We start from the raw sequence: 57671 nt of genomic DNA on the forward strand, positions 1-57671 counted from the left end.
AGAAGGTAATCAGCACGGCAAACGGCAGCGCCAGCGTGGTGTGGACCAGCGCCAGCCCGATCGCGGTATCGTCGAGGCCGGTGCGGATGAACATCACCGCCAGCGGTAGCGCCAGCAGCGGCAGCGGGAAGGCGCGGGTCATCAGCACGAGGAAACGGAACGTTTCCTTGCCCCGAAATTCGAAGCGCGACAGCGCGTAGCCCGCGGGTGCGCCGAAGCCGATCGAGAGGAGCATCGTCAGCGTGGCGACGAGAACGGAGTTCCACAGCGCCTTGGCGACGCCGGCGAAATTGATGAAGAAAGAAAGGCTGCCGAAATCGAATGACGGGAAGAAGCGCTTGGGAAAGGCGGTCACCTCTTCCGGCGACGACAGCGCGTTGACGATCAACAGATAGATCGGCAGCAGCACCCAGACGCAAAGCAGGATGACGGTGGCGACCAGCAACCAGTTACCGGCTTTGCGGGCCTCAGGCGCGGCGATCGAGAGTTCCGCGACCGTGCTCATATCCGCGCCTCCTTCGGCACACGCAGCACCCGCAGGAAGAACAGCGTGAAACCGATCGAGATGGCGAGGATGAACAGCGCCATGGCGGCGGCGACATTGCGGTCCTGCAGCGTGAACTGCCAATTGTAGGTCTCGCCCATCAGCACCGGCAGATTGGTGCCGCCGAGTGCTGCAACCACGGCAAAGACTTCAAAGGCAAGGATGACGCGCAGGATGATCGCCGTCTGCAGGCTTGGGCGCAGCAGAGGCAGCGTGATCTTGATGAAGCGCTTCCACGGGCTAGCGCCAAAAACCTCCGCCGCCTCGTAGTATTCCCGGGGGATCAGCCCCATGCCGGCGACCAGAATGACCATCATGATGGCGGTCGCGCGCCAGATCTCGGCCAGCGCCACGGCGATGAAGATCGTCAGCTTGCTCTGATAGCCGAGGAACATAACCGGCCTGTGGATGACGCCGAGATTGGAGAGCAAGGTGTTCAGGAAGCCGGACTGGTCGAAGATGGCGAGCCAGATCAGCCCGGCGGCGAGATCGGAGATGCCGAGCGGAATAGCGAAGATGTAAAGCGCAGCGCTGCGCCCGGTTTCAAGCCGCGACACCACCGTTGCCATCAGCAGCGCCATCACCAGTTGGATCGGCACGACGATGGCGCTCAGCAGCAGCGTATTGCGGACAGTGACCGGAAACTTCCAGCTGCCCGCCATGGTGCGGAAATTGTCGAGCGTAAAACCGCCGTCGCGGGTGAACGCCTCGAAGGCGACCAGCGCGAACGGGTAGAGGAAGAAGACGCAGAGGAACAGCGTCGCCGGCATCAGCAGGAGATAGGGAAGGGCCTTGCCGTGCATGGAGCGCTCTCTATTCGACGCTTGTAAACGGGTGGGCGCCCGGCGCGCTGGAAATCCGGACGCCCAGGGAGGATTCCTAATCGACCGGGCAGGCGCCTTGCGATGGTTTGTCGGGCGCCCAGCACGGCGCCTTCGCCTGTTCGATGATCGCTTTCAGCGCCGTCGCCTGTTCGTCGAGCACGCCGTGCACATCCTCGCCGCCGAGCACGATGCGCTCGAAGCTGTCGGTGTAGATCTGATTGAACTTGCCGCTGAGGCCGCCAAGTCCCATCGGCAGCAGCGCCGGCAACGCATCGGGAGCTGCTGTCATGGTGGCGATCACTGGGCTGAAAGCCTTCACCGAGGCCGGCATGTCGTCGGGCAGCTTGACGTTGACGATGGGGAAGAAGTTTGTCGCCTTCAGCGTCGCGATCTGGGTTTCCGGTTTCAGCATATAGGCGACCAGCGCCTTGGCCTTGTCCATGTCAGGCGAGGTCTTCGGGATAGCGACACCGGCCACCACCGGCATGTAGCCGCGGCCTGCCGGGCCAGCCGGCGCCGGAAAGGCGACGAAGTCATTGGGTTTCTGGTTAAAGGCGTCGGCAAGCCGCGCCACGTGGTCGAATGCCACCCAGACTTCGCCGGTCAGCAGCGGCTCCTGCATGAAGGCATAGTTGGTCGAATTCGGGTTGGTGTACTGCCACAACTCCTTGAATTTGTTCCACGCCGTCTCGGCCTCCGCCGAGCGGAACTTGGTCACCATCGAACCGGTATAAGACGGAAGGAGAAAACCCTCGAAGAAACGATGCTTCAGCCCTTTCGGGCCGGCCGGAAAACCGAACTTGGGTGAACCAGTCTTTTCCGCGATGTTTTTCGCCCACTCGATCAGTTGGTCATAAGTGATGGTGTTGAGATCGGTGCCGGCCGGCAGATATTGCAGCGCCTGTTTGTTGGCCGCCATCAGAAAGGTGGCCTGCATCCATGGCAGGTACTTCTGCTCGCCGGTGCCGAGCATGCCGAGCTTCTTGTAGGTCTCGTTGACCTTGACGCCACCGAGATCGACGCCGGACAGATCGACAAGGTTCGCGCCGACGGTGGAGAAGTCTCCGTGCAGGCCGCCGAGCACGCCTATGGTGCCGGAGCCGGCCTGCAGTTCGGCCTGAAGGCGGGTGAGCCAGGGCCCGTCCTCGGCGACCTGATAGTCGACCTGGCCGTCAAACCCCTTCAGCACTTCGCTGCGCATCTTCTGTGTCTCTTCCACTGGTCGCGCCTGTGTCGACCAGAACAACACTTGCTGGGCTTGTGCTGCGCCAGCAGCAAGCGACAACGCCAGCACCGCACCTGCCAATGTCCTCAACGCATTCATCGTCATCTTCCTCCCTGGTTGTGCGCCGCTAAGGCGTCAGTTCCGTCCTGTAGGTGTCGGGCCATGGCTTGCCCGCGAGACAAGTATCGGCCGCACCAGCCGCGTCAGCGGCTTGGTCGGCCTGTCGCCGATGACGGTCAGCAGCATCTCGCCGATCTCGCGCGCGCACTGGCGGATCGAGGCGTCGAAAGTGGTCAGCCCCGGCGGCGCATAGGCGGAGGCGGCTATGTTGTCGAAGCCGATCACCGACAGGTCGTGAGGAATGGCAAGTCCGGCGCGCCCTGCCTCTTCCATGACCGTCAGCGCCAGCTCGTCGAACAGCGCGACAATGGCCGTCGGCCGCTCGGCAGCGTGCAGCAGCCGGTTGATCGCCTGGATGCGGGCACCGCGATCGAAACGCGGCGCCGTCGCCACATCGAGCCTGACCGACGGATCGCCCCGGCGGGCGATCGCGGCGGCGAGCCCATCCTGCCTAAGATGGCGAAACGTCATCGGCTCGGAAATCGTCACCAGGCCGAAATGCCGGTGTCCGAGGTTGTAGAGCATGTCGAAGGCTTCGCCGAAAGCATGCGCGCCATCGGTATCGAGCCAATGGTAGGCAAAGTCGCCGTCGAGCAGCCTGCCATGCGCGACGAACGGGAAATTGCGTTGGCGCAAATAGGCAAGCCGCTCGTCGACCTCGGCGATACGGGTGACGATGACCCCGTCGGCGCGGCCCGATTCGACGACATGGCGAAGCACGGAAAGTTCCGACTGGCCCTGCGCCGCTGCGGCCAGGATCAGGTCGGAGCCGTGCGAAACCAGCCCTTCGCCGAGCCCTGTGACGAATTCGCCGAGGAAGGAATCGACCAGATTGGGGCCGCGGATCGGCAGCACCATGCCGACAAAGCCGCTGCGGCCGGAGACCAGCGTGCGGGCTGCGGTATTCGGCACATAGCCGGCCAGGCGCGCGGCCTCGGTGACACGTTGGCGCGTTTTCAAGGCGATCTGCTCGTGGCCGGCAAGGGCCCGCGAAACGGTGGTGATTGACAGGCCGAGCTGCGCAGCAAGTTCCTTGAGGGTCGTAACGCGGGCCGGCATCGTTCCTCCCGAACGAAGTTTGAAACGTTTGTAATCACTTCAAGCGAAATTGCAAACGTTTTAAATGGTGCGCGGTCGATGTGATTTCTTGCCCGTTGGGTAGCGCGGCCCTATCGACCCCGGCCCGCAAGCTCCTAGTCGGCGATTTAAACGCAGCGGTTGCTTGACTCGGGCGACGCCTTGTGAAAAATTTTGCAGCAACTGATAAAAATATCAAAGGGCGGAAATGGTTGGTTTTGGCAACGGCCTGCTGCGCGACGATGAGACAGGTATGGCAGCCCGTGCCGCCTGGCTTCACTATGCCGGCGGCCTGACCCAGTCGGAGGTCGCCAAGCGGCTCGGCCTGACCAGCCTCAAGGCGCATCGCCTGATCACCAAGGCCAATCAGGAAGGCCTGGTCAAAGTCTATATCGACGGCGAAGTCTCCGAATGCGTGGAGCTTGAGGACGAGTTGTCCGGCTGCTACGGCCTCGACTATTGCGAGGTAGTTCCGGACTTCGATGCCGAAGACCTGCCGCTCAAGGCGCTCGGCATCGCAGGCGCGCAGTTTCTCAAGCGCGAGATCGAACGCGGCGAAGAGGCGCTGATCGGCGTCGGCCACGGCCGCACGCTTGCCGCCTGCGTGGAGTATCTGCCGCGCATATCGGCCGGCCGGATCCGTTTCGTCTCGCTGCTTGGCGGCCTGACGCGCAAGTTCTCGGCCAATCCGCATGACGTCATCCACCGCGTCGCGGAACGGACCGGTGCGGAGGCCTATGTGATGCCCGTACCGATGTTCGCCAACACGGTCGAGGATCGAACCGTGTTGCTCGGGCAGAAGGGCGTCAGCGATGTCTTCGACCTCGCCAAGTCCGCCGACTTGCTTATCGCCGGCATCGGCACCGCCGAACGTGAGGCCTCGCTTGTCGCCACCGGTATGATCGAGAAGGGCGAGATGGAGGAGATCCGCCGCAATGGCGGCGTCGGCGAACTGCTCGGGCATTTCTTCGACAACGCCGGAAAGGCCGTTGCGACGACGCTTTCCGACCGGGCGCTGGCGCTGGCGCGCGAAGACATCAGCAACCGCAGGATTGTCGCCGTTGCCGGCGGCAAGGTGAAGGTTCGCGCCATCAAGTCAGTGCTGGAGGGCCGCTATCTCAAAGGCTTGATAACCGACGAGCGGACGGCGCGATCGCTCGTGGAACAGACGCCGGTCGGGTAGCCGGCAACCATTTCGTTGAAACTACCCTGTGGAGGAGAAGAGAAATGCGTGAGAAAGAGAAAGACCTCATCGACGCGTTCCTGCGTGGACAAGTCGACCGCCGTGGGCTGATCAAGGGCCTCGGTACAATGGGCCTTGCCGCCAGCACCGCCGGCACACTGCTCAATTTCGGGCAGACCCGCGCCCTGGCGGCTGATTTCGACTGGCAGGCGCATAAGGGCAAGACCATCAAGCTGTTGCTCAACAAGCATCCTTACGCCGATGCGATGATCGCCAACCTCGACAATTTCAAGCAGTTGACCGGCATGAATGTCGTCTATGACGTGTTCCCCGAAGACGTCTATTTCGACAAGGTTACCGCCGCGCTGTCGGCCAGCTCGCCCGAATACGATGCTTTCATGACGGGCGCCTACATGACCTGGACCTACGGCCCGGCCGGCTGGATCACCGACCTCAACGAATGGATCAAGGATCCGGCCAAGACCAACCCGAAATATGCCTGGGACGACTTCCTGCCCGGCGTCAGGAAGTCCTGCGCCTGGAACGGCCAGCCTGGCGGAGTGCTCGGTTCCGACGACGCCAAGCAGTGGTGCATTCCGTGGGGTTTCGAACAGAACAACATCACCTACAACAAGGGCATGTTCGACAAGGTCGGCGTCAGCGTTCCCGGCAATATGGATGAGATGGTCGCTACGGCGGCGAAGCTCACCAAGGACGTCGGCGGTGGCGTCTACGGCATCGGCGTGCGCGGCTCGCGCTCCTGGGCGACGATCCACCCGGGCTTCCTGTCGGCCTACGCCAATTTCGACCAGAAGGACCTGAACGTCTCGGCTGACGGCAAGCTGTCGGCCGCGATGAGCACCGCCGAATCCAAGGCTTTCCACAAACAGTGGGTCCAGATGATTCAGGAGAGCGGCCCGAAGGACTGGTCGACCTACACCTGGTACCAGGTCGGCACCGATCTCGGTGCAGGCGCCTCGGCGATGATCTACGATGCCGACATTCTCGGCTACTTCATGAATGGCGGCGATAACAAGATGGCCGGCAAGCTCGCCTTCGCGGCGTTCAAGGCCAATCCCGCCGCCAAGGCACCGACGCCCAATATCTGGATCTGGTCGCTGTCGATGTCCAACTTCTCCAAAGACAAGGACGCCACCTGGTACTTCATGCAATGGGCATCCGGACCCGAGCATGCACTGTTCGGTGCGACCAAGATGGACTTCGTCAATCCGGTCCGCCAGTCGGTCTGGAACGACCAGATGTTCCGGGACAAGTTGAACAAGAGCTATCCCGGTTATGTCGAGATGTTCGACGTCTCGGCGCCGGGCGCCAGCATCAAGTTCACTCCGCAGCCGCTGTTCTTCGATCTCACCACCGAATGGGCGGCGACGCTGCAGAAGATGGTGGCCAAGGAAGTGCCGGTCGACGAGGGCCTCGACAAGCTGGCCGAGAGCATCAACGGCCAGCTCAAGGAAGCCGGGCTCGGCTAAGGGGCGGCAAAGGCTGGCCCGTCGCGGGCCAGCCTTTGAGATGTGATACGTTTGCGACGCGGTCCCGAAAGGTGCCGCCTGCTCGCCCGCCCGGCCGCCTTGCTCCCTTGGGCGGCCGGGACGGCGAAGCAACAGGATGACGGAGCAGCAGATGACTGCGGCGACAATACAAAGAAACACGCCGTCGGGCTTCAGGATCAGCAAGCGTGTGCTGCCTTACCTCCTCAGCCTGCCGGCCCTGCTGGTCTGCATCGGAATCCTGATCCCGTTCCTGACCTCGGTGGTCTATTCGTTCCAGCGCTACCGGTTGAGCCAACCCTGGGCGCGGCAGTTCAACTGGGGCGACAACTATATCTCCTTCTTCACCGACCCGAAGTTCTGGAACACGCTGGAGATTTCGCTGCTCTACGCCGGCATCACCGTCGTGCTCGAGCTGCTTCTCGGTCTCGGCATCGCCATGCTGCTGCAGAAGCGCTCGACGCTAAACAACTTCATCTCGATAATGCTGTTGATGCCGCTGATGACGGCGCCGGCGCTCGCCGCGCTGATGTGGAAGCTGATGACCAATCCCGGCTTCGGTGTGCTCAGCTATCTCGCTAGCCTGATCGGGCTGCAGGATTTCCGCTGGGCCTCGTCTCCGTCGACGGCATTGCTCACCGTCGTCCTTGTCGACATCTGGGTCTACACGCCTTTCATCATGATCCTGCTGCTTGCCGGACTGCGCAGCCTGCCGACGCAGCCCTTCGAGGCGGCAGCACTCGACGGCGTGCCGCGCAGCTTCGTCTTCTTCCGCATCACCCTGCCGATGCTGACCCCCTACATCCTGACAGCGACGCTGTTCCGCCTGCTCGATTCAATCCAGCAGTTCGACATCATCTACGCCATGACCCAAGGCGGGCCGGGCGATACGCTGACCGTCTTCCAGGTGGAGGCCTATCTCAACTTCTTCCAGTCGACCAATGTCGGCCGCTCGGCAGCACTGATGATCATCCTGTGGGCGATTACCTATTTCCTCTCGAACATTTTCATCAAGAACTGGCTGCGGCTGCGCGAACGCGCCCGCGGCCATGCATAGGAGGCTGGCATGGAACACACCTCCCTTCTCGAACGCATCCTGCGTGGCATAGCCCTGGCACTGGTCGTGATCTTCTTCATGTTCCCGATCGTCTGGATCCTGATGATGTCGTTCCAGACCAACGAGACAATCCTGCGGATCCCGCCGCAGCTTGTCTTCGAGCCGACGCTCGCCAACTACACCGCCTTGATCACAGGCAAGCTGATGACGGCAGCCGGCACGCTCGACATCGCCTTCATGCGCAATCTCTGGAATTCCGTCTTCCTGTCGGTCACCTCGGTTGCCGTCGCGCTGCTGCTCGGCGTTCCCGCAGCCTATGCCTTTGCCCGGCACAAATTCCGCGGCTCGGAGGACATCGCCTTCACGCTGCTGTCGTTCCGGTTCGCGCCGGCGCTGCTGGTGCTTTTGCCGCTCACCCTTTATTTCCAGAAGCTCGGGCTGGCCAACACCTATATCGGGCTGATCTGGGTCTACCAGCTGATCTGCCTGCCGCTGATCCTGTGGATCGTGCGCGGCTATTTCGAGGATATTCCGGCCGACATCGAATACGCCTACCGCATCGCCGGCCATTCCTGGTTTGCCACCTTCCGCAAGATCGCGCTGCCGCTCGCCGGGCCGGGCATTGCCGCTGCCGGCCTGCTCGCCTTCATCTTCGCCTGGAACAATTTCGTCTTTGCGCTGGTGCTCGCTTCGGCCGACAAGCAGCCGGTGACGGTCGGCGCGCTGGCGTTCATCACCTCCTCCGGCATCCAGTACGGCCAGATCTCAGCCGCGATCGTGCTGTCGATCACGCCGACGCTGGCGCTCGCGCTTTATGCGCAGCGCTATCTCGTCGAAGGCCTGTCGCTTGGCGCGGTGAAAGGATAGTCCGATGGCAAGCCTCGAACTGCGAAACATCGTCAAGCGCTACAAAAGCCAGACCGTTCTCGACAATCTGTCGCTGACCGTCGCCGACGGCGAAACGCTGGTCCTGTTCGGGCCGTCCGGCGCCGGCAAGACGGTGCTATTGCGGCTGGTCGCCGGCGTCATCGACCCCGACGAGGGAAAGATCCTCATCGGCGGCGAGGACATGACCGACGTCGACGCCGAGTTCCGCGGCGTCGGCATGGCGTTCCAGAACTTCGCGCTGTTCCCGCATATGACGGCGTTCGACAACATCGCCACGCCGCTGCAGGCGAAGCATTCGTCGCAGGGCGCGATCAAGGCCGGCGTCGAGAGCGTCGGCAAGCTGTTGAAGATCGGCCATGTGCTCAGCCACAAGCCGCGGGCGCTGTCCAACGGCCAGAAGCAGCGCACCGCGCTTGCCCGCGCCCTGGTCGGCTCGCCGCCGCTTCTGCTGCTCGACGATCCCTTGCGCAACGTCGATGCCAAATTGCGCTTCGAAATGCGGCTCGAACTGCCAAGGCTGCTCGCCGATCGTGGCGCAACCGTTGTCTACGTCACCCAGGACTACAAGGAAGCGATGGCGCTTGGCGATCGCATCGCAGTGATGTCGCAAGGCGTCGTGAAACAGCTCGGCACGCCCGAACAGATCTATCGCGAGCCGGCCAACGTCGAGATCGCCCGACTGTTCGGCGACCCGACCATCAACCTGCTCGACGTCAAGCCGTCCCGGGATGCCAAGGGCGTCTATGTCGGCCTGTCCAATGTCCAGGTCCATCTGGCCGGCGCGCATGAGGCGGCGGTCGGCCGTGACTGCGTGATAGGCTTGCGGCCGGAGGCGCTGGCCTTTGTTGACGAAGGCACGTCCGGCGCCATCCCGGTGACGGTCGAGGCCGAGACGCCGCTCAACGAGAAGATCGTCACCCTGGTGCGCACCGTGCGCGGCCGTGAAATCCTGGTTTCGCGTCCGTCCGGGATACCGGGTCAATCCGAGGGTAGGGCGCATATCGCTGTCGACAGCAAAAGCGCCCTGCTGTTCGATCGTGCAAGCGGCGAGCGCATCGGCTCGAAAAATGTCGTCAATTTGCGCAGTGGAGAAGCGGCATGAGCCCGAGCGCAATCACCATTTCGGGCGTCGACAAGTTCTACGGTCCGATCGACCGCGGCGTGCACGCCGTCAAGAACCTGACGATGGAAATCGCCAAGGGCGAGATCGTGGCACTGCTCGGCTCATCCGGCTGCGGCAAGACCTCGACATTGCGCATGATCGCAGGCTTCGAAGAGGTCTCGCGCGGCACAATCTCGGTTGCCGGCCGCAAGGTGCACACGTTGCCGCCGGTCAGGCGCAACGTCGCAATGGCCTTCGAGGGCTATTCGCTCTACCCGCCGCTGACCGTGCGCGAGAACATGGCCTTCGCCCTCAAGGCCGCCAGGCTGGCGAAGAGTGCGGTCGATGCAAAGGTTGCCAACATCGCCAAGCTGCTCGAGATCGAGGACATTCTCGAGCGCTATCCGAGCTCGATCTCCGGCGGCCAGCAGCAGCGCGCCAGCCTCGGCCGGGCGCTGATCCGCGAGGCCGACCTGCATCTGCTGGACGAGCCGATGGGCCAGCTCGAGCCGCAGCTTCGCGCCGTGCTGCGCGGCCGCATCAAGCATTTCATCAAGGAGCGTGGCCTGACCGCGATTCTGGTCACCCACGACCAGACCGAGGCCAATGCGCTGGCCGATCGCATCGCTGTCATGGAGGGCGGCGTGCTGCAGCAGTTCGATACGCCTGACAGGCTCAAGGAGCGGCCGGCAAACCTGTTCACCGGCACCTTCGTTGGCGAGCCGCCGATGAATGTCTTCGAGGCCTATGTCGGCACGGCTGCCGGCAAGATCAGTCTCAAGCTGCCCGACGGGCTTTCGCTCGACTACGACAAGGATGCGTTCAGCGGCCCGGTTCGCGACGAATTGCTCAACCGGCAGCGCGTCGTCATCGGCGTCAGGCCCTATGCGGTCCGCCGCTCGAAGGATGGTGTGCCGGCGACGGTTTCGGCCAATCAATGGCTCGGCGACCAGACCCATATCGCCGCCGATTTCGCCGGCGGTTCGCTGGTCCTGGTCGAACATGACCGAACGCGCTTGGAGCTTGGCGCGCCGATCAAGATCAGCATCGATCCGAAAAACCTTCACGTCTTCGATCAGGCGAGCGGCAATGCCATTTCGCACGGCACGGAGCTTGCTTGATGCAGGATGTGCTGATCGGCATCGACGCCGGCACGTCTGTCATAAAATCCGTCGCCTTTGACACGGCGGGCAGGCAGATCGCGTCCGCCGCGCTGCCCAATAAATACGAGACACTGCCGGGCGGCGGCGCCGAGCAGGACCTGACACGCACCTGGGCCGATACCGCGACGACCTTGCGCGAGCTTGCCGACAAGGTGCCGGATCTCGCCAGCCGGACCATTGCCATCGCCGTGACCGGGCAGGGCGACGGTACCTGGCTGATCGACAAGGATGGCGAGCCGGTTGCCAAGGGCTGGCTGTGGCTCGACGCGCGCGCTGCCGCGGTCGTCGAGGAGATCCGCGCGCGGCCGGAGGACCGGCTGCGCTTCGAAAAGACCGGCAGCGGACTCGCTGCCTGCCAGCAGGGATCGCAGTTCGTGTTCATGAAGCGCCACATGCCCGCGATGCTTGCCAATGCAGCGACGGCGTTCCACTGCAAGGACTGGCTCTATTTCAAGTTGACCGGCCATCGCGCCACCGACCCGTCCGAGGGCACCTTCACCTTCGGCGACTTCCGCACGCGCGGCTATTGCGATGATGTGCTCGAGGTACTCGGCGTCACCGATCTCCGGCATCTGTTGCCGCCCATCGTCGATGGCACCAGGCAAAGCACCTCGCTGTCGGTGGCAGCAGCCGATGCGACTGGCCTGCTCGCCGGCACACCGGTCGTTCTGGCCTATGTCGATGTCGCCTGCACGGCGCTCGGCGCCGGCCTGTTCGATCGCGAACGCAAGCCGGGATGCTCGATCATCGGCTCCACCGGAATGCATATGCGGCTTGCCGAAACGCCGGACGAGGTTCTGCTCAACGAGGCTGCAACCGGCTACACGATGACGATGCCGGCACCCGGCGTCTTTGCGCAGATGCAGTCGAACATGGCGGCAACGCTCAATATCGACTGGGTCCTTGGCCTCGCCTCCGGCATTCTCGCCTCGCAAGGTATTACGCGGACCAATGGCGAGATGATCGCGCTGGTCGACCAGTGGATATCGTCGTCCGAGCCAGGCTCGCTGCTCTACCAGCCCTATGTCTCGGAGGCCGGCGAGCGCGGCCCGTTCGTCGATGCCAATGCCAGGGCCGGCTTCATCGGCATTTCGTCCAGGCACGGCTATGCCGACATGGTCCGCGCGGTGTTCGAGGGGCTGGCTTTCGCGGCACGCGATTGCTACGCCGCCATGGGGCCACTGCCCAAGGAAATCCGCCTGACCGGCGGAGCGGCCAGGAGCCCGGCTCTGCGCAAGATCCTGGGTGCTGCGGTCGGCGCCGACATTCGCACCAGCGAGCGCGAGGAGGCCGGTGCTGCGGGCGCCGCAATGATTGCTGCGGTCTGCGTCGGCCAGTACGCATCGATGGACGATTGCGTCAGTGAATGGGTCACTCCTTTGCTCCGTGCGGCCGAGCCCAGCGACCGGAAACTTGCCGGTGCCTATGAGGCGATGGCTCCGTCCTACACATTGGCGCATGAGGCGCTGCGGCCGGTCTGGCGTTCGATGGCCGCGTCCAGGCAAACCGACTTGAATTGAGAAGAGCATGCCCAAGAAAATTGCGATCATCGGCGACCGCTTCATGCTTCCGGAAGTGTTTCGCGAGAAAATCGAGGCGGCCTGCGGCGACAACCTCGACATCCGCAGCATTGAGACCGCTTGGCCCGACGAGCCGATGCAATTCGGCAATGCCGCGCTTGGTCTGGGCAAGGTCAAGGAGTATTTCGGCGATCCCGACGAGGTGGTGGACTTCATCGGCGACGCCGAAATCTTCGTCACCCAGCTTGCGCCGCTCTCTGAAAGCATGATGCAGCGCCTGCCCACGCTCGAGCTGGTTGCGGTATCGCGCGGCGGGCCGATCAACATCGACATGGCGGCCGCCAAGGCCCATGGCATTACCGTTGTCAATGTGCCCGGCCGCAACGCCAGCGCCGTGGCCGAGTTCACCATCGGCGCCATTCTCGCTGAAACGCGGCTGATCCGCGTCGGCCACGAAGCCTTGCGCAAGGCCGAGTGGCGCGGCGATCTCTACCGCGCCGACCGCACCGGCCGCGAGCTCAACGAAATGACCGTGGGCGTCATCGGCTATGGCAATATCGGCACCAGGCTGGTTCGGCTGCTGCGTGCTTTCGGCTGTCGCATCCTGGTCTGCGATCCCTATGTGCAGTTGAGCGTCGAGGACCGCAATGCCGGCGTCGAGCTGGTAGCGCTGGACGATCTGCTGTCGCGCTCCGATGTGGTCACGCTGCATTCCCGGGTCACCGAAGAGACGCGCGGTCTCATCGGCAAGGACGCCATTGCCCGGATGAAGCCAGGCGTAATCTTCGTCAATACAGCGCGGGGACCGCTGGTCGACTACGATGCACTCTACGAGGCGCTCGTCTCGGGACAGATCGGCAGTGCCATGTTGGAGACGTTCGCCGTCGAGCCGGTGCCTGCCGACTGGCCCTTGCTGCAGCTGCCGAACGTGACACTGACGCCGCATATCGCCGGCGCGTCGGTGCGCACGGTGACTTATGCGGCCGAGCAGGCGGCCGAGGAAGTGCGCCGCTTCATCGCCGGTCTGCCTCCGGTCAATCCATGCTGACGACAGGGCATAGAGCGAGATGAACGGTGAAACCGAAATCGTCGACCTCTTCGTCATCGGCGGTGGCGTCAATGGCGCCGGAATCGCGCGCGATGCGGCGGGCCGGGGCCTGTCGGTCATTCTTTGCGAAAAAGACGATCTCGCCGAGGGCACCAGTTCGCGATCGGGAAAGCTCGTTCATGGCGGTTTGCGCTATCTCGAATATTACGAGTTCCGCCTGGTGCGGGAGGCGCTGATCGAGCGCGAGGTGCTGCTCGAATCCGCGCCGCACATCATCTGGCCTATGCGCTTCGTGCTGCCGCACAGCCCCGATGACAGGCCGGCTTGGCTGGTCCGGCTCGGCCTGTTCCTCTACGATCATCTTGGCGGCCGCAAGCGGCTGCCGGCCACCCGCACGCTCGACCTGCGCACCGCACCCGAAGGCGCGCCGATCAAGGACGCCTTCAAGCGCGGCTTCGAATATTCCGACTGCTGGGTCGACGACGCCCGCCTGGTCGTCATCAACGCGCTCGACGCCGCGGAGCGTGGGGCCAGGATATTCACCCGAACCGCCTGCATTGCCGCCCGTCGCGAAAGCGGCCTGTGGTCGGTGGAGATGCGCGACGGTCGAACCGGCGTCAGGACCACAGTCCGGGCACGGGCGCTGATCAACGCCGGCGGTCCCTGGGTCAACGACATCGTCAACCGCGTGGCCGGCCAGAACTCCAAGCGGAACGTGCGCCTGGTCAAGGGCAGCCACATTGTCGTGCCAAAATTCTGGGAAGGGCGACAGGCCTATCTCGTCCAAAACAGCGACAAGCGCGTGATCTTCATCAATCCCTACCAGAACGATCTGGCGCTGATCGGCACCACCGACATCCCCTATGACGGGCGGCCGGAAGACGTGACCGCGGATGCCGGCGAGATCGATTATCTGATCAAGGTGGTCAACCGCTACTTCAAGCGCCAGCTTGCGCGCGGCGACGTCGTTCATTCGTTTTCCGGCGTCAGGCCGCTCTATGACGACAATGCCGACAATCCGAGTGCGGTGACCCGCGATTATATTTTCGAACTCGACGCTTCGGCAGGGCAGGCGCCGCTGCTTTCCGTCTTCGGCGGCAAGATCACCACCTTCCGCAAATTGGCCGAGCACGCGCTGGACCGCATCGCCCCGTTCTTTCCGAAGATGGGCAAGCCGTGGACCTCGAAAGGGCATCTGCCGGGCGGCGATATCGCCAATGCCGATTTCGAGCAGTTCCTCGGTGACCTCGGCCACGAATATCCTTGGATGCCCGCCTCCCTGGTCAAGCATTATGGCCGGCTCTATGGCACAAGGACGCGTGATCTGGTCGGCGCGGCCGGTTCGCTCGCCGAACTGGGCCGGCGCTTCGGCAAGGATTTTTTCGAGCGCGAAGCTAACTACCTGCTCGAGCACGAATGGGCCGAGACCGCGGCCGATATTCTCGAACGACGCACCAAGCACGGCCTGCATCTGTCCAGCGCGGAAAGAGAAGCGTTCGAGGACTGGTGTTCGAATCGGCTGGCGAAGGCCGGCTGATGGCCTTTACGCTGTCCCTCAACACCAATCCGCTGGTCAACCGTTTTGCCGAACCGGACGACCTGATCGATACGATCGCCTACGACATCGGCATCCGCGACGTGCAGCTCACGCATGAGTTCATCAATCCCGGCTGGCCGGCGGCAACGATCGCTAAATTCACCCGCCTGTTCCGCTCCGCTCTCAACCGCACCGGGGTGCGCGTGACCTCGGCGATGACCGGCCCTTACGGCCGGCTCAATCATTTCGGCCATCCCGATGCCGACGTGCGACGCTACTACGTCGACTGGTTCAAGACCTTTGCCGAAATTTCGGCCGAGCTCGGCGCCGGCGGCATGGGTACGCAGTTCGCGATCTTCACCCATCGGGATTACGACGATCCTGAACGTCGCGCGCGGCTTTTCGACATCGCGCTGGCGTGCTGGCGTGAGGTTGCCGAGCATGCCCAGGCCGCCGGCTTGATCTACCTGTTCTGGGAGCCGATGTCGGTCGGCCGCGAGTTCGGCCATACGATCGAGAGCTGCCGGACGCTGCAGCGCGAGATCGATGCCGCCGGCATGGCGATCCCGCTCAAGATGATGGTCGACATCGACCATGGCGACGTGACGTCGAGCAATCCGGACGACATCGACCCTTATGCCTGGGCCGAAGCCTTTCCAAAGCAATCGCCGATCATCCACGTCAAGCAGTCGTCGATGAACAAGGGTGGCCATTGGCCGTTCATTGCCGCCCACAACAAGGACGGCCGCATCACACCGGAAAAGCTGCTGGAGACGATTCGCCGTGGCGGCGGCGTCGACAACGAGATCTGCCTCGAATTGTCGTTCCGCGAGCGCGAGCCCGTCGACCACCAGGTCATCGCCATGATCCGCGAGTCGGTCGGCTATTGGGCGCCCTTCATCGAGGCCGGCAGGGCCGATCTTTTGCCGCGAGCATGATGGATGAGCAGGAGCCGATGCGGCCCCTGCTCATCCAGAACACATCAGCCGAATTTAGGGTCGAGGCTGCCGGATTTATAGCGCCTGGCCATTTCCGATAGCGGCAGCGGCTTGATCTTCGGTGCGTTGCCGGCGGTGCCGAATTGCTCGAAACGCTCCTTGCAGAGCTTTCGCATGGCGGCCATCGCCGGCGTCAGATATTTGCGCGGGTCGAATTCGCTCGGGTTCTCGGTCAGCACCTTGCGAATGGCGCCGGTCAGCGCCATGCGGTTGTCGGTATCGATGTTGATCTTGCGCACGCCGTGCTTGATGCCGCGCTGGATCTCCTCGACCGGCACCCCCCATGTCGGCTTCATCTGGCCGCCATATTTGTTGATGATCTCCTGCAGCTCTTCCGGCACCGAGGACGAGCCGTGCATGACGAGATGCATGTTCGGCAGGCGGCGGTGAATTTCCTCGATGACGTTCATGGCGAGCACAGCGCCGTCCGGCTTGCGGCTGAACTTGTAGGCGCCGTGGCTGGTGCCCATGGCGACGGCCAGCGCATCGACACGGGTGTCGCGCACGAATTGTTCGGCCTGCACGGGATCGGTCAGCAGTTGGTCGTGGCTGATGACGCCCTCGACGCCATGGCCGTCCTCCTGCTCGCCGCCACCCATCTCCAGCGATCCGAGAACGCCGATCTCGCCTTCCACCGAGACGCCGCCCCAATGCGCCATGTCGACGACGCGGCGGGTGATGCCGGAATTATAGGCGTAGTCGGCCGGCGTCTTGCCGTCTTCCTTCAGCGATCCGTCCATCATCACCGAAGTGAAGCCGTGCTGGATCGCAGTGACGCAAGTGGCTTCGTTGTTGCCATGGTCGAGATGCATGCAGACCGGGATATCGGGATGGATTTCGACCAGCGCGTCGATCAGCTTGGCCAACACCACATCGTTGGCGTAGGCTCGCGCGCCGCGGCTCGCCTGCAGGATAACCGGCGATTTGGTCTCCTCGGCTGCCTCCATGATGGCGAGACCCTGTTCCATATTGTTCATGTTGAAGGCAGGCACGCCATAGCCGTATTCGGCGGCATGGTCGAGCAATTGTCTCAGTGTGATGCGAGCCACTCAGTAGTCTCCCGTATCCGGTTTCGGGCCAGTGTTTGCGGGCTGTTCGGTTGTCGTCGAGCCCCTGATGCTTCTGGCCGGATTTCCGCGGCACCGCAACCGCTGGGCGCTCGGCCGGCAGCAATTCTTGTTACAGCACGCGACCAGAAGCGTCATGATATCCCATAGAGATATAACATTATCACAAAAAATTTGGTGGCTTGTGCGACGTTTGCTGTTATATCTCGGACGCGGGGTGTACGAGGAAACCGCGGAAATGAAGAGCGACGGCCGTCGGCAAGGCATCATGGATTTTCTGATGGACATCGGCACCGCCAGTGTCGACGATCTTGCCTCACGTTTCGGCGTGTCGAAGATGACCGTCCACCGCGACCTCGACGAGCTCGAGGAAAGCGGTTTTCTGCGCAAGGTGCGCGGCGGCGCCTCGATCCAGCCGAGCAGCCTTTTCGAGAGCGATTTCCGTTACCGCCAGAGATTGGCTGGCGACGAGAAAAAGCGCATCGCCGTCGCCGCCGTGAGGATGATCGAGCCGGGCCAGACGGTGATTATCGACGACGGCTCGACTGCGGGCGGCGTTGCTCGGCACCTTGCCGATCTGCGTCCGCTGACGGTGATCTCGAACAACCTGGCTGTCATCCAGGATTTGGCGGGCGTTGCCGGCATCAACCTGATTGCGCTTGGCGGCCAATACAGCAAGAAGTTCCACGGCTTCTTCGGCCTGCTCGCCGAAGACACGCTGAAATCTTTGCGCGCAGATGTCGCCTTCCTGTCTTCATCGGCCATCCATGGTGCCTCAGCCTTTCACCAAGATCAGGAAGTGGTCCAGACCAAACGGCTGATGATGGCTGCAGCAGCGCGCAAATATCTGCTGGCCGATCACGGCAAGTTTGGCCGCACCGCCTTGCACTTCCTGACCGATCTTAAGGCCTTCGACATGGTCTTCACCGGCCGCGAGCCGCAGCCGCAGATGCGCGCCGCGCTGGATGGCGCTGGCGTTTCGCTGACCGTGATCGCAGAGTAGGAGGGCGCGTATGGTTTATTGGGTTGGCACCAGCTGGAAAATGAACAAGACGCTCGCCGAGGCGATGGCCTTCGCCGAGGCGCTGGCGAAGTTCGTCCCCGGTTTCGACGAGCGCATTCAGCCTTTCGTCATCCCGCCCTTCACGGCGGTCCGCGAGGTCAAGAAAGCGCTGTCGCCGACACGCATCAAGGTTGGCGCGCAGAACATGCATTGGGCCGACGCCGGTGCCTGGACCGGCGAGATCTCGCCGGTAATGCTGAAAGACTGCGAACTTGATATGGTAGAGTTGGGCCACAGCGAACGGCGCGAGCATTTCGGCGAGACCGACAAGGCTGTCGGGCTGAAGACTGCAGCGGCGGTGAAGCACGGTCTCGTGCCACTCATCTGCGTCGGCGAGACCTTGGCTCAACGCAACAGCGGGCAGGCCGCTGCGGTACTGGCCCTGCAGGTGCACGGCGCACTGCAGTTTCTCGAAGGGGCGGCGAAGGCGGCGACGATCCTGTTCGCCTATGAGCCGGTCTGGGCGATCGGCGACAAGGGCGTGCCGGCAAGTTCTGCTTATGCCGACAAGCAGCAGGCGCTGATCAAGAAAATCGCCCGCGACCTGCTGCCCGTGGTGCCGCCGGTGCTTTATGGCGGCAGCGTCAATCCGCAAAATGCCGCCGAATTGGTCGGCCAGCCCAATATAGACGGCTTGTTCATCGGCCGTTCCGCCTGGCAGGCGGAAGGCTATATCGACATCCTCAAACGCGCCTCGGCGGCGATCTGAAGCATCGACCAGGAAGGAAACCGAACATGAAAATAGCCATTGGAGCCGACAGCGCCGGCAAGCCGCTGCTCGACGTCATTGCCGCTCACCTTGCCACCAAGCCCGGCCTCACGGTCAACGATCTCAGCCAGGCGGGCTACTATGCCGACCTGTCGCAGAAGCTCGCCCAGACCATCCTGGACGGCGAGAACGATCGCGGCATCCTGTTTTGCGGCACCGGCATCGGCGTATCCATTTCCGCCAACAAGGTCCCCGGCATTCGCGCCGCACTCACCCACGACACCTATTCGGCCGAGCGCGCGGCGAAATCCAACAACGCCCAGATCATCACCATGGGCGCGCGCGTCATCGGCCCGGAACTGGCCAAGTCGATCGTCGACGCCTGGCTCGCATCGGAATTCGATGAGAAGGGACCATCGGCCGGCAATGTCCAGGCCATCGACAGGCTCGACGCGGCGAAGCGGGGCTAAGCCAGACTGTTCCGCATCGCCCTGACGATCGTCACGGCCGACGCGGCGCCAGGATCGACGTGGCCGAGCGAGCGCTCGCCGAGACGCGAAGAGCGGCCCTTGGTGGCGATCATGTCCTTGGTCGCCTCGGCGCCGCTTTCGGCCGCGGCAAGTGCCGCATCCAGGCTCTCGGACAGGCTCTTGCCGGCTTCCTGTGCGACACCCGCTGCCCGCGCTGCCGGCAGCCATGCGTCGACCATGGTCTTTTCGCCGAGCTCGGCCTTGCCGCGATCCTGGATGCCTTGTGCCATCGCCCGGAACATGGCGATGACGTCAGCGTCCTCCAGAATTGCCTTGCCTTTGACGGCGGCGGCACCGCGCATGAAGGCGGTCGCATAGAGCGGGCCCGACGAGGCGCCGACTGCGTTGAGAAACGACTTTGCCGCGGTGTTGAGCAATGCCGTCGGCTCGGTCGACGCATCGATCTGGTCCAGCGCGTCGCGCACAGCGCCGAAGCCTAGTGCCATGGCGATGCCATGGTCGGCGTCGCCTATGACGCCGTCGAGCCGGCAGAGCCTGTCCTTGTCGGCGTCGATCGCTGCGGCGATCGCATCGAACATTTTTTTCAATTTGGCCGTATCGGTGGATGTCATGATGCTCTCTCAGCCGGCGCGGAACATGGCGCAGTCGCAGGGATGGTCGAGCATCTCCTGCAATTCGCCATCGAGATGCATCAGCGTCACCGAGGCGCCGGCCATTTCGAGCGACGTGCAATAATTGCCGACCCAGGTCGCGTGGACGGAAACGCCGATGTCGTCGAGCCTCTGCTTGACGCGCCGATTCATGATGTAAAGCTCCATCAACGGCGTTGAGCCGAGTGAATTGACGAGCACGGCGACCTTATCGCCGCGCGCCGGTGCCATCTCGTCGAGCATCTTGTCCAGCATCTCGTCGGTGATCTCGTCGGCGGTTTTCAACTTTCCACGCGCGATGCCTGGTTCGCCATGAATGCCCATGCCGATCTCCATCTCGTCCGGGCCGATCTCGAAATTGGGCCGGCGGGTCTGCGGCAGCGAGCAGGGCGACAGCGCCACGCCCATGGTGAAGGTGTGATCGTTGGCCTTCCTGGCGATACGCTCGCATTCATCGAATGACAGCATCTGGTCGCATGCGGCACCGGCGGCCTTGAAAATGAAGAAATTGCCGGCGACGCCGCGCCGCTTCTGCCTCTGGTCGCGTGGCGCCGAGGCGACGTCGTCGGTGGTCAGCACGGTGCGCACTTCGATGTCGTCCATCGCCGCCATCTCTGCGGCCATGTCGAAGTTCATCACGTCGCCAGCATAGTTGCCGTACATGAACAGCACGCCGGCGCCGCCGCTGGCCGCCTTGGCGCATTCGAGGATCGGGTCCGGCGGCGGCGAGGCGAAGACATTGCCGATTGCGGCGGCGTCGGCCAGCCCCTTGCCGACGAAGCCGAGGAAGGTCGGCTCGTGGCCCGAGCCGCCACCGATGACGAGACCGACCTTGTCGGGGCGTGGGCCGTCGCGGGCGATGATGGAGCGCGGACTTCCCTCCGCACTTCTGAGATGGCGCGGATGCGCAGCCAGGATGCCCTCCAGCATCTCGTCGACGGAGCGGTTACCGTCATTGATGATCTTCTTGGTCTGCACCAGCATCCTCCCTGGTTTTCGTGAGATACTACAGCGCCTTACCGGGATTTCCACCCGCGACGGAGATTTCATGCCGCGATGCGTTCGCGTGCCGCCAGCAGTTGCACGCAGGCACTGGCCGCCTCTTTGCCCTTGACCTTGAAATGCTCGAAGAAGAAGCGGTGATGGTCCGCGCTGTCATGGTAGTTGTGCGGCGTCAGCACCGCCGAAAGCACGGGCACGCCAGTCGACAATTGCACGTTCATCATGCCGTCGATGACAGCGCCCGCCACGAATTCATGGCGGTAGATGCCGCCATTGATGACAAACGCCGCGCCGAGGATCGCCGCATAGCGACCGGTCTGGGCCAAGGTCTTTGCATGCAGGGGAATCTCATAGGCACCCGGCACGTCGAAGACATCGACGGCAAAGCGTTTCTCCCCGAGAACCGCCAGTTCCGCCTCGAACGCTTCAACGCATTGGTCGACGATGTCGGCGTGCCAGCGCGCCCGAATGACGGCAACGCGGATCGTTTCATAGTTTTTCCGGGAATGCTGATTCATGGGTCCATCCTTCCGTTTCGAACCAGAATCAGGACGCACGATACGGAATCCGAACCGCGAAAGCGGACCGTCTTCCATTCGTTCTCTTCCATCCGGACTTTGACCGTCGGCTCCGGAATCACACCGGATCTGCTGACCCTTCCGATCATCTGGAAGGCGCTCGCGGGCTTGGGCCGAAACCCTTCACCGCCGGTGGGAACTTTCACCCCGCCCTGAGAACATTGACGGCAGATGTATGGGAGGGCAGGATGACGCTGTCAATCGCGGCGCCGACGGCGGATCATCCGCGCTCGGGAAACATCGTCTTCAGGCCTTCGCGCGAGGCCGTAGCGACACCGCGTTCGGTGATCAAACCGGTGACCAGCCGCGCCGGCGTCACGTCGAAGGCCGGATTGGCCGCCGGCGTGGCTTCCGGCGACACGCGGACCTGGGCGATCTCGCCGGAAGCGGTCTTGCCCCAGACCAGCGAGACCTCGTCGGGCGAGCGCTGTTCGATCGGGATTTCGGCCAGCCCGTCGCCCACGGTCCAGTCGATCGTCGGCGACGGCAGCGCGACATAGAACGGCACGTCGTTGTCGGCGGCGGCCAGTGCCTTGAGATAGGTACCGATCTTGTTGCACACATCGCCGTCGGCGGTGGTCCTGTCGGTGCCGACGACGACCATGTCGATCTGGCCACGCTGCATCAGATGGCCGCCGGCGTTGTCGACAATGAGCGTATGCGGCACGCCGTGGCCGGCCATCTCCCAGGCGGTCAATTGGGCACCCTGGTTGCGGGGTCGCGTTTCATCGACATAGACATGGACTGGAATGCCGGCTTCCGTCGCCAGATAGATCGGCGCGGTGGCGGTGCCGTAGTCGACGGTGGCCAGCCAGCCGGCATTGCAGTGGGTTAGGATGTTGACTGGTTCGCCCGGCTGCTTGCGCGCCGCGATCGCCTTGATGATTTCGAGCCCATGGGCGCCGATGGCGCGGTTGAGGCCGACATCCTCGTCGGCGATCTCGCCGGCACGCCGATACGCAGCCGCGGCACGTTCTGCCAGGGGAAGCGTCAGCAGGAAGCGCTGCATTTCGTTCAGCGCCCAGCGCAAATTGATCGCCGTCGGGCGCGTTTCGTGCAAGGTTGCCCAGACGGCGTCGAGTGCTGCATCCGACGGGTCGTCGGCCATCTGCATGGCGACGCCATAGGCCGCGGTGACGCCGATCAGCGGCGCCCCGCGCACCCACATGTCGCGGATTGCCGTGGCGATGCCGGCGACGGTATCGATCTTTTCGATGCGGAACTCATGCGGCAGCCAGCGCTGGTCGATGATCTCCACCGAACGCCCGTCGTCACTCGGCCAGATGGTGCGGTAGTGGCGGTCGCCGACGTTCAAATCCTGCTCTCCCGTTCGATCAGCGCGGCCAACCGGTTGACCTCGTCGATGCTGTGGATCTGGCGCCGGTTGACGGCGAGGTGACGGCCGAATTTCAGCGCCTTTGCCTCACATCTGGCGCGCAGATCAGGATCGGCAATGGTCTCGAAATCGGCATTATGGGCAAGGCCGAGAATGCGCCGGTGAACCTCGACGCCGGCAAAGCCGAGCAGATCGGTCCAGATCGACTGCAGCATGTGGTCTAGCGCCTGCTCGGCGCCAAGCCTGTCGCCCTGATCCTCGAACAGACTCTTGTGGTAGAGCATGCCGGTACGCTCGGTTCGCCACAGATGCGAGAACTCGACGCGGAATACCGACCATGTCTCGACCGTAACGCCGAGCAGATAGTCGCGCATGGCATCGCGGCTTCCGCCCTGTTCATGGCCGCGCTGCGAGAAGAACGCCATCCAGAAATTGGCGAGCAGCATGCCGACGTCGAAGGCGATCGGGCCGTAGAAGGCGAATTCGGGATCGATCATCCGCGTTTCGGTGTCGGTGACCATGATCGAGCCGGAATGCAGGTCGCCATGCAGCAGCGTCTCGGCATTGGCAGCGAAGATGTGCTTCATGTGCTGCGCCTCGACCTTGAGGTCGCGGTCGGCGCGCAGCTCGGCGACAATGCCGTCGAGCTGCGGGCTGGTGTGCCGGTTCATCTTGGCATCGAAATACGGATCCGAGAAAACCAGGTTCTCGGTGATGTCGCAGAGTTCGACATTGTCGGCGAACAGCGCCAGATCGGCCTTGCGATCCTTGGTCGCCATATGCAGGTCGGAGCCGCGAAACAACGTGCGGGCCATGAACAAGCCGATGTCTTTCGCGATGTTCGGCAATTGCCGGCCTTCGATCAGTGCCCGCCGCAGGATGATGTGCGGCGACAGGTACTCCATGATGATCAGCGCCTGGCCTTCATCGAAGTGGTAGATCTCAGGCACCGAACCCGGCGCCCGTGCCTGTTGCCGCGTCAGCGCATGGTATTCGAAAAAGGAGCGTTTTAACGGCAGCGGCCAGCTGTCGCCGACCAGCCGGACGTAGGGCAGGGCCTGCTTGACGACGGCCGCACCCTCAGCACCTTCGACGATGAACACAAGGTTCAGATTGCCGTCGCCGACTTCACGAACCTTCCACTGGCTCGTATCCTTGCCGATCTGCGAACACAGGGCCTCGTTGGCACCGAGACGGCCCGCCAGTGTCTCGACCGACAGTGCTTCGAACGGCGATTTCCCAGTCATCCTCACCTCCCGCTTATGTGCTCCGATGATAGCGGAGCCATGGCGGCCGGGCCAAGCTAGGAAGCCTTCTGGCAATTGTCAATCGTGTTGACAATTGCCGATACAGCCCATAGCGTCACGGTCAGGGAGGAACGAATGGGCAATGATGCCGTGTTCCGCGTCGACGGCCTGAGGAAATCCTTTGGCCATATCGAGGTGCTTGGCGGCGTCTCGCTCGAATTGCATGCCGGCGAAGTGACCGTGCTGATGGGCGCCAACGGCGCCGGCAAATCCACCCTCGTCAAGATCATCAGCGGCGTTTACGACCATGGCGGCGGCTCGATGTCGCTTGCCGGGCATGAGTTCGACCCGAAAACGCCGGCGGAGGCGATCCGCGCCGGCGTCGTTACTGTCCACCAGAACATCAATGACGGCGTCGTCGCCGACCTCGACGTCGCAACCAACCTTACCCTCGACAGGCTGAGCGGCAGCGGCGTGCCGACGCTGTTCAATCCGGGCCGAGTGCGTCGCGAGGCAAAGGCGGTGGCCGACCGTATGGGACTGGCCATCGACCTCAAGGCCCGGATCAGCGATCTCTCTCTGGCCGATCGCCAGATGGTGGCGATCGCCCGCGCCATGGCGCACCGGCCGAAAGTGCTGATCCTCGACGAGCCGACCTCCTCGCTGTCCAGCGCCGAAGCCGACCGGCTGTTCGCATTGCTCGACCGGCTCCGCCGGCAAGGCGTGGCGATCCTCTACATCTCGCACCGTATGTCGGATATCAGACGGCTTGCCGATCGCATCATTTCAATGCGCGATGGGGTTATCTCAGGTATCTTCGACAAGAAGCCGCTGGATTACGAAGGTGCGGTCAACGCCATGCTCGGCCGTAAGATCCAGCTCGAGCGGATCGTCGCCAGGAATTCGGCCAAAGCAATTTTCACTGCCGATGCGTTGCGGATTGCTGAAGGCGCCAGGCCGATTTGGCTGACCCTCGGCGACGGCGAGGTCGTCGCCATCACCGGCCTCGTCGGCGTCGGCAAGACCGCACTCGCCGAGACGCTGTTCGGTTTGCGCAAGCCGCTGTCCGGGACCATGGTGCTGAACGGGAAACCCTATGCGCCGGCGTCGACCGGCGAAGCGATTGCCGCCGGCGTGTTTCTCGTCGCCAAGGACCGGGGCGAAAACGGCATCGTCGGCGACTTCAACATCCAGGAAAACATCAGCCTGCCGTTCCACAGTCGCATGTCGCGTCTCGGTGTTCTCAAACGCGGTATCGAACGCGCTGTTGCCCGCCAGCAGATCCAGGAGTTGGGCATCGTCTGCCGCTCCGAGAGGGACGAGATGGCGTCGCTTTCCGGTGGCAATCAGCAGAAGGTGATGGTCGCCCGCTGGATGTCGCAGGCGGCAAGGCTTTTCATCCTCGACGAGCCGTTTCAAGGTGTGGACATCTCGGCCAGACGCGATATCGCCGCAAAGCTGCGGGCGAGCGCCCACGGCCGCGCGACGCTGCTGTTCGTCACCGAACTCGACGAAGCCCTGGAGACAGCCGATCGCATCCTGGTGATGTCGGAGCAGACGATCGTCGGCGAGCACCGCAATACCGATGTCGATCTCGAGCGTCTGCTGGCCGAAGTGGCGGGCGGGCCGTTGCACAGTGCAGCCTGACAGCGGGAAGACGATGAGAATTGGAATGGAGAGGGCATGAATTCGGGTCGGATAAAGACGGTGCCAGCGTGCGGGAGCGCTGAATGATCCTGCGCGACCATGCTATTCGCTACGGCTTCATCGTTCTGTTGTTCGGGCTGATCGCCTATTTCGCCGTCGCCGCCGATGGTTTCGTCTCGCCGCAAAGCGCCGTCTTCATCTTCCAGTCGGTCGCCATCACCGGCGTTCTGGCGCTCGGCGTCACCGCCACGCTGGTCGTCGGCGGCTTCGACCTGTCGATCGGCTCGGTCGCCACCAGCGCCATGATGGCGGCTGCCTATGTCATGGTGGTGCTGGAACAGAACGCCGTCGTGGCGGTCGTCGTCTGTCTTGTGATCGGCGCCGTCGTCGGCCTCATCAATGGCTGGCTGATCGTCTATATGCGGGTGCCGGACCTTTTGGCGACGCTCGGCATGATGTTCCTGCTTATCGGCCTGCAGCGCATACCTACCGAGGGCCGTTCGATCGCCACCGGCATGACCATGCCCGACGGCTCGGTCGCCAACGGCAGCTTCGGCGCCGCGTTCCTGGCGCTTGGCCGCCATCGCTTCGACTTCTTCATCCCGAACCTCATCCCGGTGTCGGTCGTCGTCCTGCTCGTGCTGGCCGTACTGATCTGGTTCTTTCTAGAATACACGCGTTTCGGGCGCATGATGTATGCGGTCGGCAGCAACGAACGCGCTGCCGAACTCGCCGGCGCGCCTGTCAAGGCATACAAAATCTGGGCCTACGTTATTTCTGGGGTTTTTGCCTCGATCGGCGGCATTTTGCTCGCCGCCCGGCTTGGACGTGGCGACATCGCCTCGGGTAATAATCTGTTGCTCGACGCGGTGGCTGCGGCACTCATCGGTTACGCGGTTCTCGGCGCCGCCAAGCCGAACGCCTTCGGCACGGCTGTCGGCGCGGTGTTTGTCGGCGTGCTGCTGCAGGGCCTGACGATGATGAACGCGCCTTACTACACGCAGGATTTCGTCAAGGGCGTGGTTCTCGTGGTCGCCCTTGTCTTCACCTTCGCCCTGTCCGGCAGGGGCAGGAGATAGGTTTCGACCGGTTACATTTTGGGTTCAACAAGTGGAGGAAGCGACGTGAACATCACAAGAAGACTTTTGGGGAAGGCAGCGCTCGGGCTTGCCGGCGCAACATTGCTGATGCAGTTGCCAGCGATGGCGCAGGATCGGCCAGCGCCGTTCGACAAACCGGGCGCCGTCAAGATAGCGCTGGTCCGCTATCTCTCGACCGGCGACTTCTTCCAGGCGTATTTGTCCGGCGTCGAGGCGCAGGCCAAGGCGCTCGGCGTCGACCTGCGCGTGCTCGACAGTCGCCAGGACGCAGCGCTTCAGGCCGACATGGTCGACCAGGCCATCGCGCTCGGCGTCCAGGGCATCATCATCCAGCACGGACTGACGGAATCGATGAAGGACGCCGCCCAGCGCGCGGTCGATGCCGGCATCAAGGTCGTCGCCTTCGACGTCAATGTCGAAAACCCCAAGATCCCGCAGATCGAGCAATCCGACCGCGACCTCGCGCGCCTCGCACTCGAACAGGCGGTCAAAGACAATGGCGAGAGCTGGAAGGCCGGCTATGTCTATGTCGCCGGCATCGCGCCGCTCGACCGCCGCAACGAGACCTGGGTCGAATTCAAGAAGAAATATTCGGGCATCAACGAAGTCGCCATGTTCGGCACGCTCGACAATCCGATCGCCAATTCGGTCGCCAACCAGGCTCGCTCGGTGTTGTCGGCTCATCCCGACATCAAGGTGATGTTCGCGCCCTATGACGAATTCGCCAAAGGCGTGAAGATCGCCGTCGACGAGGCCGGGTTGAACAAGGACATCAAGATCTATTCGGCCGACATCTCTACCTCGGACATCGCCGCGATGCGCGAGCCGGACAGCGCCTGGGCGGCAACCGCCGCCACCAACCCGGCCGTCGTCGGCCAGGTCTCGGTGCGTGCGCTGGCGCAACTCTTGGCCGGCGAAGACCCGGGCCACAACGTCATCGTGCCGCCGACGCTGATCACCCAGAAGGATCTGATCGACAAGGACATCAAGAACATGGAGGACCTCTCGGCCAAGCTGCCGCAATTCGCCCATGCCGATGTCGCGATGCCGGCCTGGATGCCGAACCCGAACGCGAAGTGACTTTCGGCACGAGCAAAACAATAGCCGTCTGCCGCAGCTTGTTGCAGGCGGCCATTTTGTCGAAGATGTCTGGCGTGCCGGACCACCGAATTCAATTGTCGCAGCCACCGGCTTTGCGGGCCGATTGGACAACCGAAATCCAGGATTGACGGGTACATGGAGGTGCGGGCGGTAGAGGAAAGTCTTACCGGCGCTGTCGCCGGAACATGTTTTCGATGCTTGACGGCCACCACGGGCGTTGTGGTGTTGGGTGGATCGAGTGGCCGTGTTGATGTTGGGCGCGCGCGGCTCTTTGCAAATGCGGGTACGTCGGCCTTGGCGCTGCAGTGGTTTGGCGGTGAAGGCCAGGTTCCCGGAATATGTCTTTGCGGCAACCGATTATCTCATTGAAACAGGATGCCGTCGTATCGTCTATGTGGACACGTCTAAGGGTGCCGAGGCGTCATTGCTTGCCGCGGTCCATGACCAGCGAATTGATGCGGTGGTCGCGATTAGCCCGTCATCCGTAGTTTGGGGAAATATCGGTGCGGGCCGCGATGGTGTCAGCTGGCCTGAACGATCCTCATGGTCGCTCGACGGCATCGCGCTGCCGTTTGTGCCGACAGATCCAGATTGGACACCAGAGTACGTCGATGGCCAGGTGTCCTACAGGGGGCTTTTCGAAAGTTGTTTGAAAACGCTCAAGCGGGAAGCGAATGCGGCGACCATCCCTGTTGAGACCGCATCGGCCGAGATTCTGCTCGTCGCCGGCGGCGACGATGCGCTGTGGCCTTCCCTATCGTTCGCCCGAGATATTGTTAGGCGGTGCGGCGAAGCAGGTAAGGTCATTCATCTCATTTCGTCGCCGGACGCGGGACACCGCATTCTCTTGCCAGGCGAGAACACACCACGCTCCGCATTGCACGCACACGGAGGCAATGACGAGACCGATCGAAAGCTGGGCAGCAAGGCTTGGGAAGACATCCGAGGCCTGCTGTAGCAGCCGTTCGAGAATGTCTTCCATGGCCGTGTCGCAAAATTCCGAGTTGCGTGCCTGTCTCGGCCGGTTCCGCCTACCTCAATGCCGCCGCGATGTTGCCGCCATCGACCGTCGTCACATCGGCGGTTGTCCGCTCGGCCAGCGCTTGATGCAGAAAGGCCTGGGCGACGTCTTCGGCCGTCACTTCCTGCCCGAGCAGGTTGCCGGACATGTACTCCTTCTCCGACACGCCGCGTGCGCCCGAGCGGCTGGCGATCATGGCATCGGTCAACAGCCCCGAACGGATGCGGTCGGCGTTGACGGCATTGGAGCGGATGCCATGCGCGCCGTAGTCGAGGGCATATTGCCTGGACAAAAACAGCGTTGCCGCCTTGGGAATGCCGTAAGCGCCGAACTTCGGCCCCGGATTGACCGCCTGCTTGGAGGTATTGAACAACAGCACGCCGCCGGTGCCCTGTTCGAGCATGATGCGCACGGCATTCTGCGCCGCCGACTGGTGGGCGAAGAAATTGAGTTCGAAACTCCTGCGCAAGGTGGCGTCGTCGAGCTCGCCGATCCGGCCCTCCCAGGCGGCACCGGCATTCGAGACGAGAATGTCGAGGCCGCCGTAGACGTCGACCGCCTTGTCGAACGCAGCGCGCATCTGCGCCGGATCGGTGATGTCGGCGCCAATGCCGATCGAATTGTTGCCGGCTTTTTTTGCCGCCTCGGCAGCCCTTGACGCATCGAGATCGACGACGACGACATGGGCACCGTTGTCGGCGAACAGCTTTGCCGTGGCAGCACCGATCGCGCCGGCGCCGCCAGTGACCAGCATCACCTGGCCGGTCAGCGGCTTCGGCTTGTTGGAGGCGAGTTTGGCCTGTTCCAGCGACCAGTATTCGAGCGGGAACAGGTCGGCTTTAGAGAGCGGGCGGAAGTCACCGACGGCTTCGGCGCCGCGCACCGCCTCGATCCACATTTCGCCGACGTCGGAGGCGATCTTCGCGTCCTTGAGCGTGCGGCCGTGGCCGAACATGCCGAGGCCGGGCACCAGCGTCAGCCGCGGCATCGGATCGAGCATGGTGCGCTTCACGTCGTCGAGCGCATCATTGGTTTCGAAATAGGCGCGATAGTCCTTGGCGAATTTCTCGACATGCTGGCGGATGACGGATTTGTAGTCGCCTACCTTGTCAGCGTCGGGCGCCGGCAGTGCCATCGGTCCGGTCTTGATGCGGATCGACAGGTCGGGTGTCGACACGCCGCGCCCGGCATAGTCGGCAATTTTTGCCGAATTGATGAAATCCACGATCGCATCCGAGGTGCGGAAATCGCTGATCATGCGGTCGAAGCGGCCTTCACCGCGCGCCACCGCCACCGCGCCGCGCAGCATCGGAGCAATCTCCGCGGGCTTGGCCAGCCCGGCTGGCAGTGCCAGCTTTTCGGTGCGCGGCTTGCCGTGGCTGGCGATGAAATCCTCGGCGACGTTCACGTAATGGATCATCCGGTCATAGGCCTGTTTGGCATCGTCGCCGAAGGTGAAAATCCCATGCTTGTCGAGGATCAGGCCTTCGACCATCGGATCGGCGTCGAAAACATCGGCGGCCGCCTTCGCCAAATCGAAGCCCGGCATGATGTAAGGCACAAAGCCCATCTTTTCGCCGAACACCTTGCGGCTCAGCGCCTCGCTGTCCTCCTGGTCGACGATGGCGAGGATTGCGGTCGAATGCGTGTGGTCGACGAATTTGTGCGGCAGAAAGGCGTGCAGCAGCGTCTCGACCGATGGATTTGGCGAGGACGGATCGATGAGGTTCGCCCGCTGCAGCGCGACCATGTCCTCGTCGGAGAGCTTCTTCAGCGACCGCGCCTTCAACAGCGCGCCGAGCTTGACCGCCGGCAGCCCCTGCGGCTCGATGACGCCCATGTCCCAGCCGCTGCCCTTGACGCAGAGCACGTCCCACTCGTCACCGACAAGATCGGTGGCCTTGGTCTTGCACGAGGTGTTGCCGCCGCCATGTAGGACGAGCCGCGGCTCGCCGCCCAGCAGCCTGGTCGTGTAGACGCGCAACGCCAGGTCGCGGGCCACACCCTTCTTTGCATAGTCGGCGACCAGCTTCTCCGCCTCGCCGTCATTCCATAGGTTCTTCATGTCAGCTTCGTCCGATTTCTCTTTGTTGTGAACAGGAATGCCGCGACGCCTTGATGACAACGCACCGGCGGCTATCAGGCTACCTTTTCTGCTGCCGCTCCGGCATGGTCGAGCAGCCGTCGTGCCATGCGCGCGCCGACGACGAGATGGGTGCAGAGCCCGCCGGCGATCGCCGCGACGAGCGGTTCGAACTTGCTCTCCTCCTGCACCACCACAAGGCGCTTTTCGATCTGGCGCAGCGATGACAGCTCCGCCGAAATCAGCCGGCGGTTGTAGCTGCAGTCGAGCGCCTGGCCCTGGGCGTCGATGATTTGCCCGGCAATGACGCCGGCCGCACCCGCCTTGCGCAATGTAGCCATTTCGCTTGGCGTCAGCGCGCCGCATTTGACCAGATGGCTGTCGGTGTCCACCGAGCCGACCGAGTATAGCGCCAGGTTGCAGTCACCGATGCCCGACAATTGCTCGCGGATCACCGGCTCGGCGCGCAGGCCGCGTGCCAGTTCTTCCGTCGTCAGCACCAGCGGCGCGTAAAAATTCAGTCCCTTGGCGTTGAGCCGGCGCGCGATTTCCATGGTGCATTGGTCCGGCCGGTACGAATAGGGGGCGCCCAGATTGCCGCAGAGCTGCACCACGGTGACGTCCTGCAGATCGGCATAGGACATGATATCGGCGATGGTGTAGATGGTCCGCCCCCAAGCGACGCCGATGCGGTCGCCCTTCCTGACCAGCTCGAGAAAGACGCTTGCCGCAAGTACCGCGATGTCGGTGGACGGGTCGGCGACATAGCCGTTTTCCGGCGCGATCCAGACGGCGTCGAGCTTCAGCGCGTCTTCCAGCTCGCGCGCCAGGACGTCGTCGGTGAAAAGCTGGGTCGAGGTCGAGATGTTGACGATGCCGGTCTCGCGCGCCTTGCGCAGATACATCGCCACCGAGGCACGCGAAATCTTGAGCTGGCTGGCCACCTGATCCTGGCGCAAGCCGTGTACGTAGTAAAGCCACGCGGCCTTGTGGATAAGCTGTTCTGCCGGTCGGATCGCCATGCCATCTCCTCGCTGACATTATTCACGGCTCTCGACAAAAGTCAAACTACGCGCGGGCAGGTAATGCTCTCGCGCCGGTCGAATCTAGACCGTCATTGTGCCAAATGCGGTCTGTCGCGGCATCGTTGGTGGTGACGGACCGCAAACCTGTAGCTAAAGTTCTGGACGAACATCGGGGAGGACGGGATGGGCAATCCCTACGAACAGGATCTCGACAGGAACCCGGCCAACCATCAGCCGCTGACGCCGCTCACCTATTTCGAGCGGGCGGCAAAAACCTTTCCCGACCAGGTCGCCATCATTCATGGCCGCCGGCGCTCGACTTATCGCGATTTCTGGAAACGCTCGCTGAGGCTTGCCTCGGCCCTTTCTAAGCGCGGCATCGGCAAGGGCGACACCGTCACCGTCATGCTGTCCAACACACCGCCGATGCTGGAAGCGCATTTCGGCGTGCCGATGACCAAGGCGGTGCTGCACTCGCTCAACACCCGCCTCGATGCCGCCGTCATTGCCTTCCAGCTCGATCACGCCGAAAGCAAGGTGCTGATCGTCGACCGCGAATTCGCCGGCGTGGTCCGGCAAGCGCTGACGCTGGCCAAGGTCAGGCCGTTGCTGATCGATTACGACGATCCCGACTATGCCGCCGATGCGCCCTATCCCAAGGGGGAACGGATCGGCACGCTGGACTATGAGGCGTTTGTCGCCGACGGCGACGAGGATTTCGCCTGGTCGATGCCGGACGACGAATGGGATGCCATCTCGCTCAACTACACCTCCGGCACGACAGGCAATCCGAAGGGCGTCGTCTGTCACCATCGCGGCGCGGCACTGATGGCCTATGCCAACACCATCCATGCCGGCATGGGCAAGCACCCGGTCTATCTGTGGACGCTGCCGATGTTCCATTGCAACGGCTGGTGCTTTCCCTGGACGCTTGCCGTGCAGGCTGGCACCCATGTCTGCCTGCGCTGGGTGCGGGCGAAGCCGATCTACGACGCCATCGCCGATCACGGCGTCACCCATCTGTGTGGCGCGCCGGTGGTGATGTCGGTGCTGATCAACGCCAGGGACGAGGACAAGCGGCAGTTTCCGCAGACCGTCACCTTCAACACCGCCGCGGCGCCGCCGCCTGAGGCGGTGCTGTCGGGCATGGCCGATGCGGGCTTTGCCGTCACCCATCTCTACGGCCTGACCGAGACCTACGGCCCGGCCGTCGTCAACGAATGGCATGGCGAGTGGGATCGGCTGGAGAAGGGGGCGAGGGCGGCGAAGAAGGCGAGGCAGGGCGTGCGCTACGCCGCGCTCGAAGGCCTGACGGTGATGGACCCGCAGACGATGCAAGAGACGCCGGCCGACGGCGAGACCATCGGCGAGGTGATGTTCCGCGGCAACATCGTCATGAAAGGCTATCTCAAGAACCGCAAGGCGAGCGACGAGGCCTTCGCAGGCGGCTGGTTCCATTCGGGCGACCTCGGCGTCATGCATCCGGACGGCTACATCCAGCTCAAGGACCGTTCCAAGGACATCATCATCTCCGGCGGCGAGAACATCTCCTCGATCGAGGTCGAGGAGGCACTCTACAAGCATCCCGCCGTTGCCTCCTGCGGCGTTGTCGCCCGATCCGACGACAAATGGGGCGAGGTGCCCGTCGCCTATGTCGAGCTGAAGCCGGGCAAGGCGGCGACTGAGGCCGAAATCATCGAGCACTGCCGCGCGCTGCTCGCCCGCTTCAAAGTGCCGAAAGCGGTGATCTTCGCGGAGATCCCGAAGACTTCGACAGGCAAGATCCAGAAGTTCCGGCTGCGGGAGATGACAAAGCAGCCTTAACGCCCGATCCGAAACGGAACCGTTTTTCGGAAAGCATCATTTCAAATTCCTTTGCGTCAAAAAACACGGGGCGGCGTTGCAGGCGCACCCGGCGTGAACCACATGCGCTTCATGGGCCAACTCCGTCCAGAGATGTCACCCTCTGTCGTCAGCGCCCAAAATCGTGCCTTGACAGGTGACGGTTTTCAATTTACGAGTGACGAAATTCTAAATTCGTCAGTCGTAAATTTTGGCCAACGAGATGCTTGAAACCCTAGACGCCACCGCCGATTCCGCCCGCCAGGAAAATGTCACGCGCATCCTGGATTGCGCGGAGCGATTGTTCCGCCACTACGGCTACGGCAAGACCAACGTCGCCGACATAGCGCGCGAACTCGGCATGTCGACCGCCAACATCTATCGCTTCTTCGCCTCCAAGGTGGAAATCCACCAGGCGGTTTGCGGCCGTATGCTCGAGACCTGCTACCGGTTGACCTACGAAGCCTGCCATAGCCCCGGCACCGCCAGCGAAAAGCTCCGCCGCTACGTGCGTACGCACTATCAGTGGACGCTCGAGACCATGATCGACCAGGAGAAGGTCCACGAGATGGTCATCGTCGCCATCGAGCGCGACTGGCACGTCATCGAAAAGCACATCGACAGCATCCATGAACTGGTCGCGGAAGTGATCCGCGAGGGCATCGCTACCGGCGAGTTCGTCGATCAGGATCCGGTGATCGCTTCCCGGTGTTTCGGCGCTGCCATTATCAGCCTCTGTCATCCGCAGATGGTGGCCCAGTGCCTCGCCAAGAAGAACCGGGCAACGCCGGACGAGCTTGCCGACTTTGCCATCAGAGCCTTGAAGAAATGACCGTTGCCGCCCGTCGGGCGGCGATGCCGAGAATTCATCTCCACAGTTCGGGAGTACGAAAAGTGTCTTTGTCCAAGTCCATCACCAACGGGCGACCGGCCGCAGGCCTGGCATTGCTTGTCGTTGCCACCCTCGGCCTCGCTGGCTGCTCGCAGGAGAAAGCCGAGGTCACCGAGATCATCCGCCCGGTCAAGGTGGTCGAGATCGCCAAGGCGAGTGATACCCGTCAGCTTTCCTATTCCGGATCGGTGCGTGCCCGCACCGAGATGAGTCTCGGTTTTCGCATCAACGGCAAGATCACCGAGCGCCTTGTCGACATCGGTGACCGCGTCAAGCCGGGCGACGTTCTCGCCCGCATCGATCCCACCGACTACGAGCTTTCGGTGAGAAGCGCTCAGGCCAGCCTCGATGCCGCCGACCGTCAGGTCGAGACAGTCGAGCTTACGCGCAAGCGCGCCGAACAGCTCTACGCCAAGAATTTCGCGCCGAAGTCGCAGCTCGAGCAGGCGACGCTCACCTATAATCAGGCGGTCGCCACGCGAGACTCCGCCCGCTCGCAGCTTGCCCAGGCGCAGAACCAGGTCCGCTATACCGATCTCAAGGCGGACAAGAACGGCATCGTCACCGCCGTTGCCGCCGATGTCGGCCAGGTGGTCGGCTCCGGCACGCCGGTGGTGACCGTTGCCATCGACGGCGAGAAGGAAGTTCTGATCGCTGTTCCGGAAACCGATATCGCCGAATTCAAGCCGGGCAAGACCGTCAAGGCTGGCTTCTGGTCCGACGAGGCGCTGACGCTCGACGGCAAGGTCCGCGAAGTCGCCGGCAGCGCCGATCCGCAGTCGCGCACCTTTGCCGTTCGCGTCAGCCTGCCCAACGATCCTCGCGTGCTGCTAGGCATGACCGCCTCCATCGAAGCCGCGGCGGACAACCGGCAGCAGCTGGTGTCGATCCCGCTAGCCGCGTTGGCGCAAAAGGACAGCCAATCGATCGTCTGGACCGTCGACCGCAATGGCGGGACCGTCCACGCGCATCCGGTCAAGGTCGCCGCCTTCACCCCCGACGGCGTCAGTGTCGCCGATGGGCTGAAGCCGGGTGACGTGGTCGTCGCCGCCGGCACGCAGTTCATGACCGAGAATCTGAAAGTCAAGCTGACCGGTGATGCAGCGCAACAGTCGGCGTCTGCCGATGACGCTGCAAGGCGCTTGCGCTGACGGCCAGGCAATTCACGGTTTCCGGGCGGCAGGCCTCCCCCGATTTTCGAGATCTCAGGTCGATGTAACCCCCACGTCGATCCTCGCGTCCCACCGCGATGTAGATCTCTCAACTCGGAAAGCCACGCCGCCCGGAAGCCCACATCGGAAGTTCCTTGGGCATGCGAAAGCGCGTGCTCTGTTGATCAAATTGAAACGGACTGACGCCGATGACCATCGACACCAATGAAAAGCGGTCTTTCAATCTTTCGCGCTGGGCAATCGGCCATCCGAGCATTGCCCGCTTCCTGTTCGGGCTGATCATCGTCGCCGGTGCGCTCGGCCTGATGCGCATGGGCCAGAAGGAAGACCCCGATTTCACCTTCCGCGTCATGGTCGTCCAGGCGATCTGGCCAGGCTCCTCGATCAAGGAGATGGAGGACCAGGTCGTCAACAAGATCGAGCGCAAGCTGCAGGAAACCCCACACCTCGATTTTGTCCGCTCCTACACCCGCGCCGGCAGCGCCATCATCACCTTGCAGGTTAAGGGCGACACCAATCCGGCGCAGGTCGCCGATGCTTTCTATCAGGTGCGCAAGAAGGTCGGCGATATCGCCAATGAGCTGCCGCAGGGGCTGCTCGGGCCTTACTTCAATGACGAATTCGGCGACACGTTCATCACCCTGCATTCGATCAGCGGCGACGGCTACAGCTATCCCGAACTGAAGAAATTCGCCATCCAGGCGCGTGACATGTTGCTGACGACGCCCGGTGTCGAGAAGGCCGTGATCATCGGCGACCAGCCGGAAAAACTCTACATCGACGTTTCATCCAAGGCGCTTGCCGAACGTGGCCTGACGTTGACCGACCTGCAGAATGCGATCCGAGGCCAGAACAATGTCGACCCGGCAGGTTCTGTCGACACCGGCCAGCGTTCGGTGCGCATTTCGGTCGAGGGCGATGTCACCAGGGCGGCCGACATCCGTGAGCTTCGCCTGCGCGCCGGCAACCAGGTGACGCGCCTTGGCGACATCGCTACCGTGACCTCGGGCCTCGAGGATCCGTACCAGCGCAAATACCGTTTCAACGGTCACGACAGCGTCCAGCTCGGCGTCGTCATGGCCAAGGGCTTCAACGTCACCGACGTCGGCAAGGACGTCGAAGCGACCTACAAGCGCTTCGAAGAGGCGCTGCCCTATGGCGTTGCGGTCGATCAGATTTCCGACCAGCCGCACGTGGTGAAAGAGGCGGTGAGCGAATTCATGGAAGCGCTCGGCGAAGCGCTCCTGATCGTGCTTTTCGTTTCGTTCCTGTCGATCGGCTGGCGTTCGGGCCTGGTAATCGCGATCGTCATTCCGTTAGTCCTGGCGGCTACGTTTGCCATTATGTACGAGCTCGGCATCGACCTGCAGCGCATTTCGCTCGGTGCGCTGATCATCGCCCTTGGCCTCTTGGTCGACGACGCGATGATCGTCGTCGAAATGATGGAGCGAAAGCTCGAGGAAGGCTTGGTCAAGGTCGAGGCGGCGAGCTTCGCCTACTCCTCGACCGCTTTCCCGATGCTCACCGGCACGCTGATCACCACGGCCGGCTTCATTCCCGTCGGGTTCGCTGCCTCGACGGCCGGCGAATATGTGCGCACCCTGTTTTACGTCGTCGGCATCGCGCTGGTCGTGTCCTGGTTTGCGGCAGTCTATTTCACGCCGTGGCTCGGCCACATGATCCTGAAGCAGCGCAAGCACGCCGGCAACCATCACGATGTCTTCGACACGCGCTTCTACCGCCGTCTTCGCTCGACCGTGGGATGGGCGGTGCGCCATCGCATCATCGTCCTGGTGATGACGCTGATGACGTTTGCCACCAGCCTGTGGGCGTTCCAGTTCATTCCGCAGAATTTCTTCCCGCAATCGTCGCGTCCGGAAATCCTCGTCGATCTCTGGCTGCCGGAAGGCACCAGCATCAAGGAAGTCGAGACCCAGGCCAAGGCGCTCGAAGCCAGGATGATGGACGACAAGGACAAGCGCTTCATAGCCACCTATATCGGCGAAGGCGCGCCGCGCTTCTTCCTGCCGCTCGACCAGCAGCTTCGCAACCCGAACTTCGCCCAGCTTCTGGTGATGGCCAATGACGAACCGGCCCGCGAGCGGCTGATCGTCAAGCTGCGCACCATCCTGGCCGAAGATTTCCCATCGATCCGCGCCAAGGTTGATCGCCTGTTCCTCGGTCCGCCGACCGGCTGGCCGGTGCAGATGCGCGTCATGGGTCCCGATCGCCAGGAGGTGCGACGCATTGCCGACGAGGTAAAGGCGAAGTTCCAGGCAAATCCGCTGCTCGGCGCCATCCACGACGACTGGCTGGAGCCGGTGCCGGCGATGAAGCTGGTGATCGACCAGGATCGTGCCCGTGCGCTCGGCGTCACCTCGCAGCGCATCCGCCAGATGCTGCAGGCGACCATGTCGGGAGCGCCGCTCGATGACTTCCGCGACGGCGAGGAGACGGTTTCGATCGTCGCCCGTGAGCCGGAGGCAAGCCGTCACCTGCTGTCGGCGGTCGACTCCGTCTATATACCGACCGATTTCGGTGGCTCCGTGCCGCTGTCGCAGGTCGCCAAGATCGTCCCGGTGCTGGAGCAAGGCGTCGAATGGCGGCGCGACCGCTTGCCGACCATCAGTGTACGCGCCACGCTTCCGGATGGCGTGCAGCCGAACGATGTCGCCATGAAAATGTACAGCGAGATGCAGGGCCTGCGCGCCAGCCTCGCCCCCGGCTACAAGATCGAGATCCAGGGCGGCGCCGAGGATGCGGCCGAAAGCCAGGCCTCGATTGCGGCGAAAGCGCCGATCATGCTGGCCGTCATCGTCGTGCTGCTGATGATCCAGCTGCAGCATTTCGGCAAGGCGATGCTGGTGCTGGCGACCGGTCCGCTCGGCATTATCGGCGCGGCCGCGGCACTTTTGATCAGCGGCGCGCCGTTCGGCTTCGTCGCCATCCTCGGTGTCATCGCCCTGCTCGGCATCATCATGCGCAACTCGATCATCCTGGTCGATCAGATCGACCAGGACATCGCCGCCGGCGTGGAGCGTTCCGAGGCCATCATCGGCTCGGCGGTGCGCCGGTTCCGGCCGATCGTGCTGACGGCGCTGACGGCGGTGCTGGCGCTGATCCCGATCTCGCGCGGCGTCTTCTGGGGGCCGCTCGCCTACGCCATGATGGGCGGCATTCTCGTCGCCACGGTGCTGACCATCCTTGTCCTGCCGGCAGCCTATGCGCTGTTCTTCGGCAGGGAGCCCAAGAAGGTGGTGGAGCAGCCGGCCGAGACGGAAGAAAAGAACGAAAGGCCGCAACTGGCCCTGGCGGCCGAATAGCGCTGTTGGCAAATGTGACCTCCGGCGGTTTAATCCGCCCACCAGGCGTAGGCGCCGGAGGAGGACGTTATGACCATGCCTCAGACAGCGGCGGCGCTGCGGCTGCCGATCGACGGGCGCCATCGCCGGATGTTCATCGGCGGTGGGTGGGTTGATGCCCGCTCCGGTCGGACCATGGAGAGCCGCAACCCCGCCACCGGCGCGGTCATCGCCACAGTGCCGCGCGCCGACCGCCAGGACATCGACGTCGCGGTGACTGCCGCCCGCAAGGCGTTCGAGGGGCCATGGAGCCGGTTCAAGCCTTATGAGCGGCAGGTGCTGCTGCTAAGGATCGCCGACCTCTTCGAAAAGCACTGGGAAGAGATCAGCCGCTCCGACACCACCGACATGGGCATGCCGATCATACGCACCCGCGCCAACCGCAACCGCGTCATCGGCATGCTGCGCTACTATGCCGGCATGGCGACGGCGCTGCACGGCGAGACCATCGACAACTCGCTGCCCGGCGAAATCGTCTCTTTCACCCGCAAGGAGCCGGTCGGCGTCGTCGGCGCCATCATTCCCTGGAACGCGCCAACGGCGGCGTCGATCTGGAAGATCGGCCCGGCGCTGGCGACCGGCTGCACCATCGTGCTGAAACCATCGGAAGAGGCGCCTCTGACGCCGCTTTTGATCGCCGACATCATGAACGAAGCCGGCGTCCCGGAAGGCGTCGTCAACATCGTCACCGGCACCGGCGCCGAGGCAGGCGCGGCACTCGCCGAGCACACCGGCGTCGACAAGATCGTCTTCACCGGCTCGACGGCAACCGGCCAGTCGATCGTGCGCGCCTCGGCTGGCAACCTCAAGCGCGTCTCGCTGGAACTCGGCGGCAAATCGCCGGTCATCGTCTGCGCCGATGCCGATCTCGACAAAGCGGTGCCGGTGGCGGCGATGTCGGTGTTCGCCAATTCCGGCCAGATCTGCATCGCCGGCTCGCGCCTTTTCGTCGAACGCGCCGTCCATGACGAGTTCGTCGAGCGGCTGGCGGCATATGCCAAGGGTCTCAGGGTCGGCGACGGCATCGACCCGGCGACCGAAATCGGCCCGCTCGTCTCCGAAAAGCAGTTACAACGGGTCACCGGCTACCTCGAGGCCGGCACCGCGGAAGGGGCGAAACTCGTCACCGGAGGCACCCGGCTTGTGGAAGGCGCGCTTGCCGCCGGCAATTTCGTCGCGCCGACCGTCTTTGCCGGAGTCTCGGACGACATGAAGATCGCCCGCGAGGAGATCTTCGGGCCGGTGATTTCAGCCTTGCCGTTCGACACGTTGGACGAGGCGGTCGAGCGGGCCAACAACACGCCTTATGGCCTGGCTGCAGGGGTCTTCACCCAAAATCTCGCCACCGCCCATCGGCTGTCGCGAAAGATCCGCGCCGGCTCGGTCTGGGTCAACACCTATCACGCGATCGATCCGGCCGTGCCCTTCGGCGGCTACAAGATGAGCGGCTACGGCCGCGAGGGTGGCGCCGAACACCTCGACGAATATCTCAACACCAAGGGCGTGTTCATCAAGATCGATTGAGCCTGGCGCCGGGCCTAAAACGAAAAACCCGCCTCAGCGGCGGGTTTCGGGGCGAATCAGCACCATAGTGGAATTAATAGCATAGCTGCCGGCACAAAGCAAGAACAAAATGCAGGGACCGGGCGCATCGCGCGCCCGATCCCTCAAGGCAGGGTTCAGATGACAAACAGCCAGTTGGCGAGCAGCATCACCGCGACGCCGGCGACCAGCGTCAGATAGGGCAGCATCCCGGCCTTTCGCACTGTAAGGTCGGACGAGTTCATGCCGAGATCGGCCAGCATGTGGTCGGGGAATTTGCCCTTGTCCTGGATGTAATGCCGGAAACAGAACACCGGGATGATCAAGGCTGCCGTGATCAGCCCGGCCCACAATGCCATCGGGTTCCAGACCTTGGCTCCGGCGCCCATGAAGACAGCGTTGACGTAGGCAAAGATCGCGCCGAGGCCGAGCAGCCAGCTCGGGGCCTTCCAGGGCCGCGCGATGTGGCAATTGTCGATGCGGTGGATCCAGCCGGCATTGAGATTGAGGAAGTTGAAGATGATATAGCCGCAATTCGACACCGCGAGGATGAAGAAGAAGCTTGTCGCGTCGGCCGAGGCGATGGCCAGCACGATCAGGTTGAAGACCAGGTCGGTCCACATCGCCCGCGTCGGTGCGCCATGCTCGTTGACATGGCTGAGGTAGCGCGGCAGCCAGCCGTCGACCGAACCTTGGTAGAGCGTGCGCGAAGAGCCGGCCATCGCCGTCATGATGCAGAGCACCAGCGCCAGGATCATCAGCATGACCAGCAGGCTGTGGATCAGCTGTCCGCCGCCGACCATGCCGGCCAGCGCATCGGCAACGCCGGAGCCGTCGACGATCGGCGTCGCCAGCATGCCGTTCAAGCCGAGCACGCCCTGAAAGGTGAATGGCACCAGGATGAACAGCAGCATGCACAACAGGCCGGAGTAGAAGATCGCCTTGAAGGTATCGGTGCCGGGGTTCTTGAATTCGGAGGTGTAGCAGACGGCGGTCTCGAAACCGTAGGTCGACCATGCCGCGATGAACATGCCGCCGAGCACCAGCGTCCAGCCGGCGATATTCCATGCGCCGGGCTCCGGCGCATAGGCTGCCGCGAGCGGCACCAGCGGCGAGAAATTTGCCCAATCGATCTGGCCGGTGACGATTGGCACCACGCCGACGATCAGCATCGGGATGATGACCAGCAGGCCGATATATTTCTGCACGTTGGCCGTGCCCAGGATGCCGCGGTGCTGGATCGAGAAGATGATCAGCATCAGCACCGCGCCGATGAAAAAGGTGGCGTTGAAGGTAAAGGAAACCGGGCCAAGCGTGTGACCGTAGAGCGTCCAGTTACGGATCGCCGGCGTCGCCGCCGCGGTGACCGCGGTGATGGCGTCGGCGGCGCTGGTTCCGGCATGGGCCGCGATATAGGCGGCGACTTCCGGCGAAGTGTCGGTGAACAGCGGCACCGGCGCCAGTGCGTTGAGGATGTAGGCGGCGGCGATCGAGCAGCCGAGCGACAGCACCGGCGACCAGGCGAACCAGTTGCACCACACCGAAAGCGGCGCGATGAATTTCGAATAGCGCAGCCATGCGGTGGCGCCATAGATCGAGGCGCCGCCGGATTTATTCGGGAACAGCCCGGCGATTTCCGCATAGGTGAAGGACTGCAGGAAGCCCATGACCATGGATACGGTCCAGATCAGGAAGGCCAGCGTTCCGGTAGTGCCGGCGATGCCGCCGATCGAAAACAGGACAAGGGCCGGAACGCCGCTTGCGACCCAGAAGGCGCCGCGCCAATCGATGTTCCGGTGCAGCTGCCCTTCGGCAGGCGGCACCAAGGTGGTGACTATCGTGCTCATTTACGTGGATTCCCCATTTTTGATGTTCCCATCGGCAACAGCCGCAATCTCGCGAGGCGTCATCGACGCTCACGTTGAACGGCCCCAAGCGTTTTCCGCTCAGTAGTATTTTTTTCTTAGCAGTGAAGATTGACCCAACGCGCTTTCACGTCAAGCGCTTTGTGACGCTGTGCACATTGCGTTTGTGAAACAGTCGAGCTTCGTTGGCGCTGCCAACAGGTGCGGTCTCCCTTCTCCCACGACAGCAACGGAGAAGGGAAGAACCAGGGCAGCGTCGATCAGGAGCGCGGCCTGGTCTTTTGCGGGTCGTAATGGGCAAAGGCGACAACGCGCGCCGGCAGCCGCTTGCTGTGGCCGTCGAGCTTGCCGATCTCGACCTCGGTGCCGACCGCCGAATGCGCGACGTCGAGCCTGGCCAGCGCGATGGTCTTGTTTAGCAGCGGCGAGCGCATGCCGGAGGTGACCACGCCGATCTGGGCGCGGCCGACATGTACGCAATCGCCGTGGCCGACGGCGACATTGGCGTCGATGTCGAGGCCGACCAGCTTCCTCTGCGGATTTTCCTTGCGCCGGATCAGCGCCTCGCGGCCGATGAAATCGTCGCTCTTGGTCTTCAGCGGTACGGTGAAGCCGATGCCGGCCTCGAACGGATCTGTTTGGTCGGAAAATTCGTAACCGGCAAAGATCAGCCCGGCCTCGATGCGCACCATATCGAGCGCCTGCAGCCCCATCGGCTTCAGGCCGTGCGGCTGGCCGGCCTGCCAGATCGCGTCGAAGACCTTGTCGGCGTCGCGCGGGTGGCACCAGATCTCGTAGCCGAGCTCGCCGGTGTAGCCGGTGCGCGAGACAATGACGGGAATGCCATTGCCGCCGCCGATGCGGGCGACCGCGAAACGGAACCATTCAAGCTCGTCGATCGACGGCTGCAGCGGCGAGGTCCAGACGATCTGCCGCAGGATGTCGCGGCTTTTCGGTCCCTGCACGGCGACATTGTGCATCTGGTCGGTCGACGAGCGCACCAGCACGCTGAGGCCGAGTTTTTGCGCCGTTTCCCGCAGCCATTCGCCGGATAGATCGTCGCCGCCAACCCAGCGGAAATTATCCTTGCCGAGCCGAAGCAGCGTGCCGTCGTCGATCATGCCGCCGTGCTCGTAGCACATGGCGGAGTAGACCACCTGACCGACGCCGAGCTTCTTGATGTCGCGGGTCAGCGTGTATTGCAGCAGCGCTTCCGAATCCGGGCCGGTGACCTCGAACTTGCGCAGCGGCGACAGGTCCATGATCACGGCGTCCTGCCGGCAGGCCCAGTATTCGTCGATCGGGCCTTGCCTGGCAAAGGAATTGGCCAGCCAATAACCCTTGTACTCGACGAAGTTGCGGGTGTGCTTGGCAAAGCTCGAATGAAAGGCGGTCTCGCGGGTCATTTTCGGTTCCGAATCGGGCGTCATGCGTCTGGCGATCGCTCGCGAGAATTTGTGCTGGCCGGAATAGGTTCGCACATGGATGTCGGTCAGGTCCCAGCCATTGGCCGGCGTGGTGTCGTCGGGGCAGGCGGACGAGACGCAGACGATGTCGGTCAAGGCGCGCAGCAGCACATAGTCGCCCGGCCGCGACCACGGCTCGTCCGAAACCACGACGCCATGCGCGTCGATCGCCGTGTTGAAGAAGAAGTTGATCGCCATCCAGCCGGCGCGGGGCGTGACGCCCTTGTCGGCCAGCGCGCGGTTGAAATTCTCCGAGCAGTTGGGATGGCCGGGATAGCCGATGTCGTCGTAATATTTGGCAGCGCAGGCGAGCGCGAACGCGTCGTGCCGGCCGCAAGTGTCCTGCACCACCTCGACCAGCGGCTCCATGTCCTGGTCGTAGTATTTCGAATGCAGGCCGGGCATCGGATAGCTCGAGCCCATCAGCGTGCGCGTCGTCGTCACGTCGAGCGGATGATCCCGGCCCTTGTCCAGCTTGCGCGCCGAAAAGCACTGGAAATCCGTGCATTGGCGCCCGTCGACATCAATGATCTGCAGATAGTCGCCCGCCTTGACGAAGTAGGCCTCCGCCGTCGCCGAATGGACGCGCAGATCGAGCACGGGATCGGCCAGCGGGTCGGCGAGCCTGGATTTCGCCGCCGGGCGGATGGTGGCGCGCCGGACGACGATGCTAAGCGGCGTCGCGGTATCGTGGCCGTCGACCAGCATCGGCCCGCCGGGCGCGGCAATCAGCATTGAACCGTCGCGGGCGACGGCAAAAGCCTGTTCGGTACCGGCAGGGGTGGCGCCGCCGAAAACGCGAACCGCCTTTGCCTGATCGAGCTGCACCTCGCGGCGCTCGAGGCCTCGGCGGAAGGAAGCGAGGCTATCGTCGCCCTCGGCCAGCATCGCCTTGATGCCGGCGGCATTGCTGTTCGATTGCTCTCCGAGAATGCCGGGATCGGTCGCGCCGCTGCTGTCCCATGCCAGCAGCTCGCAAGCCTGCCCGCCCTCGACATTGCGCACGCTGATCGTATCGCCGGCCTCGACCTCGATCAGCACCGCGCCGTTGCCGTGGACGGTGTAGCGCTCCATCCCGGCCGGCAGCGCGATCTGGCCTGGCCGCAGGATCAGGCTCGGCCGCGGCGGTCCGGCGACGACGGCGGGGTAGGGCGACTGGCTCATCTCAACCCTAGTTTCGAGAAACAAGTTTGCCTGTGCGTGAAATTATTTTAGCGGGAAGAATAGCAGGGGGATCGGGTTTGGCAAGGTGGAGGTGGCACAAGCTCCCCTTCTCCCCTTGTGGAAGAGAAGGCGTCGCCGAAGGCGACGGATGAGGGGTGTTCCAGGGAACGCCAGCCTCTCACTCCGCTGGAACACCCCTCATCCGTCTCGGCGCTGCGCGCCGATCCACCTTCTCCCACAACAAGGGGAGAAGGGAAGACGCGCCAAGGCTATGCCAATTCCTCGGAATGCCCGATATCGACGCCATACTCCGCGGCCGCATCGAGCATCGTATGCCACAGGCTTTCGGCAAACGTCGCAAATACCAGAAGATTGAACACCGCCTGCCCATCCGGCCGGTCATTGCCACGCCAGAGATTGATGCTGGTGTGATCGACCGCGGTCGCCGCCGCGGTGCCGGCCGGGAACGCCGCCGGGTGCAGGTCTAGCGACAACAATTTCGCCAACATCGAGCGCGCCTTGGCTCCCGAGACGCTGATCAAGGCGCGCGCATGCGACTGATCGGAAAGCGAGGCGGACTGCGAGAACGCCTGGCTCAGCTTCTCCATCGCGTGAATGCCGCCCTTCGACAAGACGAGGAACTGATCCGGTCCCGACCAGATCAGCGTGGCGTCGGGAACTCGGACCGCTTTGGGCGCATTCGGAGCGGCAACGCCGAAGCGGGTTTCGGCAGCCTTCGCCAGTTCTGCCGCTTTGCCGCGCCGCGCCATCACCTGGATCAGGTCGAAATTGCGGATCTCCGTGAGCGATACGCCGGCCGCCGTGCCGCGCGCGCCGTAGCCGCCGACAACAAGCGCTTTCTCCAGCGGACTGCGGGCAATCCAGGAAAACTCAGCCACGCTGGCGCCCTCCATCCGGATCGTAGAAGACAGGACTGCAGAGCTCGACATCGTAATCTTTGCCGCGCAGCGGATCGTGCGCATGGACGATCTCGCCGATGCGCTCGCGGCCGCGCTCGACCAGCCCAAGCCCGATCCACTGGTCGAGCATCGGCGAAAAGCAGACCGAGGTGACATAGCCCTGGTCATTGTCGGGACCGGGCGTCTCGCCCTTCGGGATAATATGCGCGCCGGAACGCAGGCGGCGCGTCTTGTCGACCGGCTTTATGCCGACGACGACCTGGCGGTTCGGCGCGACCAGCGCCTCGCGCCCGGCCATGACGCGGCCGATGAAGTCTTTCTTGGTCGACATCATCTTGCCGAGGCCGAGGTCGGCGGCGGTCGTCGTGCCGTTCAACTCCGGTCCGGCGACATGGCCCTTTTCGATGCGCATGACGCCGAGCGCCTCGGTGCCGTAGGGCGTAACCCCGAATGGCTTGCCGGCCAGCATCAAATTGCGCACCAGCGCGTCGCCATAGCGCGCGGGAACCGAAATCTCGAACGCCATTTCGCCGGAGAAGGAGATGCGGAACAGCCGCGCTCTGATGCCACCGTGCAACGCAACTTCCCGCGCCCCCATGAACGGGAAACCTTCGTTCGACAAATCCTCGGATTCATCAAGGACCTGTTTCAGCAACTCCCGCGCGCTCGGCCCGGCGATCGAGAATTGCGCCCACTGGTCGGAAACCGAGGTCAACTGCACGTCGAATTCCGGGAACAGCACCTGCCGGCAGAATTCGAGATGCTGCATCACCAGCCCGGCCTTGGCGGTGGTGGTGGTCAGGAAATAATGGTCCTCGGCGAGCCGCGACATCGTGCCGTCGTCATAGACGATGCCGTCCTCGCGCAGCATCAGCCCGTAGCGGGCTTTTCCGACGGCAAGATTGGAGAAAGTGTTGATGTAGACGCGGTCGAGGAAAGCGCCGGCATCCGGGCCGTGCACGTCGATCTTGCCGAGCGTCGAGACGTCGCAGAAGCCGACGCCTGAGCGCACCGCCTTGACCTCGCGCGTCACCGATTCCAGCCAGTCCTTTTCGCCGGCGCGCGGATACCATTGCGCCCGCTTCCACAGGCCGGTGTCGACGAACACCGCGCCCTGTTCGGCTGCCCAGTGATGCGACGGCGTCAGTCGTGTCGCGTGGAAGTTTTCGTCGCGATGATGGCCGGCGAAGGCGCCGATGGCGACCGGCACATAGGGCGGGCGGTAGATCGTCGTGCCGGTTTCGGGAATGGACTTGCCTGACAACGCAGCCATGATGGCGAGGCCGGCGACATTCGAGGTCTTGCCCTGGTCGGTGGCCATGCCGAGCGTCGTGTAGCGCTTGAGATGCTCGACCGATTCAAAACCTTCGCGCTGCGCCAGTTCGATGTCGGACGCGGTGACATCGTGCTGGTAGTCGACAAAGGCCTTGCCCTTGCCGGCGACGTGCCAGAGCGGGGTCAGTGAAAAGGCTTCTTCGTCGCCGACCGGCGGCGTGCCGGCATTGCCGCCGCGGCCGGCGCTTTGTGCTGCTGCGGATCCGGCGGCAAAGCCCTGGCGCAGGCAGTCGCCTAGGCCGAAGGCGCCGTTGGCGGCGCCGGCGGCCACCATGCCGGGCGGCGCACCATCCGGCACGAAGGCTGCGATATCGTCCTGCCATTTCGGCCGGCCGCGATGATAGGAAGTCAGCCCGACCGCCGGATTCCAGCCGCCGGACACGGCAAGCCCATCGGCCTCGACCTCGGCGCGCGCGCCGCCGGTGAGCGATACCGCGATCGTCCGGACACCGTCCTTGCCGCCTTCGACCCCGCTGACCGAGCCGTTGAGCACGGCAAAGCCGGTCTTTGCGGCAAGCGCGCGATGCGCGGCGGAGACATCCGGGCGCGCATCGATGACCGCCGCGACCTGCAACCCGGCGGCAAGCGCGGTCTCGACCGTGCGCCAGCCATCCTCATTATTGGTGAACAGCGCGATCCTCTTTGCAGGGGTAACTGCGTAGCGCGCGACATAGGTCCGCATTGCCGAAGCCATCATCACGCCGGGCGTGTCGTTGCCGGCAAAGACGATCGGCCGCTCGATGGCGCCGGCGGCAACGACGCAGCGCTTGGCTACGATCCGCCACAGCCGCTGGCGCACCTGGTGCTCGGGCGGCGAGGGCAGGTGGTCGTTGACCCGCTCGATCGCGACATAGGTGCCGCCATCATAGACGCCGAACAGCGTCGTGCGGTTCATGATGCGGACATCGGGCAGTGCGGCGAGTTCGGCCAGCGTGCGTGAAATCCATTCGGCTGCCGGCTCGCCGTCGACCATGCCGCCGTCGGCGAGCAGGCGGCCGCCAAGCGCGAAATCTTCCTCGCACAGGATGACGCGGGCGCCGCCGCGCCCGGCCGCCAGTGCCGCAGCCAGCCCGGCCGGGCCGGACCCGGCAATCAGCACGTCGCAATGCGCCCACGCCTTGTCGTAATGGTCGGGATCGGCGACGCCTGCAGCGCGACCGAGGCCGGCGGCGCGGCGGATCGCCGGCTCGTAGACCGCTTCCCAGAATTTCGCCGGCCACATGAAGGTCTTGTAGTAAAAGCCGGCGACGAAGATCGGCGCAAACAGCTGGTTGACCGCCATCAGATCATGGCGCAGCGACGGCCAGCGGTTCTGGCTGGCCGCTTCCAGACCGTCATAAAGCTCGGCCGTGGTCGCCTTGGTGTTGGGCTCGCGTCGCGCTCCGCTGCGCAGTTCGACCAGCGCGTTGGGCTCCTCCGAACCAGCGGTCAGGATGCCGCGTGGGCGATGGTATTTGAACGAGCGGCCGACCAGCTTGACGCCATTGGCGATCAGCGCCGAGGCCAGCGTGTCGCCTTGGAAGCCGGCAAAGCTCTTGCCGTCGAAGCGGAAGCCCAGTGGCGCGGCGCGATCGATGAGACCGCCTGATACGAGACGATAGGGCTGGCTGGAGGTCACGATCGCCCGCCTTCCGTCGCTGTGGCCTGATGAGCGCTGACCTGGACAGAATTCATCTTGCAGCCTGCTTCGCACCAACGCCGGCCGCCGGCTCGACGGAGGAAATCTCATGCGTAAGCGTATTGCGGGCGACCTTCAGCCAGGCCCGGCAGCCGCCGCCATGGTACCAGTATTCGCTCATCGGCCCGGCGATGTTGTCACGCAGGTAGACATAGTCGAAGACCTCGTCTTCGGTGGCGCCGGCCGCCGGACGCGCCGGCTTGGCGTCGCCCAGATAGGTGAACTCGCCGAGTTCGCGTTCGCCGCAGAAGGGACAGACAATGCGCATGCTTCTTCAGCCAGCCTTCAATGCAGGTTCGGTTGGGCGCCCTGGCCCTTTTCGTCGATCATGGCACCTCGCCGGAAGCGGTCGAGGCGGAAGCGGGTAGCCTCCTTGTGCGGCTCGTCGCGCGCCAGCAGATGGGCAAAGACCAGGCCGGAGCCGGGCGTCGCCTTGAAGCCGCCATAGCACCAGCCGGCGTTGAGATAGAGCCCGTCGACCGGTGTCTTGTCGATGATCGGCGAGCCGTCCATCGACATGTCCATGATGCCGCCCCACTGACGCAGAAGCCGTATCCGGCCGATCATCGGCATCAGCGCCATGCCGCCTTCGCAGACGTCTTCCATGACAGGCAGATTTCCGCGCTGGGCGTAGGAATTGTAGCCGTCTATATCGCCGCCGAAGACCAGCCCGCCCTTGTCGGACTGGCTGACGTAGAAATGGCCGGCGCCGAAGGTCATGACATTGGGGATCAGCGGCTTGATCGCCTCGGAGACGAAGGCCTGCAGCACATGACTTTCGATCGGCAGCCGCATGCCGGCCATCGCCGCGACGCGCGACGAGGAGCCGGCGACCGCCATGCCGACCTTGGCGGCACCGATCCTGCCGCGCGATGTCTCGACGCCGGTCACCTTGCCGCTGCCGTCGCGAACAAAGCCGGTCACCTCGCAATTCTGGATGATGTCGACGCCGAGCGCGCTCGCCGCATGCGCATAGCCCCAGACCACGGCGTCGTGCCTTGCCGTGCCGCCGCGTCGCTGCAAGAGGCCGCCCTGCACCGGGAAACGTGCGTTGTCGAAGTTCAGGAACGGCATCATCTTCCTGACTGCGGCGAGGTCGAGCAGTTCGGCATCGATGCCGTTGATGCGCATTGTGTTGCCGCGCCGCGCATAGGCGTCGCGCTGCGCGTCGGAATGGTAGAGGTTGATGACGCCGCGCTGGCTGACCATGGTGTTGTAGTTGAGGTCCTGCTCCATGCGCTCCCAAAGCTTCATCGAAAGCTCGTAGAACCCTGTATTGCCGGGCAGCCCGTAATTGGAACGGATGATGGTGGTGTTGCGGCCGGCATTGCCGGAGCCGATCCAGCCTTTTTCCAGCACGGCGACATTTCTGATGCCGTATTCGCTGGCGAGGAACCATGCCGTCGCCAGGCCATGGCCGCCGCCGCCGATGATCACCACGTCGTAGTGGCTCTTCGGGGTGGCGTCGCGCCAGGTGCGCTGCCAGTTCTTATGGCCGGAAAATGCCGCCCGGGCGAGGGAGAAGATCGAGTATTTCATGAACCTGTTTCGCGCCGGGCGTGCAACAATTCCGGATCAGATGTCGAGCGTGTGGTCGCGCTCCCACTGGGTGAAGTGGGAAGCATAGGAATTCCATTCCTGCTGCTTGAGCTTTAGATAGGCCGACGAGAATTCCTCACCCAGCGCCGCCTTGAGCGATTTGTCGTTGTCGAACTCGCGCAACGCGTCGAGCAGGTTGAGCGGCAGCTTCGGCGCGCCCTCCACCGTATGGCCGAACTGGTACATGTCGATGTCGTAGCGCCGGCCGGGATCGGCCTTCGAGCGGACACCGTCAAGGCCGGCGGCGATGATGACGGCCTGCAGCAGATAGGGGTTTGCCGCGCCGTCGGGCAGGCGCAGCTCGAACCGGCCGGGACCAGGCACGCGCACCATGTGGGTGCGGTTGTTGCCGGTCCAGGTCACCGTGTTCGGCGCCCAGGTAGCGCCGGAGATGGTGCGCGGTGCGTTGATGCGCTTGTAGGAATTGACCGTCGGGTTGGTGATCGCGGCAAGGGCGGAAGCATGTTTCATGATGCCGCCGAGGAAATTCCGGCCCCTTGCCGACAGGCCGAGCTCCATCGCATTGTCGGCAAAGACATTGGTCTTGCCGTCTTTGTCCCACACCGAGATATGCGCATGGCAGCCATTGCCGGTCAGGCCCTGGAAGGGTTTAGGCATGAAGGTTGCGCGCAGGCCGTGCTTTTCGGCGACCGATTTCACCATGAATTTGAAGAAGGAATGCTTGTCGGCGGTCGCCAGCGCATCGTCGAAGGCCCAGTTCATCTCGAACTGGCCGTTGGCGTCCTCGTGGTCGTTCTGGTAGGCGCCCCAGCCGAGCGCCAGCATGTGGTCGCAGATCTCGGCGATCACGTCGTAGCGGCGCATCACCGCCTGCTGGTCGTAGCAGGGCTTCGACGCCGTGTCGTATTCGTCGGAAATCGTCTTGCCATCCGGCGAGATCAGGAAGAATTCGGCCTCGACGCCGGTCTTGATGTGCATGCCGTCGCCAGCAGCCTCCGCGATCAGTCGCTTCAGCGTGTTGCGCGGCGCCTGCTCGACCGATTTGTCGTCCATGATGCAGTTGGCGGCGACCCAGGCGACCTCCGGCTTCCAAGGCAACTGGATCACCGAGGCCGGATCCGGCACCGCCAGCATGTCGGGATGCGCCGGCGTCAGATCGAGCCAGGTGGCAAAGCCGGCAAAGCCGGCACCGTCCCGCTGCATGTCGGCGATCGCCTGCGCCGGCACCAGCTTGGCGCGTTGTCCACCGAACAGGTCGGTGTAGGATATCATGAAATATTTGACGCCCTTTTCCTTGGCGAAGGCGGCGAGATCGTTCCCCATTATAGTTCCTCGCTTACTGGCATTTGGTTTGTCTTAGAAGCCGTTCTTGCCCGGTATCCAGTTGGTGCCGGCCAGCGGCACGCCGGCCATGGCGGCGGCTTCGATCGTCAAGGCCACAAGATCCTCGGGCTCGAGATTGTGCAGGCTGTTCTTGCCGCAGGCGCGGGCGATTGTCTGAGCCTCAAGTGTCATCACCTTAAGATAATTCGCCAGCCGTCGGCCGGCCGCAATCGGATCGACCCGTTTCATTAGCTCGGGATCCTGCGTGGTGATGCCGGCCGGGTCGCGACCCTCATGCCAGTCGTCATAGGCGCCGGCGGTGGTGCCGAGCTCGTTGTATTCCGCCTCCCAGCGCGGGTCGTTGTCGCCGAGCGCGACAAGCGCTGCCGTGCCGATCGACACCGCATCGACGCCGAGCGCCAGCGCCTTGGCGACGTCGGCGCCGTTGCGGATACCGCCGGAGACGATCAGCTGCACCTTGCGGTGCATGCCGAGATCCTGCAGCGCCTGCACGGCCGGCCTGATGCAGGCAAGCGTAGGCTGGCCGACATTTTCAATGAACACTTCCTGGGTCGCCGCAGTGCCGCCCTGCATGCCGTCGACGACGACGACATCGGCGCCCGATTTCACCGCAAGCGCGGTGTCGTAATAGGGCCGCGCGCCGCCGACCTTGACGTAGATCGGCTTTTCCCAGTCGGTGATCTCGCGCAGTTCGAGGATCTTGATCTCGAGGTCGTCCGGCCCGGTCCAGTCGGGGTGGCGCGAGGCCGAGCGCTGGTCGATGCCTTTCGGCAGCGTGCGCATTTCGGCGACGCGGTCGGAGATCTTCTGGCCGAGCAGCATGCCGCCGCCGCCTGGCTTGGCGCCCTGGCCGACGACCACTTCGATCGCGTCGGCGCGGCGCAGGTCGCGCGGGTTCATGCCGTAGCGTGACGGCAGATACTGGTAGACCAGCGTCTTCGAATGGCCGCGCTCTTCCTCGGTCATGCCGCCGTCGCCGGTCGTCGTCGAGGTGCCGGACAGCGTCGCGCCGCGGCCAAGCGCTTCCTTCGCCGGGCCGGACAGCGAGCCGAAGCTCATGCCGGCAATAGTGATCGGGATTTTCAGTTCGATCGGTTTTTTCGCATAGCGCGAGCCGAGCACGACGCTGGTGTCGCAGCGCTCGCGATAGCCTTCGAGCGGGTAGCGCGAGATCGAGGCACCGAGGAACAGAAGGTCGTCGAAATGCGGCAGCTTGCGCTTAGCGCCGGCGCCGCGGATGTCATAGATGCCGGTCGCCGCGGCGCGGCGGATCTCGGAAAGCGTGTAGTCGTCGAAGGTCGCGGATTTGCGCGGCGTCGTCGGCGGGTTGCGATAGGTCATTGAGCCTCAATACGCATCGGCGTTGTCGATATTGAAATTGTAGAGGGTACGAGCCGAGCCATAACGCTTGAACTCCGCCGCCTTGACGCCGGTCACACCGGCGCGGTCGAGCAAGCCTTGCAGCAATTCGAGATGCTCGGGCCGCATCTCCTTGGCGATGCAGTCGGCGCCGAGGCTTTCGACCTTGCCGCGCACGAAAAGCCGCGCCTCGTAGATGGAATCGCCGAGCGCATCGCCGGCGTCGCCCAGCACCACGAGGTTGCCGGACTGCGCCATGAAGGCCGACATGTGGCCGATATTACCATGGACGACGATGTCGATGCCTTTCATCGAGATGCCGCAGCGCGACGACGCGTTGCCTTCGATGACGAGCAACCCGCCCCGGCCGGTGGCGCCGGCATACTGGCTGGCATCGCCTTTGACTACGATCTGGCCGGACATCATGTTCTCGCCGACGCCGGGCCCGGCCGAGCCATGCACGGTGATGGTGCCGCCGTCGTTCATGCCGCCGCAATAATAGCCGACGCTGCCGCGCACATCGATGGCGACCGGCTGGTCGACGCCGACGGCGACCGAATGGCTGCCTCGCGGGTGGAGCACCTCCCAGGCGGTCTCGTTCGAACCGGGCGCCAGATCGTGCAGCGCCTGGTTGAGCTCGCGCAGCGACATTTCGGCCAGATCGAAGACCCGTGATGCATGGCCCGGCTCGCGAGCCGCCTTGGAGAGGTTAATTGCCGGCATTGGTTCAATGCTCCCAGAAATAGACGGTTGCGGGCTCGGGTTCCCAGACCTTCGCATTGTCTATGCCGGGCAGTTTGGTGAGCGCACGATATTCCGAGCCGAAGGCGACATACTGGTCGGTTTCGGCCATTACGGCGGGCTTGCAGGCGATCGGATCGCGCACCACGCCGAAGCCGTTCTTGGTGCCGACGACGAAGGTGAAAAAGCCGTCGAGATCGCTCAGCGTGCCTTCCAGCGCCTCGCCGAGGTTCTTGCCATGCGCCATCTGCGAGGAGAGATAGGCGGCAGCGACCTCGGTGTCGTTCTCGGTCTCGAACGTCATGCCTTCACGGATCAGTTCGCGGCGGACATTGTTGTGGTTGGACAGCGAGCCATTATGCACCAGGCACTGGTCGGCGCCGGTCGAGAACGGATGCGCGCCCATCGTCGTCACCGCCGATTCGGTCGCCATGCGGGTATGGCCGATGCCGTGCGTGCCGGTCATCTCGCGGACGCCGAAACGGCCGACGACTGCTTCCGGCAAGCCGACTTCCTTGTAGATCTCGACGACGTCGCCGGCGCCCATGATGCGGATGTCGGGGCGCAGCGTCTGGATCGCCTCGCGCGCTTCGTCGATCTTGGCAGGCATCGTCCGGACCACGGCATGCGTCGACTTCGCAGCAATGCTCACCGGCGCGCCGATTGCCTTGGCGAGTTCGGCGTCGAGGCCGCCGAAATCGCGCTCCGGCTTGGCCGACTGGATGGTGATCTTGGCTTCACTGGAGGGCGCGCCATAGATGGCGATGCCGGCGCTGTCGGGACCGCGATCGCTGAGCGAGATCAGCATCTCCGACAGCATCGCGCCAAGCTGGGGCTCGAGCGACTTGTCCTTCAAAAACAGTCCGACGATTCCGCACATGTCAGGCTCCGCGAGTTTGTTCCTCCGAGATGTATCGAATGAGTCCCGGGAATTCAATTGGCATGAAAAAAATTTTCCTGTCGTTATATATCGGTTGAGGCGCCGTCGGCCGCACTATCGCTGCGCTGGCCGCCATTGTGAACCCATTTGGCATAGCGGATGCGGGCGATCTTGTAGGCATCCAGGATCGACAGGGCATAGATCAGGACGCCGCCGGCATGGCGGCCGATGAAGCTGGCATCGGGCGGCGCGATCTTGGCGGTGACCCAGGCCAGGACCACCATGAAGAACAGGAATTGCAGGCCGCGCACCGGCACGCCGAGCACGACATGCCCGCTCGCCGGCAAAACGATCGCAGCGCCCAGAACCAGATAGGGGCTCGGTGGTGCGGGGGAGGTGGTGATCTGGCTGGTCATGCCGCCTGCCGTTCGCTTTGATTGATGGCATCGCGCAGCGCCGAAGCCGACGACAGCAGCCTCTCGATCAGCCCCGGATCGAGCCTGACCGTGCCGAATTCGGCTTGCCGGAATACGCCGTAGCGCGCCCGCTCGGCCTCGGCCAGCAGCCAGACGATGCGCACGCCGTTTGGTGTGATCAGCAGTTCCTTGGCGCGCTCCTCGGCAAAGATATCGAGGTGGTCGGCGATGACGGCTTCGGGGAAGCGCACGCCCTTGCGGTCGCTCCGCAGCACCGCCTCGGCTGGAAATCCGGCGGCCTTCGGCAGTGTCTGGACGAGATGATCGAAATTGGAAAACGTCGTCGGCGATCCCGGCCGCATCATCATGTCGAAAGTGCCTGGTACCGCGACCTTTTCGGTGATCGAAACGCTCAGCCAGCGCGCCGGCAGCTTCCTTATCGCCAGCGTGTCGACGATGGTCCGCACCTGCACCCGCCGGCCGTTCCACGAGCCGGCGAAGGTGACGACTCCGGCGGCGCCGTCCGAGATGTTTGCCACGTCGGGGATGATATCGCGAAGCCCCGCTTCGTCGGCGGCAAGCGCAGTCGAAGCCTTGGCGCGGCTGGCGCGCGCAAGCCAGGCTATGTGGAGGACGAGAGCCAGGGCAACCGCCCCGGCGAGCAATGCTGAGATCACCTAGCGCACCTCGTCACGCAAATGCCCGCCCAGACCGGCGCGCCGTCAGTACCCCTGCGGCTTCGGCCACGGCATGGTGAACTGGGCACCACGGCGTACGAATTTGTAGCGGTAGAAGTGGAACCACAGCGAGATCAGGAAGTAGAAGGCGACCATGGCGATCAGCTGCGAGCCGAAGCCGAGGAAGATCGCAAAGAAGGTGACCACGCAAAGGCAGAACAAGACGATCGCCGGCAGCGGATGGAAGGGATGGGTGTAGCCGCGGCGGATCGAGCCGAGCGGCCACTTCTTCCTGAACATGATGATGTTGATGCTCATGAAGGTGTATTGCAGCACGCCCGACAGGATCGAGAAGGTGATCGCCTGGTTGAGGTCGGCGATGAAGGCAAAGGCGAGCGCGATCGGCAGCAGGAACAGGATCGAGCGATAGGGCGTGCGGTATTTCGGATGCACCGCCGAGAACCAGGTCGGCAGATAGCGGTCGCGGCCGAGCGAGAACCAGGCGCGCGCGGCGTCGTTGATGCAGCCATTGGCGGAAGCAAGTGCAGCAAGCAGCGTCGCGATGAACAACAGGTTCTCGAGCAGCGCACTGCCGGTCAGTTTGCCTGCGTCCCACAGCGGATAATAGGTGATGCCGAGATATTCCCAGGGCATCAGCGAGGCGCAGACATACCAGGTCATCGCGGCCGCGATCAGAAGCGTGATCATGCCGGCCATCGTGCCGTAAGGCAGCGAGCGCGCCGGCGAGCGAACTTCCTCGGCGGCCTGCGTGGTGCCTTCGATGCCGAGATAGTACCAGATGCCGAACTGGAAGGCGGCGATGACGCCGATCCAGCCATAGGGCAGGGCGTTGCCGGGGGTGACCAACTCGTTCAGCTTGAGCACGGCGCCTTGGGTCCACGGGCTGACCGAGAAGAACAGGATGACGATCGAGACATAGGCGATGGCGGTGATGACGAAGTTTACGTTGAGCGTCATCAGCACGCCGCGATAGTTCAGCCATGCCAGCACGACGATGGTCGCGGCGATGAAGGAATTGTGGTTGAGGCCCTCGACGCCGGCCTTGGCGACAATGGTGTCGCCAAGCAGGATCGCGTCCGACACTTCGAGCATGGTATAGGCAAAGACCAGGAAAAGCGCGACGTTGAAGGCCATCAGCGGCCCGACAATGTGCTTGGCCTGGGCATATTGGCCGCCGGCGGCGGCAACCGTCGAGGTGACTTCGGAATCGATCATCGCGACCGAGGTGTAGAGCAGTCCGACGATCCAGCAGACGATCAGCGCCGCCAGCGCGCCGCCCTTGTCCGCCGCGAAATTCCAGCCGGTGAATTCGCCGACCAGAACGATGCCGACACCGAGCGCCCAGACATGAGCGGGGCCGAGCACCCTGAGCAGTGAGACCCTGTCGCCTTGCACTTGCACCGCTGGTTCAGCCGTGATCGTCATCGTTCAATCCCCCACTCAGATCCGGTGTTTTTCGGACACGGCTTCAAGCTCGCCTTCCCTGGACGAGGTCAGCATCTCTTCGGAATAGGTCGTGTC

47 protein-coding genes, 1 pseudogene and 1 riboswitch (2 of these 49 running past the window's edge) are annotated in these 57671 nt (G+C 63.4%); of the genes and pseudogenes, 22 read left to right on the forward strand and 26 right to left on the reverse strand.

The annotated features are described in order from the left end of the window. From NKJ17_RS13075 to NKJ17_RS13090, 4 genes are all read right to left on the reverse strand, one after another. Window positions 1-505, reverse strand: partial view of a carbohydrate ABC transporter permease gene (locus tag NKJ17_RS13075; protein ID WP_352476534.1) — the 5' portion only. The gene continues 338 nt to the left of window position 1, outside the view; only the first 505 of its 843 coding nucleotides appear in the window; the start codon lies at window positions 503-505; the stop codon falls past the left edge of the window. Then, a complete protein-coding gene (locus NKJ17_RS13080; protein ID WP_352505343.1) occupies window positions 502-1347 on the reverse strand; it encodes a carbohydrate ABC transporter permease in 846 nt (281 codons plus the stop codon). Before NKJ17_RS13080 ends, NKJ17_RS13075 begins: the two co-directional genes overlap by 4 nt. Window positions 1348-1423: 76 nt before the next feature. Further along, window positions 1424-2698, reverse strand: coding sequence for an ABC transporter substrate-binding protein (locus NKJ17_RS13085; protein ID WP_352505341.1), 1275 nt, complete (start codon window positions 2696-2698; stop codon window positions 1424-1426). Between the two features lie 30 nt (window positions 2699-2728). Beyond that, window positions 2729-3772, reverse strand: a complete 1044-nt coding sequence (locus NKJ17_RS13090) for a substrate-binding domain-containing protein (RefSeq protein ID WP_352505340.1) — start codon at window positions 3770-3772, stop codon at window positions 2729-2731. Window positions 3773-3998: 226 nt separating this feature from the next. Here NKJ17_RS13090 and NKJ17_RS13095 point away from each other — a divergent pair, with 226 nt between their 5' ends. The 10 genes from NKJ17_RS13095 to NKJ17_RS13140 all read left to right on the forward strand — a co-directional run bounded on the left by NKJ17_RS13095 (window position 3999) and on the right by NKJ17_RS13140 (window position 15734). Continuing rightward, entirely contained in the window at window positions 3999-4973 is a 975-nt protein-coding gene (locus NKJ17_RS13095; protein ID WP_352505339.1) for a sugar-binding transcriptional regulator, read from the forward strand. A 44-nt stretch (window positions 4974-5017) separates the two neighbouring features. Then, complete coding sequence (locus tag NKJ17_RS13100) at window positions 5018-6463, forward strand: ABC transporter substrate-binding protein (protein WP_352505338.1); 1446 nt, start codon at window positions 5018-5020, stop codon at window positions 6461-6463. A gap of 151 nt (window positions 6464-6614) precedes the next feature. Next, the gene (locus NKJ17_RS13105) at window positions 6615-7538 is read left to right on the forward strand and encodes a carbohydrate ABC transporter permease (RefSeq protein ID WP_352505337.1); all 924 of its coding nucleotides are present in this window, start codon (window positions 6615-6617) and stop codon (window positions 7536-7538) included. 9 nt (window positions 7539-7547) lie between these two features. Continuing rightward, window positions 7548-8405: a carbohydrate ABC transporter permease gene (locus NKJ17_RS13110; RefSeq protein ID WP_023676025.1), complete on the forward strand. Its 858-nt coding sequence runs from the start codon at window positions 7548-7550 to the stop codon at window positions 8403-8405. 4 nt (window positions 8406-8409) lie between these two features. Continuing rightward, window positions 8410-9528: an ABC transporter ATP-binding protein gene (locus NKJ17_RS13115; RefSeq protein ID WP_352476539.1), complete on the forward strand. Its 1119-nt coding sequence runs from the start codon at window positions 8410-8412 to the stop codon at window positions 9526-9528. Then, window positions 9525-10649, forward strand: a complete 1125-nt coding sequence (locus NKJ17_RS13120) for an ABC transporter ATP-binding protein (RefSeq protein WP_352505336.1) — start codon at window positions 9525-9527, stop codon at window positions 10647-10649. The genes NKJ17_RS13115 and NKJ17_RS13120 overlap by 4 nt, the downstream gene beginning before the upstream one ends. After that, complete coding sequence (locus tag NKJ17_RS13125) at window positions 10649-12211, forward strand: FGGY-family carbohydrate kinase (protein WP_352505335.1); 1563 nt, start codon at window positions 10649-10651, stop codon at window positions 12209-12211. Before NKJ17_RS13120 ends, NKJ17_RS13125 begins: the two co-directional genes overlap by 1 nt. A gap of 7 nt (window positions 12212-12218) precedes the next feature. Continuing rightward, a complete protein-coding gene (locus NKJ17_RS13130) occupies window positions 12219-13259 on the forward strand; it encodes a 2-hydroxyacid dehydrogenase (RefSeq protein ID WP_352505334.1) in 1041 nt (346 codons plus the stop codon). Between the two features lie 19 nt (window positions 13260-13278). After that, window positions 13279-14796, forward strand: coding sequence for a glycerol-3-phosphate dehydrogenase (locus tag NKJ17_RS13135; RefSeq protein ID WP_352505333.1), 1518 nt, complete (start codon window positions 13279-13281; stop codon window positions 14794-14796). Next, window positions 14796-15734, forward strand: coding sequence for a sugar phosphate isomerase/epimerase family protein (locus NKJ17_RS13140; protein WP_352505459.1), 939 nt, complete (start codon window positions 14796-14798; stop codon window positions 15732-15734). Before NKJ17_RS13135 ends, NKJ17_RS13140 begins: the two co-directional genes overlap by 1 nt. A 44-nt stretch (window positions 15735-15778) precedes the next feature. On the opposite strand, the gene fba is transcribed toward NKJ17_RS13140, so the two are convergent. After that, window positions 15779-16843: a class II fructose-bisphosphate aldolase gene (gene fba / locus NKJ17_RS13145; RefSeq protein WP_254818718.1), complete on the reverse strand. Its 1065-nt coding sequence runs from the start codon at window positions 16841-16843 to the stop codon at window positions 15779-15781. 256 nt (window positions 16844-17099) lie between these two features. Between fba and NKJ17_RS13150 the strand changes: the two genes are divergently transcribed. Genes NKJ17_RS13150 through derI form a run of 3 tightly spaced genes read left to right on the forward strand, consistent with a single transcriptional unit; the run spans window position 17100 to window position 19103 of the window. Beyond that, window positions 17100-17864, forward strand: coding sequence for a DeoR/GlpR family DNA-binding transcription regulator (locus NKJ17_RS13150; protein ID WP_352505332.1), 765 nt, complete (start codon window positions 17100-17102; stop codon window positions 17862-17864). Window positions 17865-17874: 10 nt separating this feature from the next. Continuing rightward, complete coding sequence (locus NKJ17_RS13155) at window positions 17875-18633, forward strand: triose-phosphate isomerase (protein ID WP_352505331.1); 759 nt, start codon at window positions 17875-17877, stop codon at window positions 18631-18633. Between the two features lie 26 nt (window positions 18634-18659). Continuing rightward, a complete protein-coding gene (gene derI / locus NKJ17_RS13160; protein WP_352505330.1) occupies window positions 18660-19103 on the forward strand; it encodes a D-erythrulose-4-phosphate isomerase in 444 nt (147 codons plus the stop codon). Here the strand turns inward: derI and dhaL are convergent. The 5 genes from dhaL to mtnK form a co-directional block, all read right to left on the reverse strand. After that, window positions 19100-19735, reverse strand: coding sequence for a dihydroxyacetone kinase subunit DhaL (gene dhaL, locus NKJ17_RS13165; protein ID WP_352505329.1), 636 nt, complete (start codon window positions 19733-19735; stop codon window positions 19100-19102). The two genes, derI and dhaL, sit on opposite strands and share 4 nt — an antisense overlap. 9 nt (window positions 19736-19744) lie before the next feature. Continuing rightward, complete coding sequence (locus NKJ17_RS13170) at window positions 19745-20752, reverse strand: dihydroxyacetone kinase subunit DhaK (RefSeq protein ID WP_352505328.1); 1008 nt, start codon at window positions 20750-20752, stop codon at window positions 19745-19747. A 68-nt stretch (window positions 20753-20820) separates the two neighbouring features. Then, window positions 20821-21294 (reverse strand): 6,7-dimethyl-8-ribityllumazine synthase, encoded by a 474-nt coding sequence (locus NKJ17_RS13175; protein ID WP_352505327.1) that lies wholly within the window; start codon window positions 21292-21294, stop codon window positions 20821-20823. Window positions 21295-21370: 76 nt separating this feature from the next. Then, a riboswitch (FMN riboswitch) is annotated at window positions 21371-21518 on the reverse strand. Between the two features lie 56 nt (window positions 21519-21574). Then, on the reverse strand, window positions 21575-22669 hold the full coding sequence (gene mtnA / locus NKJ17_RS13180; RefSeq protein WP_352505326.1) for an S-methyl-5-thioribose-1-phosphate isomerase: 1095 nt from the start codon (window positions 22667-22669) through the stop codon (window positions 21575-21577). Continuing rightward, entirely contained in the window at window positions 22666-23937 is a 1272-nt protein-coding gene (mtnK, locus tag NKJ17_RS13185) for an S-methyl-5-thioribose kinase (protein WP_352505325.1), read from the reverse strand. Before mtnK ends, mtnA begins: the two co-directional genes overlap by 4 nt. A gap of 135 nt (window positions 23938-24072) precedes the next feature. On the opposite strand from mtnK, the gene NKJ17_RS13190 reads away from it, so the two are divergent. The 4 genes and pseudogenes from NKJ17_RS13190 (at window position 24073) to NKJ17_RS13205 (ending at window position 28743) form a co-directional block, all read left to right on the forward strand. Next, window positions 24073-25584 (forward strand): sugar ABC transporter ATP-binding protein, encoded by a 1512-nt coding sequence (locus tag NKJ17_RS13190; RefSeq protein ID WP_352505324.1) that lies wholly within the window; start codon window positions 24073-24075, stop codon window positions 25582-25584. A gap of 83 nt (window positions 25585-25667) precedes the next feature. After that, window positions 25668-26663 carry an ABC transporter permease gene (locus tag NKJ17_RS13195; RefSeq protein WP_352505323.1) on the forward strand — a complete coding sequence of 332 codons (996 nt, stop codon included), beginning with the start codon at window positions 25668-25670 and terminating at the stop codon, window positions 26661-26663. A gap of 45 nt (window positions 26664-26708) precedes the next feature. After that, on the forward strand, window positions 26709-27764 hold the full coding sequence (locus NKJ17_RS13200) for a substrate-binding domain-containing protein (protein ID WP_352505322.1): 1056 nt from the start codon (window positions 26709-26711) through the stop codon (window positions 27762-27764). A 156-nt stretch (window positions 27765-27920) separates the two neighbouring features. Further along, window positions 27921-28743, forward strand: a pseudogene (locus tag NKJ17_RS13205) (acyl-CoA thioester hydrolase/BAAT C-terminal domain-containing protein). A 73-nt stretch (window positions 28744-28816) separates the two neighbouring features. On the opposite strand, the gene NKJ17_RS13210 reads toward NKJ17_RS13205, so the two are convergent. Beyond that, entirely contained in the window at window positions 28817-30871 is a 2055-nt protein-coding gene (locus tag NKJ17_RS13210; RefSeq protein WP_352505321.1) for a bifunctional aldolase/short-chain dehydrogenase, read from the reverse strand. 74 nt (window positions 30872-30945) lie between these two features. After that, complete coding sequence (locus NKJ17_RS13215) at window positions 30946-31911, reverse strand: sugar-binding transcriptional regulator (RefSeq protein ID WP_352688682.1); 966 nt, start codon at window positions 31909-31911, stop codon at window positions 30946-30948. Window positions 31912-32097: 186 nt separating this feature from the next. Between NKJ17_RS13215 and NKJ17_RS13220 the strand changes: the two genes are divergently transcribed. The 5 genes from NKJ17_RS13220 (at window position 32098) to NKJ17_RS13240 (ending at window position 40706) form a co-directional block, all read left to right on the forward strand. Next, the gene (locus NKJ17_RS13220; RefSeq protein ID WP_352505319.1) at window positions 32098-33738 is read left to right on the forward strand and encodes an acyl-CoA synthetase; all 1641 of its coding nucleotides are present in this window, start codon (window positions 32098-32100) and stop codon (window positions 33736-33738) included. 241 nt (window positions 33739-33979) lie between these two features. Continuing rightward, the gene (locus tag NKJ17_RS13225; protein ID WP_352505318.1) at window positions 33980-34588 is read left to right on the forward strand and encodes a TetR/AcrR family transcriptional regulator; all 609 of its coding nucleotides are present in this window, start codon (window positions 33980-33982) and stop codon (window positions 34586-34588) included. Between the two features lie 62 nt (window positions 34589-34650). After that, on the forward strand, window positions 34651-35799 hold the full coding sequence (locus tag NKJ17_RS13230; RefSeq protein WP_352688685.1) for an efflux RND transporter periplasmic adaptor subunit: 1149 nt from the start codon (window positions 34651-34653) through the stop codon (window positions 35797-35799). Between the two features lie 209 nt (window positions 35800-36008). Further along, window positions 36009-39143, forward strand: coding sequence for an efflux RND transporter permease subunit (locus NKJ17_RS13235; protein WP_352688688.1), 3135 nt, complete (start codon window positions 36009-36011; stop codon window positions 39141-39143). Window positions 39144-39212: 69 nt separating this feature from the next. Beyond that, on the forward strand, window positions 39213-40706 hold the full coding sequence (locus NKJ17_RS13240) for an aldehyde dehydrogenase family protein (RefSeq protein WP_352688691.1): 1494 nt from the start codon (window positions 39213-39215) through the stop codon (window positions 40704-40706). 155 nt (window positions 40707-40861) lie between these two features. Here NKJ17_RS13240 and NKJ17_RS13245 read toward each other — a convergent pair whose 3' ends face one another. From NKJ17_RS13245 to NKJ17_RS13310, 14 genes are all read right to left on the reverse strand, one after another. Next, entirely contained in the window at window positions 40862-42571 is a 1710-nt protein-coding gene (locus NKJ17_RS13245; RefSeq protein ID WP_352688694.1) for a trimethylamine N-oxide permease, read from the reverse strand. A 278-nt stretch (window positions 42572-42849) separates the two neighbouring features. Continuing rightward, on the reverse strand, window positions 42850-45219 hold the full coding sequence (locus tag NKJ17_RS13250; protein WP_352688697.1) for a trimethylamine N-oxide demethylase: 2370 nt from the start codon (window positions 45217-45219) through the stop codon (window positions 42850-42852). Between the two features lie 269 nt (window positions 45220-45488). Further along, the gene (locus NKJ17_RS13255; protein WP_352688700.1) at window positions 45489-46118 is read right to left on the reverse strand and encodes a sarcosine oxidase subunit gamma; all 630 of its coding nucleotides are present in this window, start codon (window positions 46116-46118) and stop codon (window positions 45489-45491) included. Then, window positions 46111-49092 carry a sarcosine oxidase subunit alpha gene (locus NKJ17_RS13260; RefSeq protein WP_352688703.1) on the reverse strand — a complete coding sequence of 994 codons (2982 nt, stop codon included), beginning with the start codon at window positions 49090-49092 and terminating at the stop codon, window positions 46111-46113. Before NKJ17_RS13260 ends, NKJ17_RS13255 begins: the two co-directional genes overlap by 8 nt. A gap of 52 nt (window positions 49093-49144) precedes the next feature. After that, entirely contained in the window at window positions 49145-49420 is a 276-nt protein-coding gene (locus tag NKJ17_RS13265; RefSeq protein WP_352688706.1) for a sarcosine oxidase subunit delta, read from the reverse strand. Window positions 49421-49437: 17 nt separating this feature from the next. Continuing rightward, entirely contained in the window at window positions 49438-50691 is a 1254-nt protein-coding gene (locus NKJ17_RS13270; protein ID WP_352688709.1) for a sarcosine oxidase subunit beta family protein, read from the reverse strand. A gap of 36 nt (window positions 50692-50727) precedes the next feature. After that, the gene (gene glnT, locus NKJ17_RS13275) at window positions 50728-52035 is read right to left on the reverse strand and encodes a type III glutamate--ammonia ligase (RefSeq protein ID WP_352688712.1); all 1308 of its coding nucleotides are present in this window, start codon (window positions 52033-52035) and stop codon (window positions 50728-50730) included. A 33-nt stretch (window positions 52036-52068) separates the two neighbouring features. Further along, the gene (locus NKJ17_RS13280) at window positions 52069-53397 is read right to left on the reverse strand and encodes an FMN-binding glutamate synthase family protein (RefSeq protein WP_023673984.1); all 1329 of its coding nucleotides are present in this window, start codon (window positions 53395-53397) and stop codon (window positions 52069-52071) included. A 6-nt stretch (window positions 53398-53403) separates the two neighbouring features. Next, window positions 53404-54138, reverse strand: a complete 735-nt coding sequence (locus NKJ17_RS13285; RefSeq protein ID WP_352453795.1) for a GltB/FmdC/FwdC-like GXGXG domain-containing protein — start codon at window positions 54136-54138, stop codon at window positions 53404-53406. A 4-nt stretch (window positions 54139-54142) separates the two neighbouring features. Beyond that, window positions 54143-55036 carry a class II glutamine amidotransferase gene (locus tag NKJ17_RS13290; RefSeq protein WP_352688715.1) on the reverse strand — a complete coding sequence of 298 codons (894 nt, stop codon included), beginning with the start codon at window positions 55034-55036 and terminating at the stop codon, window positions 54143-54145. An 83-nt stretch (window positions 55037-55119) separates the two neighbouring features. Continuing rightward, window positions 55120-55452, reverse strand: coding sequence for a hypothetical protein (locus NKJ17_RS13295; protein WP_352688718.1), 333 nt, complete (start codon window positions 55450-55452; stop codon window positions 55120-55122). Next, window positions 55449-56129 (reverse strand): hypothetical protein, encoded by a 681-nt coding sequence (locus tag NKJ17_RS13300; protein WP_352688721.1) that lies wholly within the window; start codon window positions 56127-56129, stop codon window positions 55449-55451. The genes NKJ17_RS13295 and NKJ17_RS13300 overlap by 4 nt, the downstream gene beginning before the upstream one ends. A gap of 45 nt (window positions 56130-56174) precedes the next feature. Beyond that, on the reverse strand, window positions 56175-57575 hold the full coding sequence (locus tag NKJ17_RS13305) for an APC family permease (RefSeq protein ID WP_292653875.1): 1401 nt from the start codon (window positions 57573-57575) through the stop codon (window positions 56175-56177). Window positions 57576-57590: 15 nt separating this feature from the next. Continuing rightward, on the reverse strand, window positions 57591-57671 hold the final stretch of the coding sequence (locus tag NKJ17_RS13310; protein WP_023673991.1) for a hypothetical protein. It continues 81 nt past the right edge of the window; 81 of the gene's 162 nt are visible here — the last part of the coding sequence; the start codon falls outside the window, past its right edge — the gene reads right to left on this strand; its stop codon occupies window positions 57591-57593.

Origin of the sequence: Mesorhizobium sp. M0208 (genome assembly GCF_040322015.1) — a bacterium.
GTDB lineage: Bacteria > Pseudomonadota > Alphaproteobacteria > Rhizobiales > Rhizobiaceae > Mesorhizobium.

Excerpts from the sequence above, each read along its gene's own strand:
- NKJ17_RS13240 (WP_352688691.1), top strand. The coding sequence starts at position 39,213 with ATGACCATGCCTCAGACAGCGGCGGCGCTGCGGCTGCCGATCGACGGG.
- NKJ17_RS13155 (WP_352505331.1), top strand. The coding sequence starts at position 17,875 with ATGGTTTATTGGGTTGGCACCAGCTGGAAAATGAACAAGACGCTCGCC.
- NKJ17_RS13195 (WP_352505323.1), top strand. The coding sequence starts at position 25,668 with ATGATCCTGCGCGACCATGCTATTCGCTACGGCTTCATCGTTCTGTTG.
- NKJ17_RS13225 (WP_352505318.1), top strand. The coding sequence starts at position 33,980 with ATGCTTGAAACCCTAGACGCCACCGCCGATTCCGCCCGCCAGGAAAAT.
- dhaL (WP_352505329.1), bottom strand. The coding sequence starts at position 19,735 with ATGACATCCACCGATACGGCCAAATTGAAAAAAATGTTCGATGCGATC.
- NKJ17_RS13100 (WP_352505338.1), top strand. The coding sequence starts at position 5,018 with ATGCGTGAGAAAGAGAAAGACCTCATCGACGCGTTCCTGCGTGGACAA.
- NKJ17_RS13105 (WP_352505337.1), top strand. The coding sequence starts at position 6,615 with ATGACTGCGGCGACAATACAAAGAAACACGCCGTCGGGCTTCAGGATC.
- NKJ17_RS13090 (WP_352505340.1), bottom strand. The coding sequence starts at position 3,772 with ATGCCGGCCCGCGTTACGACCCTCAAGGAACTTGCTGCGCAGCTCGGC.
- NKJ17_RS13110 (WP_023676025.1), top strand. The coding sequence starts at position 7,548 with ATGGAACACACCTCCCTTCTCGAACGCATCCTGCGTGGCATAGCCCTG.
- NKJ17_RS13270 (WP_352688709.1), bottom strand. The coding sequence starts at position 50,691 with ATGAAATACTCGATCTTCTCCCTCGCCCGGGCGGCATTTTCCGGCCAT.
- NKJ17_RS13130 (WP_352505334.1), top strand. The coding sequence starts at position 12,219 with ATGCCCAAGAAAATTGCGATCATCGGCGACCGCTTCATGCTTCCGGAA.
- NKJ17_RS13125 (WP_352505335.1), top strand. The coding sequence starts at position 10,649 with ATGCAGGATGTGCTGATCGGCATCGACGCCGGCACGTCTGTCATAAAA.
- NKJ17_RS13305 (WP_292653875.1), bottom strand. The coding sequence starts at position 57,575 with ATGACGATCACGGCTGAACCAGCGGTGCAAGTGCAAGGCGACAGGGTC.
- NKJ17_RS13250 (WP_352688697.1), bottom strand. The coding sequence starts at position 45,219 with ATGAGCCAGTCGCCCTACCCCGCCGTCGTCGCCGGACCGCCGCGGCCG.
- NKJ17_RS13215 (WP_352688682.1), bottom strand. The coding sequence starts at position 31,911 with ATGGCGATCCGACCGGCAGAACAGCTTATCCACAAGGCCGCGTGGCTT.
- NKJ17_RS13095 (WP_352505339.1), top strand. The coding sequence starts at position 3,999 with ATGGTTGGTTTTGGCAACGGCCTGCTGCGCGACGATGAGACAGGTATG.
- NKJ17_RS13245 (WP_352688694.1), bottom strand. The coding sequence starts at position 42,571 with ATGAGCACGATAGTCACCACCTTGGTGCCGCCTGCCGAAGGGCAGCTG.
- NKJ17_RS13115 (WP_352476539.1), top strand. The coding sequence starts at position 8,410 with ATGGCAAGCCTCGAACTGCGAAACATCGTCAAGCGCTACAAAAGCCAG.
- NKJ17_RS13290 (WP_352688715.1), bottom strand. The coding sequence starts at position 55,036 with ATGTGCGGAATCGTCGGACTGTTTTTGAAGGACAAGTCGCTCGAGCCC.
- glnT (WP_352688712.1), bottom strand. The coding sequence starts at position 52,035 with ATGGGGAACGATCTCGCCGCCTTCGCCAAGGAAAAGGGCGTCAAATAT.
- NKJ17_RS13280 (WP_023673984.1), bottom strand. The coding sequence starts at position 53,397 with ATGACCTATCGCAACCCGCCGACGACGCCGCGCAAATCCGCGACCTTC.
- NKJ17_RS13285 (WP_352453795.1), bottom strand. The coding sequence starts at position 54,138 with ATGCCGGCAATTAACCTCTCCAAGGCGGCTCGCGAGCCGGGCCATGCA.
- NKJ17_RS13295 (WP_352688718.1), bottom strand. The coding sequence starts at position 55,452 with ATGACCAGCCAGATCACCACCTCCCCCGCACCACCGAGCCCCTATCTG.
- NKJ17_RS13085 (WP_352505341.1), bottom strand. The coding sequence starts at position 2,698 with ATGACGATGAATGCGTTGAGGACATTGGCAGGTGCGGTGCTGGCGTTG.
- NKJ17_RS13135 (WP_352505333.1), top strand. The coding sequence starts at position 13,279 with ATGAACGGTGAAACCGAAATCGTCGACCTCTTCGTCATCGGCGGTGGC.
- NKJ17_RS13175 (WP_352505327.1), bottom strand. The coding sequence starts at position 21,294 with ATGAATCAGCATTCCCGGAAAAACTATGAAACGATCCGCGTTGCCGTC.
- NKJ17_RS13140 (WP_352505459.1), top strand. The coding sequence starts at position 14,796 with ATGGCCTTTACGCTGTCCCTCAACACCAATCCGCTGGTCAACCGTTTT.
- NKJ17_RS13080 (WP_352505343.1), bottom strand. The coding sequence starts at position 1,347 with ATGCACGGCAAGGCCCTTCCCTATCTCCTGCTGATGCCGGCGACGCTG.
- NKJ17_RS13190 (WP_352505324.1), top strand. The coding sequence starts at position 24,073 with ATGGGCAATGATGCCGTGTTCCGCGTCGACGGCCTGAGGAAATCCTTT.
- derI (WP_352505330.1), top strand. The coding sequence starts at position 18,660 with ATGAAAATAGCCATTGGAGCCGACAGCGCCGGCAAGCCGCTGCTCGAC.
- mtnK (WP_352505325.1), bottom strand. The coding sequence starts at position 23,937 with ATGACTGGGAAATCGCCGTTCGAAGCACTGTCGGTCGAGACACTGGCG.
- NKJ17_RS13265 (WP_352688706.1), bottom strand. The coding sequence starts at position 49,420 with ATGCGCATTGTCTGTCCCTTCTGCGGCGAACGCGAACTCGGCGAGTTC.
- NKJ17_RS13150 (WP_352505332.1), top strand. The coding sequence starts at position 17,100 with ATGAAGAGCGACGGCCGTCGGCAAGGCATCATGGATTTTCTGATGGAC.
- NKJ17_RS13210 (WP_352505321.1), bottom strand. The coding sequence starts at position 30,871 with ATGAAGAACCTATGGAATGACGGCGAGGCGGAGAAGCTGGTCGCCGAC.
- NKJ17_RS13220 (WP_352505319.1), top strand. The coding sequence starts at position 32,098 with ATGGGCAATCCCTACGAACAGGATCTCGACAGGAACCCGGCCAACCAT.
- NKJ17_RS13235 (WP_352688688.1), top strand. The coding sequence starts at position 36,009 with ATGACCATCGACACCAATGAAAAGCGGTCTTTCAATCTTTCGCGCTGG.
- NKJ17_RS13120 (WP_352505336.1), top strand. The coding sequence starts at position 9,525 with ATGAGCCCGAGCGCAATCACCATTTCGGGCGTCGACAAGTTCTACGGT.